This is a genomic window from Nitratireductor sp. OM-1, assembly GCF_003296175.1.
Lineage (GTDB): Bacteria > Pseudomonadota > Alphaproteobacteria > Rhizobiales > Rhizobiaceae > Nitratireductor > Nitratireductor aquimarinus.
In genome coordinates, this window is the sequence record NZ_CP029208.1 from 2646280 (window position 1) to 2702028 (window position 55749).

57 protein-coding genes and 1 tRNA gene (1 of these 58 only partly in view) are annotated in these 55749 nt (G+C 61.3%); 32 read left to right on the forward strand and 26 right to left on the reverse strand.

Annotated features, from left to right (window positions below; translation table 11 throughout):
* Window positions 1–210: 210 nt before the first annotated feature.
* From DEJ54_RS12645 to DEJ54_RS12685, 9 genes are all read left to right on the forward strand, one after another.
* Complete coding sequence (locus DEJ54_RS12645; protein WP_113154887.1) at window positions 211–1464, forward strand: murein L,D-transpeptidase; 1254 nt, start codon at window positions 211–213, stop codon at window positions 1462–1464.
* Between the two features lie 260 nt (window positions 1465–1724).
* Window positions 1725–3041 (forward strand): serine hydroxymethyltransferase, encoded by a 1317-nt coding sequence (gene glyA, locus DEJ54_RS12650; RefSeq protein WP_113154888.1) that lies wholly within the window; start codon window positions 1725–1727, stop codon window positions 3039–3041.
* Window positions 3042–3077: 36 nt separating this feature from the next.
* Window positions 3078–3545: a transcriptional regulator NrdR gene (gene nrdR / locus DEJ54_RS12655; protein WP_113154889.1), complete on the forward strand. Its 468-nt coding sequence runs from the start codon at window positions 3078–3080 to the stop codon at window positions 3543–3545.
* Window position 3546: 1 nt separating this feature from the next.
* On the forward strand, window positions 3547–4668 hold the full coding sequence (gene ribD, locus DEJ54_RS12660; RefSeq protein WP_113154890.1) for a bifunctional diaminohydroxyphosphoribosylaminopyrimidine deaminase/5-amino-6-(5-phosphoribosylamino)uracil reductase RibD: 1122 nt from the start codon (window positions 3547–3549) through the stop codon (window positions 4666–4668).
* Entirely contained in the window at window positions 4668–5282 is a 615-nt protein-coding gene (locus tag DEJ54_RS12665; RefSeq protein WP_113154891.1) for a riboflavin synthase, read from the forward strand. The genes ribD and DEJ54_RS12665 overlap by 1 nt, the downstream gene beginning before the upstream one ends.
* Before the next feature lie 45 nt (window positions 5283–5327).
* Entirely contained in the window at window positions 5328–5795 is a 468-nt protein-coding gene (gene ribH, locus DEJ54_RS12670; RefSeq protein ID WP_113154892.1) for a 6,7-dimethyl-8-ribityllumazine synthase, read from the forward strand.
* Between the two features lies 1 nt (window position 5796).
* Window positions 5797–6288 (forward strand): transcription antitermination factor NusB, encoded by a 492-nt coding sequence (nusB, locus tag DEJ54_RS12675; protein WP_113154893.1) that lies wholly within the window; start codon window positions 5797–5799, stop codon window positions 6286–6288.
* Window positions 6285–7502, forward strand: coding sequence for an MFS transporter (locus DEJ54_RS12680; RefSeq protein WP_113154894.1), 1218 nt, complete (start codon window positions 6285–6287; stop codon window positions 7500–7502). The genes nusB and DEJ54_RS12680 overlap by 4 nt, the downstream gene beginning before the upstream one ends.
* A 210-nt stretch (window positions 7503–7712) precedes the next feature.
* The gene (locus DEJ54_RS12685; protein WP_113154895.1) at window positions 7713–9845 is read left to right on the forward strand and encodes a sodium-translocating pyrophosphatase; all 2133 of its coding nucleotides are present in this window, start codon (window positions 7713–7715) and stop codon (window positions 9843–9845) included.
* A gap of 126 nt (window positions 9846–9971) precedes the next feature.
* On the opposite strand, the gene DEJ54_RS12690 is transcribed toward DEJ54_RS12685, so the two are convergent.
* Window positions 9972–10493 (reverse strand): outer membrane protein assembly factor BamE, encoded by a 522-nt coding sequence (locus DEJ54_RS12690; RefSeq protein WP_113154896.1) that lies wholly within the window; start codon window positions 10491–10493, stop codon window positions 9972–9974.
* Window positions 10494–10618: 125 nt separating this feature from the next.
* Between DEJ54_RS12690 and DEJ54_RS12695 the strand changes: the two genes are divergently transcribed.
* From DEJ54_RS12695 to DEJ54_RS12725, 7 genes are all read left to right on the forward strand, one after another.
* Window positions 10619–11167, forward strand: a complete 549-nt coding sequence (locus DEJ54_RS12695; RefSeq protein ID WP_113154897.1) for a ubiquinol-cytochrome C chaperone family protein — start codon at window positions 10619–10621, stop codon at window positions 11165–11167.
* 3 nt (window positions 11168–11170) lie between these two features.
* Complete coding sequence (locus tag DEJ54_RS12700) at window positions 11171–11722, forward strand: DUF177 domain-containing protein (protein ID WP_113154898.1); 552 nt, start codon at window positions 11171–11173, stop codon at window positions 11720–11722.
* A 110-nt stretch (window positions 11723–11832) separates the two neighbouring features.
* Window positions 11833–12888 carry a phosphate acyltransferase PlsX gene (gene plsX, locus DEJ54_RS12705; protein WP_113154899.1) on the forward strand — a complete coding sequence of 352 codons (1056 nt, stop codon included), beginning with the start codon at window positions 11833–11835 and terminating at the stop codon, window positions 12886–12888.
* A gap of 9 nt (window positions 12889–12897) precedes the next feature.
* Window positions 12898–13869: a beta-ketoacyl-ACP synthase III gene (locus DEJ54_RS12710; protein WP_113154900.1), complete on the forward strand. Its 972-nt coding sequence runs from the start codon at window positions 12898–12900 to the stop codon at window positions 13867–13869.
* Between the two features lie 108 nt (window positions 13870–13977).
* Window positions 13978–14301 carry an integration host factor subunit alpha gene (locus DEJ54_RS12715; RefSeq protein ID WP_113154901.1) on the forward strand — a complete coding sequence of 108 codons (324 nt, stop codon included), beginning with the start codon at window positions 13978–13980 and terminating at the stop codon, window positions 14299–14301.
* A 190-nt stretch (window positions 14302–14491) separates the two neighbouring features.
* A complete protein-coding gene (locus DEJ54_RS12720; RefSeq protein ID WP_113154902.1) occupies window positions 14492–15013 on the forward strand; it encodes a MerR family transcriptional regulator in 522 nt (173 codons plus the stop codon).
* A 123-nt stretch (window positions 15014–15136) separates the two neighbouring features.
* Window positions 15137–15213, forward strand: a tRNA-Pro gene (locus DEJ54_RS12725).
* Between the two features lie 35 nt (window positions 15214–15248).
* Here the strand turns inward: DEJ54_RS12725 and DEJ54_RS12730 are convergent.
* The 9 genes from DEJ54_RS12730 to DEJ54_RS12770 all read right to left on the reverse strand — a co-directional run bounded on the left by DEJ54_RS12730 (window position 15249) and on the right by DEJ54_RS12770 (window position 20977).
* Window positions 15249–16331, reverse strand: coding sequence for a tyrosine-type recombinase/integrase (locus DEJ54_RS12730; RefSeq protein WP_113154903.1), 1083 nt, complete (start codon window positions 16329–16331; stop codon window positions 15249–15251).
* Between the two features lie 419 nt (window positions 16332–16750).
* Window positions 16751–17413 carry a hypothetical protein gene (locus tag DEJ54_RS12740; protein ID WP_113154905.1) on the reverse strand — a complete coding sequence of 221 codons (663 nt, stop codon included), beginning with the start codon at window positions 17411–17413 and terminating at the stop codon, window positions 16751–16753.
* A gap of 1 nt (window position 17414) precedes the next feature.
* Window positions 17415–17834 carry a hypothetical protein gene (locus DEJ54_RS12745; RefSeq protein ID WP_113154906.1) on the reverse strand — a complete coding sequence of 140 codons (420 nt, stop codon included), beginning with the start codon at window positions 17832–17834 and terminating at the stop codon, window positions 17415–17417.
* Entirely contained in the window at window positions 17831–18352 is a 522-nt protein-coding gene (locus tag DEJ54_RS12750) for a hypothetical protein (RefSeq protein WP_113154907.1), read from the reverse strand. Before DEJ54_RS12750 ends, DEJ54_RS12745 begins: the two co-directional genes overlap by 4 nt.
* On the reverse strand, window positions 18352–18507 hold the full coding sequence (locus DEJ54_RS23215; RefSeq protein WP_162742290.1) for a hypothetical protein: 156 nt from the start codon (window positions 18505–18507) through the stop codon (window positions 18352–18354). Before DEJ54_RS23215 ends, DEJ54_RS12750 begins: the two co-directional genes overlap by 1 nt.
* A complete protein-coding gene (locus DEJ54_RS12755) occupies window positions 18507–18695 on the reverse strand; it encodes a hypothetical protein (protein WP_113154908.1) in 189 nt (62 codons plus the stop codon). Before DEJ54_RS12755 ends, DEJ54_RS23215 begins: the two co-directional genes overlap by 1 nt.
* Window positions 18692–19303: a hypothetical protein gene (locus DEJ54_RS12760; RefSeq protein ID WP_113154909.1), complete on the reverse strand. Its 612-nt coding sequence runs from the start codon at window positions 19301–19303 to the stop codon at window positions 18692–18694. The genes DEJ54_RS12755 and DEJ54_RS12760 overlap by 4 nt, the downstream gene beginning before the upstream one ends.
* Window positions 19300–20127 carry a hypothetical protein gene (locus tag DEJ54_RS12765; RefSeq protein WP_113154910.1) on the reverse strand — a complete coding sequence of 276 codons (828 nt, stop codon included), beginning with the start codon at window positions 20125–20127 and terminating at the stop codon, window positions 19300–19302. Before DEJ54_RS12765 ends, DEJ54_RS12760 begins: the two co-directional genes overlap by 4 nt.
* On the reverse strand, window positions 20120–20977 hold the full coding sequence (locus tag DEJ54_RS12770; RefSeq protein ID WP_245447546.1) for a recombinase RecT: 858 nt from the start codon (window positions 20975–20977) through the stop codon (window positions 20120–20122). The genes DEJ54_RS12765 and DEJ54_RS12770 overlap by 8 nt, the downstream gene beginning before the upstream one ends.
* Window positions 20978–21099: 122 nt before the next feature.
* On the opposite strand from DEJ54_RS12770, the gene DEJ54_RS12775 reads away from it, so the two are divergent.
* Window positions 21100–21579 (forward strand): hypothetical protein, encoded by a 480-nt coding sequence (locus tag DEJ54_RS12775; protein WP_162742291.1) that lies wholly within the window; start codon window positions 21100–21102, stop codon window positions 21577–21579.
* 103 nt (window positions 21580–21682) lie between these two features.
* Here the strand turns inward: DEJ54_RS12775 and DEJ54_RS12780 are convergent, their stop codons facing one another.
* Complete coding sequence (locus DEJ54_RS12780; protein ID WP_113154913.1) at window positions 21683–21994, reverse strand: hypothetical protein; 312 nt, start codon at window positions 21992–21994, stop codon at window positions 21683–21685.
* A gap of 137 nt (window positions 21995–22131) precedes the next feature.
* Between DEJ54_RS12780 and DEJ54_RS12785 the strand changes: the two genes are divergently transcribed.
* Window positions 22132–24555, forward strand: coding sequence for a hypothetical protein (locus DEJ54_RS12785; protein WP_113154914.1), 2424 nt, complete (start codon window positions 22132–22134; stop codon window positions 24553–24555).
* Window positions 24556–24571: 16 nt separating this feature from the next.
* Here the strand turns inward: DEJ54_RS12785 and DEJ54_RS12790 are convergent, their stop codons facing one another.
* Window positions 24572–26545: an acyltransferase family protein gene (locus DEJ54_RS12790; protein WP_162742292.1), complete on the reverse strand. Its 1974-nt coding sequence runs from the start codon at window positions 26543–26545 to the stop codon at window positions 24572–24574.
* 394 nt (window positions 26546–26939) lie between these two features.
* Here DEJ54_RS12790 and DEJ54_RS12795 point away from each other — a divergent pair, with 394 nt between their 5' ends.
* From DEJ54_RS12795 to DEJ54_RS12815, 5 genes are all read left to right on the forward strand, one after another.
* Window positions 26940–27671 (forward strand): hypothetical protein, encoded by a 732-nt coding sequence (locus tag DEJ54_RS12795; protein WP_113154916.1) that lies wholly within the window; start codon window positions 26940–26942, stop codon window positions 27669–27671.
* 547 nt (window positions 27672–28218) lie between these two features.
* A complete protein-coding gene (locus DEJ54_RS12800) occupies window positions 28219–28836 on the forward strand; it encodes a L,D-transpeptidase (protein ID WP_113154917.1) in 618 nt (205 codons plus the stop codon).
* A gap of 119 nt (window positions 28837–28955) precedes the next feature.
* On the forward strand, window positions 28956–29681 hold the full coding sequence (locus DEJ54_RS12805; RefSeq protein ID WP_113156254.1) for an ABC transporter ATP-binding protein: 726 nt from the start codon (window positions 28956–28958) through the stop codon (window positions 29679–29681).
* Window positions 29681–32044 carry an ABC transporter permease gene (locus tag DEJ54_RS12810; protein WP_113156255.1) on the forward strand — a complete coding sequence of 788 codons (2364 nt, stop codon included), beginning with the start codon at window positions 29681–29683 and terminating at the stop codon, window positions 32042–32044. The genes DEJ54_RS12805 and DEJ54_RS12810 overlap by 1 nt, the downstream gene beginning before the upstream one ends.
* Window positions 32041–33291: an efflux RND transporter periplasmic adaptor subunit gene (locus DEJ54_RS12815; RefSeq protein ID WP_204360806.1), complete on the forward strand. Its 1251-nt coding sequence runs from the start codon at window positions 32041–32043 to the stop codon at window positions 33289–33291. The genes DEJ54_RS12810 and DEJ54_RS12815 overlap by 4 nt, the downstream gene beginning before the upstream one ends.
* On the opposite strand, the gene DEJ54_RS12820 is transcribed toward DEJ54_RS12815, so the two are convergent.
* The 4 genes from DEJ54_RS12820 to DEJ54_RS12835 form a co-directional block, all read right to left on the reverse strand.
* Window positions 33204–34541, reverse strand: a complete 1338-nt coding sequence (locus DEJ54_RS12820; RefSeq protein ID WP_245447548.1) for an O-antigen ligase — start codon at window positions 34539–34541, stop codon at window positions 33204–33206. The genes DEJ54_RS12815 and DEJ54_RS12820 overlap by 88 nt on opposite strands.
* Window positions 34538–36070: an undecaprenyl-phosphate glucose phosphotransferase gene (locus DEJ54_RS12825; RefSeq protein WP_113154918.1), complete on the reverse strand. Its 1533-nt coding sequence runs from the start codon at window positions 36068–36070 to the stop codon at window positions 34538–34540. The genes DEJ54_RS12820 and DEJ54_RS12825 overlap by 4 nt, the downstream gene beginning before the upstream one ends.
* Window positions 36071–36171: 101 nt before the next feature.
* Window positions 36172–37296 carry a glycosyltransferase family 4 protein gene (locus DEJ54_RS12830; RefSeq protein WP_113154919.1) on the reverse strand — a complete coding sequence of 375 codons (1125 nt, stop codon included), beginning with the start codon at window positions 37294–37296 and terminating at the stop codon, window positions 36172–36174.
* A 48-nt stretch (window positions 37297–37344) separates the two neighbouring features.
* Window positions 37345–37908 (reverse strand): polysaccharide biosynthesis/export family protein, encoded by a 564-nt coding sequence (locus DEJ54_RS12835; protein WP_113154920.1) that lies wholly within the window; start codon window positions 37906–37908, stop codon window positions 37345–37347.
* Between the two features lie 210 nt (window positions 37909–38118).
* Between DEJ54_RS12835 and DEJ54_RS12840 the strand changes: the two genes are divergently transcribed.
* Window positions 38119–40275, forward strand: coding sequence for a GumC family protein (locus tag DEJ54_RS12840; protein ID WP_113154921.1), 2157 nt, complete (start codon window positions 38119–38121; stop codon window positions 40273–40275).
* Between the two features lie 60 nt (window positions 40276–40335).
* Here DEJ54_RS12840 and DEJ54_RS12845 read toward each other — a convergent pair whose 3' ends face one another.
* Window positions 40336–41520 carry a GNAT family N-acetyltransferase gene (locus tag DEJ54_RS12845; RefSeq protein ID WP_113156257.1) on the reverse strand — a complete coding sequence of 395 codons (1185 nt, stop codon included), beginning with the start codon at window positions 41518–41520 and terminating at the stop codon, window positions 40336–40338.
* A gap of 81 nt (window positions 41521–41601) precedes the next feature.
* Entirely contained in the window at window positions 41602–41817 is a 216-nt protein-coding gene (locus DEJ54_RS12850) for a DUF2842 domain-containing protein (RefSeq protein ID WP_113154922.1), read from the reverse strand.
* Between the two features lie 167 nt (window positions 41818–41984).
* On the opposite strand from DEJ54_RS12850, the gene DEJ54_RS12855 reads away from it, so the two are divergent.
* Window positions 41985–43103, forward strand: a complete 1119-nt coding sequence (locus DEJ54_RS12855) for a COX15/CtaA family protein (RefSeq protein ID WP_113156258.1) — start codon at window positions 41985–41987, stop codon at window positions 43101–43103.
* A gap of 106 nt (window positions 43104–43209) precedes the next feature.
* On the opposite strand, the gene argC is transcribed toward DEJ54_RS12855, so the two are convergent.
* The 5 genes from argC to DEJ54_RS12880 all read right to left on the reverse strand — a co-directional run bounded on the left by argC (window position 43210) and on the right by DEJ54_RS12880 (window position 47083).
* Window positions 43210–44139: an N-acetyl-gamma-glutamyl-phosphate reductase gene (gene argC, locus DEJ54_RS12860; protein ID WP_113154923.1), complete on the reverse strand. Its 930-nt coding sequence runs from the start codon at window positions 44137–44139 to the stop codon at window positions 43210–43212.
* A gap of 90 nt (window positions 44140–44229) precedes the next feature.
* The gene (gene speB, locus DEJ54_RS12865; RefSeq protein ID WP_113154924.1) at window positions 44230–45177 is read right to left on the reverse strand and encodes an agmatinase; all 948 of its coding nucleotides are present in this window, start codon (window positions 45175–45177) and stop codon (window positions 44230–44232) included.
* 207 nt (window positions 45178–45384) lie between these two features.
* On the reverse strand, window positions 45385–45870 hold the full coding sequence (gene rpsI, locus DEJ54_RS12870; protein ID WP_113154925.1) for a 30S ribosomal protein S9: 486 nt from the start codon (window positions 45868–45870) through the stop codon (window positions 45385–45387).
* A complete protein-coding gene (gene rplM, locus DEJ54_RS12875) occupies window positions 45870–46334 on the reverse strand; it encodes a 50S ribosomal protein L13 (protein ID WP_113154926.1) in 465 nt (154 codons plus the stop codon). Before rplM ends, rpsI begins: the two co-directional genes overlap by 1 nt.
* Window positions 46335–46612: 278 nt before the next feature.
* On the reverse strand, window positions 46613–47083 hold the full coding sequence (locus DEJ54_RS12880; protein WP_224924947.1) for a PaaI family thioesterase: 471 nt from the start codon (window positions 47081–47083) through the stop codon (window positions 46613–46615).
* A 129-nt stretch (window positions 47084–47212) separates the two neighbouring features.
* On the opposite strand from DEJ54_RS12880, the gene DEJ54_RS12885 reads away from it, so the two are divergent.
* Both DEJ54_RS12885 and DEJ54_RS12890 read left to right on the forward strand, forming a co-directional pair.
* Window positions 47213–48031 carry an enoyl-CoA hydratase gene (locus DEJ54_RS12885; RefSeq protein ID WP_113154927.1) on the forward strand — a complete coding sequence of 273 codons (819 nt, stop codon included), beginning with the start codon at window positions 47213–47215 and terminating at the stop codon, window positions 48029–48031.
* Window positions 48032–48033: 2 nt separating this feature from the next.
* Entirely contained in the window at window positions 48034–48477 is a 444-nt protein-coding gene (locus tag DEJ54_RS12890) for a VOC family protein (protein WP_113154928.1), read from the forward strand.
* A 60-nt stretch (window positions 48478–48537) separates the two neighbouring features.
* On the opposite strand, the gene DEJ54_RS12895 is transcribed toward DEJ54_RS12890, so the two are convergent.
* Window positions 48538–48822 carry a hypothetical protein gene (locus DEJ54_RS12895; RefSeq protein WP_113154929.1) on the reverse strand — a complete coding sequence of 95 codons (285 nt, stop codon included), beginning with the start codon at window positions 48820–48822 and terminating at the stop codon, window positions 48538–48540.
* 227 nt (window positions 48823–49049) lie between these two features.
* Window positions 49050–49382 carry a hypothetical protein gene (locus DEJ54_RS12900; RefSeq protein ID WP_113154930.1) on the reverse strand — a complete coding sequence of 111 codons (333 nt, stop codon included), beginning with the start codon at window positions 49380–49382 and terminating at the stop codon, window positions 49050–49052.
* A 115-nt stretch (window positions 49383–49497) separates the two neighbouring features.
* Between DEJ54_RS12900 and DEJ54_RS12905 the strand changes: the two genes are divergently transcribed.
* Complete coding sequence (locus DEJ54_RS12905; RefSeq protein WP_113154931.1) at window positions 49498–50019, forward strand: CoA-binding protein; 522 nt, start codon at window positions 49498–49500, stop codon at window positions 50017–50019.
* A 122-nt stretch (window positions 50020–50141) separates the two neighbouring features.
* Window positions 50142–51425 (forward strand): O-acetylhomoserine aminocarboxypropyltransferase, encoded by a 1284-nt coding sequence (locus DEJ54_RS12910; RefSeq protein WP_113154932.1) that lies wholly within the window; start codon window positions 50142–50144, stop codon window positions 51423–51425.
* 80 nt (window positions 51426–51505) lie between these two features.
* Here the strand turns inward: DEJ54_RS12910 and DEJ54_RS12915 are convergent, their stop codons facing one another.
* Window positions 51506–52753 (reverse strand): cytochrome P450, encoded by a 1248-nt coding sequence (locus DEJ54_RS12915; RefSeq protein ID WP_245447552.1) that lies wholly within the window; start codon window positions 52751–52753, stop codon window positions 51506–51508.
* Window positions 52754–52995: 242 nt separating this feature from the next.
* Between DEJ54_RS12915 and DEJ54_RS12920 the strand changes: the two genes are divergently transcribed.
* From DEJ54_RS12920 to lon, 3 genes are all read left to right on the forward strand, one after another.
* Window positions 52996–53628 carry an ATP-dependent Clp protease proteolytic subunit gene (locus DEJ54_RS12920; RefSeq protein ID WP_113154934.1) on the forward strand — a complete coding sequence of 211 codons (633 nt, stop codon included), beginning with the start codon at window positions 52996–52998 and terminating at the stop codon, window positions 53626–53628.
* Window positions 53629–53946: 318 nt separating this feature from the next.
* The gene (clpX, locus tag DEJ54_RS12925; protein ID WP_113154935.1) at window positions 53947–55221 is read left to right on the forward strand and encodes an ATP-dependent Clp protease ATP-binding subunit ClpX; all 1275 of its coding nucleotides are present in this window, start codon (window positions 53947–53949) and stop codon (window positions 55219–55221) included.
* Window positions 55222–55547: 326 nt separating this feature from the next.
* Window positions 55548–55749, forward strand: partial view of an endopeptidase La gene (gene lon, locus DEJ54_RS12930; protein WP_113154936.1) — the start only. The gene runs 2222 nt beyond the window's last position; 202 of the gene's 2424 nt are visible here — the first part of the coding sequence; it begins with the start codon at window positions 55548–55550; its stop codon lies off the right edge, out of view.

Consider the following 55749-nt stretch of genomic DNA (forward strand, 5'->3'; position numbering starts at 1 on the left):
TTCACGCATCCGTTATTTTGCGATAGGTGACTACTGGTCACGTTAAGGTCATAATCCGGTGGAACCTAAGGCGCGGGAGCCGCTTGGCGTGCGAGCGCCAATTTTGAATAAGGTTCGCGGATTCTTAACGCAGTCGCGGCATGGTCAGGCCGCAACACTGCCCGCAGCCCTCCCGGAGGGGTGCTAGCCACAGAGAGCTCGGACACGCGTATGAAGACGAACCGCCGTATGTTTTTAACCGGTGCCGGTGCTGCCGCTACGGCAGCGATGACCGGAGCCGCCAACGCTCAGGACTTTCTTGACGCGATCATCCGTTCGCCAAGGCGTGGCGCCTGGAACGATCAGTTTGATGCTCGCGCCAGCGCCGGCGGCAAGGTTGCGACCAATCTTCCCATCTTCAGTCAGGAAACCGTTTCCTACCTTCAGCGCGCGATCATGGAATATTCCAACATCGTGTCACAGGGCGGGTGGCCGCGCGTTCCCGACAACAAAAAGCTTCAGGTCGGTGTGGTCGATCCCAATGTGGAGGTCCTGCGCCGCAGACTGATGGTGTCCGGCGATCTCTCGCCGCGTGCGGGCATGTCGCAGTCGTTCGATTCCTATGTTGAAGCGGCGGTCAAGCGCTTCCAGACCCGCCATGGCCTTCCTGCCGACGGCGTTACCGGACCGCACACCTTTGCGGCGCTCAATGTTCCGGCGGCCATTCGCCTTGGCCAGCTTCAGACCAATCTGGGCCGGCTCACCTCCATGTCGGGCTCCATGGGCAATCGCTATGTGGTGGTGAACATTCCCGCCGCCGAGATCGAGGCCGTGGATACGGGCCGCGTCGTGCTGCGCCACACCGCCATTGTCGGCAAGGTGGACCGCCAGACGCCGATCCTGAATTCCAAGATCAACGAAATCATCATCAATCCCTACTGGAACGCGCCGGTGTCGATTGTCCGCAAGGACATCATTCCGCTGATGCGCAAGAACCCCAGTTACCTGACCGACAACAATATCCGCCTGATCGCGCCCAATGGCAGCGAAGTGGATCCGCTGACGGTCGACTGGTCGACGGATGATGCCGCAAAATACCGCTTCCGGCAGGATCCGGGCCGGATCAACGCCATGGCGTCGATCAAGATCAACTTCCCGAACCCGCATGCGGTCTACATGCATGACACGCCCCAGCAGGGCATGTTCCGCGATCTCGACCGGTTCTATTCGTCGGGCTGTGTTCGCGTGCAGAATGTGCGCGACCTGGTGACCTGGCTCCTGAGCGAGACCGATGGCTGGGGCCGTCGCCGCATCGAGCAGACCATTCAGACCGAAGAGGATGTGCGCGTCGCGCTGTCCAATCCGGTGCCGGTCTATTTCACCTATATCTCCGCCTGGTCGACCGGCGATGGCGCCGTGCATCTGCGCGACGACATCTATGCCCGCGACGGGGCGAGCGAGCTGCAGATCTCGACGGCGCTTTAGCGTGTCGTCGTCGGGCTGCATTGCCTGACGGGCGCATGAGGGTGTCTTCTGAAACGAAGACGGGCCGGTGCGAGTCTGCCGAAAGCGACGGCTCGGCCCGAGCGCAATATCCTACGGTCAATTGCCGCAGCCGCCCGAAACCGGGCGGTTGCTTCGTTTTTGGAGGATAAATTTTCGTCTGCGGGCGTGGTGGCGGCGAGGGAAAAATGCTAGATGCCCGTCTTCCGCATTTGATCCATCATCGAAGGGAATAAACCGCCATGGCACTTGCGACCGCCGCCGCTTCAAGCGAGGCCGATGCCTTCTTCACCCGCCCGCTCGAAGACAGCGACCAGGAAATCTTTGCCGCAATCCGTCAGGAACTGGGCCGTCAGCGTCACGAAATCGAGCTGATCGCCTCGGAAAACATCGTTTCGCGCGCTGTGATGGAAGCGCAGGGTACGGTGCTGACGAACAAATACGCGGAAGGTTATCCGGGCAAGCGGTATTATGGCGGTTGCCAGTATGTCGATATCGTCGAGGAACTGGCGATCGAGCGCGCCAAGAAGCTGTTCGGCTGCGCCTTCGCCAACGTTCAGCCGAATTCCGGTTCGCAGATGAACCAGGCCGTCTTCCTCGCGCTTCTGCAGCCGGGCGACAGCTTCATGGGCCTCGACCTGAATTCCGGCGGACACTTGACGCACGGTTCCCCGGTCAACATGTCCGGCAAGTGGTTCAACCCGATCTCCTACGGCGTTCGCAAGGACGACCACCTGCTCGACATGGACGAGGTGGAACGTCTTGCAAAGGAACACAAGCCGAAGCTGATCCTTGCCGGCGGCACCGCCTATTCGCGCGTGTGGGACTGGAAGCGTTTCCGCGAGATCGCCGACGAGGTTGGCGCATGGCTCATGGTCGACATGGCCCACATTGCAGGTCTTGTGGCCGCTGGCGAGCATCCGTCGCCGCTGCCGCACGCCCATGTGGTCACCACCACCACGCACAAATCGCTGCGCGGCCCGCGTGGCGGCATGATCCTGACCAATGACGAGGCGCTGGCGAAAAAGTTCAACTCCGCCGTCTTCCCTGGTCTTCAGGGCGGCCCCCTGATGCACGTCATCGCAGCCAAGGCAGTTGCTCTGGGCGAGGCGCTTGAACCTGAGTTCAAGACCTATGCGCGCAACGTCGTCACGAACGCCCGTGCGCTGGCCGAGAGCCTGAAGGACACCGGTCTCGACATCGTGTCCGGCGGCACCGACAACCACCTGATGCTGGTCGATCTGCGCCCGAAGAACGCCACGGGCAAGCGCGCCGAGGCAGCTCTTGGTCGCGCCAACATCACCTGTAACAAGAACGGCATTCCGTTCGACCCTGAAAAGCCCTTCGTCACCTCCGGCATCCGTCTTGGCACGCCGGCCGGCACGACGCGCGGTTTCGGCGCTGCCGAGTTCCGCGAGATCGGCCAGCTGATCGCCGAGGTTCTGGACGGCCTCAAGGTCGCCAACTCCGACGAAGGCAATGCTCAGGTCGAGCAGGCTGTGAAGGACAAGGTGATCGCGCTCACCGAGCGCTTCCCGCTCTACCCCTATCTGGGGTAAGCCTGTCACGAATGGATTCGTGAACAAGGGCCCGATATGCGCTGTCCGTACTGTCAGTCGGAAGACACACAGGTAAAGGATTCCCGCCCCGCAGAAGACGGGGCGGCAATCCGCAGACGGCGCGCCTGTCCCGATTGCGGCGGGCGCTTCACCACGTTTGAGCGCATTCAGCTGCGCGATCTGGTGGTGGTCAAGCGGTCGGGCCGCAAGGTGCCGTTTGACCGCGACAAGCTGATGCGTTCCTTCGACATCGCGCTCAGAAAGCGCAATGTCGAGCCGGAGCGCATCGAGCGTGCGGTCACCGGCATCGTGCGCCAGCTGGAAAGCTCCGGCGAGACGGAGATCCCCTCCGACGATATCGGCCTTCTGGTCATCGATGCGCTGAAAGTGCTCGATGACATCGCCTATGTGCGCTTCGCCTCCGTTTATCGCAATTTCCGCGAAGCCAAGGATTTCCAGGACGTTCTTGGCGAGCTGAAAGGCAATGAGGAAAACGAGGGATAGAATGGACACCGGCAGGGCGTCGGCCAGCGATCTCGACCGGCGTTTCATGGCGGCGGCCATCCGGCTTTCACGCCGGCATATGGGCCTTGCCGGAACCAATCCCTCCGTTGGAACACTGATCGTCCGCGATGATGGCGCCGGCCCGCAGATTGTCGGGCGCGGCGTGACGGCCATTGGCGGTCGCCCCCATTCCGAACCGCAGGCGCTGGCGGAGGCGGGCGAGGCTGCACGCGGCGCGACGGCCTATGTTACGCTAGAGCCCTGCGCTCACCATGGCCGCACGCCGCCCTGCGCCAACGCGCTGGTGAATGCCGGCATTGCCCGCGTTGTGGGCGCTGCCGCCGATCCCGACCCCCGCGTCAGCGGCAATGGCTACGCCATTCTGCGCGAGGCGGGCATTGAGGTCGTGGAGGGCGTTCTGGCCGACGAAGCGGCAGACATGCTGCGCGGCTATCTCATGCGCTCCGAGAAAAAACGCCCGGAAGTGACTCTCAAGCTTGCCTTATCGGCTGACGGCATGATTGGCCGCATGGGGGAGGGGCAGATCGCCATCACCGGTCCCGCTTCGCGCCGGCAGGTGCACATGATGCGGGCCGAAAGCGATGCGATCCTTGTCGGCATCGGCACGGCGCTGGCTGACGATCCGTCTCTGACCTGCCGCCTGCCGGGGCTTCAGGCGCGCTCGCCGCTGCGTATCGTTCTTGATCGCGACATGAAGCTGCCGACAAACTCGGCTCTGGCGCGCACGGCCCGCGAGGTGCAGGTTCTTCTGACAGCTGCCAGTGATTGCCCCAGCGACAAACGCAGGGCGCTGGCCGGGGCGGGCGTCGATTTTCTCGGTGTCGAAGTACATGAAGGCCAGATTGCGCTGCCGGAACTTCTTGAAGACCTGGCGGCGCGCGGCATTGCAACGCTCATGGTCGAGGGCGGTGCCTTCACCGCCAGACGGTTCCTTGAAGAAGGGCTGGTCGACCGGCTTGCGCTCTTTTCTGGGCCGTCCGAAATCGGGGCTGGTGGAATTGCCGCGCCGGTTGATTTCGACCATATCCCCGAAGGTTTCGGCCTGCTGCGCGAGGCGCGGTTCGGCGAAGATGTTTACCGCGAATATGTGAAAGGCGGCTGATGTTCACCGGCATTGTCACTGATATCGGCACCGTGCAATCGGTCACCCCGCGTGATGAGGGCGTGCTCCTGCGCATCGACACGAATTACGATCCGGCGACCATCGACATCGGTGCGTCCATCGCCTGTTCTGGTGTCTGCCTCACCGTGGTGAAACTGCCTGAAGAGGGCGCGAACACCCGCTGGTTCGAGGTGGAAGCCTGGGAAGAGGCGCTGCGGCTGACAACGGTTGCCGGCTGGCAGTCCGGCCAGCGCATCAATCTGGAACGTGCGCTCAAGGTGGGCGACGAGCTGGGCGGACATATTGTCTCGGGCCATGTGGACGGCATGGCCGAAATCGTCGAGCGCCGGGATGAGGGCGAAGCGGTCCGTTTTGTGCTGGAAGCGCCGAAGGAGCTCGCCAAATTCATTGCGCCGAAAGGCTCGGTGGCGCTGGACGGCACATCCCTCACGGTCAACCGTGTCGAGGGCGTTCGGTTCGATGTTCTCCTCATTCATCACTCGCTTGCGGTCACCACCTGGGGGCAGCGCGCGGTGGGCGACCGGGTGAATATCGAGGTCGATACGATGGCGCGTTACGCCGCACGTCTTGCGGATGCCGCCAAAGAGGCTTAAGGCAGCGCTTCTCTTTCTGAATTGTTTGCCGTGCGGAGAATGACCATGGCCGATGCGCGCCCCCTGAGGCTGCTGATCGTCGAAGCCCGTTTTTACGACCACCTGGCCGATGGCCTGCTGGAAGGCGCGAAAGCCGCGCTTGATGCAGCCGGTGCCGACTATGATGTGGTGACTGTGCCTGGCGCGCTTGAAGTGCCGGCTGCAATCGCCTTTGCCGCGTCCGGCAATGGTGGCCCTGTCTATCACGGCTATGTGGCGCTTGGCTGCGTCATCCGTGGTGAGACTTATCATTTTGACGTAGTGGCCAACGAGTCGAGCCGTGCGCTGATGGACCTTTCGGTGCAGCAGAACCTTGCCATCGGCAATGGTATCCTGACCGTCGAGAACGAAGCGCAGGCTCTGGCCCGCATCGAACAGAGCGAAGGCACCAGCGGCGAGAGCATGGGCAAGGGACATTTCGCCGCCGAAGCGGCACTGACGATGATTGCGCTCAAACAGCGCTTGGGAGCTTGATGTGACCGTACCGACCGCAGACGGCTTTCGCCCGGCCAACAAACGCGGCGCCGCACGGCTGGCCGCCGTTCAGGCGCTTTACCAGATGGATGTGGCCGGCACCGGCCTTCTGGAAACCACCGCTGAATACGAGCTTTTCCGGCTCGGCAAGGAGATCGACGGCGAGCTTTACCGCGATGCCGATCCGCAGTGGTTCCGCGCCATTCTGGCGGGTGTGGTGGAAGACCAGAAAACCATCGACCCGGTGATCCGCAAATCGCTGACCGAAGACTGGCCGCTGTCACGGCTCGATTCGACCCTGCGCGCCATTCTGCGCGCCGGTGTGTTCGAGCTGACGCGCCGCCGGGATGTGCCGGTCGCGGTGATCGTTTCCGAATATGTGGACATCGCCAAGGCGTTCTACACCGAGGACGAGCCCAAGCTCGTCAATGCCGTGCTCGACCGGGTCGCCCGGCGCAGCCGTGATGAGGGCAGGGGGAAAGACAAGGAATGACTGGAACGCGCGATGACCTGTACCGTGAGGCGAAACGCACTGCATTAATCCTCGCTTCCGCCCAGGCCATCGTCGGCTCCGCTGCCCCGATCGCCATTTCCATGGGCGGTCTCGCGGGCTTCTATCTCCTTGGCAGCGACAAGTCGCTCGCAACCGCGCCCGTCACCGGCTTCAATGTCGGCATCGCGCTTGGCGCGCTTCCCGCTGCAGCGCTGATGCGCGCCGTTGGTCGCCGCAATGGCTTCATGGCCGGCGGTCTTGTCACCGCCTGTGGCGGTTTCGTCGCGGCGAGCGCGCTCTTCCAGAGCAGTTTCTGGCTCTTTGCCCTCGGCTTGATGCTTGTCGGCGTCGGCAACGCCTTCCTGCAGCAATACCGCTTTGCAGCCGCAGACAATGCGCCGGCCGATTTCAAGCCGCGCGCCATTTCCTGGGTGCTGGGCGGCGGTGTGTTTGCCGCGATCATCGGACCGCAGACCGTCATCTACACGCGCGACCTGTTCGCGCCGATCATGTTCGCGGGCGCGTTTGCCGCGCTGATCGGTCTTGGTCTTTTAGGCACGGTCATTCTGTCTTTCCTGCGTCTCCCCAAGGAAGCGCCCTCGGCAACGCTCGACGATCATGAGCCGGCAAGGCCGCTGGCGCAGATCCTGTTGCAGCCGCGCTTCCTGGTCTCGCTGTTCTGCGGCGTGGCTTCCTACGCGCTGATGAGCTTCGTCATGACCGGCGCGCCGCTGGCCATGGTTGGCTGCGGCTTTACGCCGGACGAGGCAACGCTGGGCATTTCCTGGCACGTCATGGCGATGTTCGCGCCGAGCTTCATCACCGGCCGGCTGATCGCCCGCTTCGGCAAGGAAACCATTGTCGCGACGGGCCTCGTCACGCTTATCGGCTGCGCCATCGTTGCGCTTTCGGGCATTGAGCTGTGGCAGTTCTGGACGGCCTTGATCCTGCTGGGCATCGGCTGGAACTTCGGTTTCATCGGCGCGACCGCCATGGTTGCCGAGTGCTACCGCTCGTCGGAGAAGAGCAGCGTGCAGGGTGTGCACGACTTCATCCTGTTCTCCACCACTGCTTTCGCCTCCCTGATGTCGGGCCAGATCTACAACGCCTTCGGCTGGAACATGCTTGCCTGGATCGTTATCCCGGTTGCGGCCACATGCCTTGTGGCTCTTGGCATTCTGGCTATGAGCAAGCGCACGAAGCAGGCCGCCTGAGGCCGCTTCACCCGGCGCTGACATCTCCTGGAAAGCATCTGGTATTTCCGGGAGGTGTGACAATTTATCCCAGCACAACCTTGACGGTGCGTCACGGCTTCGACCAAGCTGCGCGGATTGGGCCGGAGAGGGCGCAAATGCCGCCGGCCTTTCCAGCATGACCCGGGAGGGGGTTCCAACTGCGGGTCGAAATCAAGGGATAGATTGGCAATGAACATGCTTTTCGTGGTCATCGCCTGCGGCGTGCTTTCCGTACTCTATGCCATTTGGGCAACCCGGTCGGTGCTGGCCGCCGACCAGGGCAATGCACGCATGCAGGAAATCGCCGGCGCCATCCGTGAGGGTGCGCAGGCTTATTTGACAAGGCAGTACACCACCGTCGCCATTGTTGGCGTCGTGGTCTTCATTCTCGCATGGTGGCTGCTCACCGGCGTGGCGGCCATCGGCTTCCTCATCGGTGCGGTTCTTTCCGCCGCCGCAGGCTTCATCGGCATGCATGTTTCGGTGCGCGCCAATGTGCGCACGGCGCAGGCCGCATCCAACAGCCTCGCAGCCGGCCTCGACATCGCCTTCAAGTCGGGCGCGATCACCGGCCTTCTGGTCGCGGGTCTCGCACTGCTCGGCGTGTCAGTCTATTTCTGGATACTCACCGGCCCGCTCGGTCACGCACCGACGGACCGCATCGTCATCGACGCGATGGTCGCGCTCGGTTTCGGCGCATCGCTGATCTCCATCTTCGCGCGTCTCGGCGGCGGCATCTTCACCAAGGGGGCGGATGTCGGCGGCGATCTCGTGGGCAAGGTGGAGGCGGGCATTCCCGAAGATGACCCGCGCAACCCGGCCACCATCGCCGACAATGTGGGCGACAATGTCGGTGACTGCGCCGGCATGGCCGCCGATCTGTTCGAAACCTATGTGGTCACGGTCGTGGCCACCATGGTGCTTGCCTCGATCTTCTTTACGGGCGAGACGGCGCTGACGCTGATGCTCTTCCCGCTGGTGATTGGCGCTGCCTGTGTCGTTACCTCGATCATCGGCACCTTCTTCGTGAAGCTTGGTTCCAACAATTCCATCATGGGCGCGCTTTACAAGGGCTTCTGGGCCACTGCCGGTCTGTCGGTCGTGGCGCTTGCGATCATCATCTGGGGCTGGCTTGGCGGCTCGACCGCGTTCTCGGCCAGCAATGGATCGGAGTTCACCGGCGCATCGCTCTTCTGGTGCGGCGTGGTGGGGCTCGGTGTGACCGGCCTCATCATCTGGATCACCGAATATTATACGGGCGTCGGCTATCGGCCGGTCCGCTCCATCAGCCAGGCGTCGGTGACCGGGCACGGCACCAATGTCATTCAGGGCCTCGCCGTCTCGCTTGAGGCGACGGCGCTGCCGGCCATCGTCATCATTGCCGGCATCATCCTGTCGTTCAATCTGGCGGGCCTGTTCGGCATCGCCATCGCGGTGACGACGATGCTGGCGCTGGCCGGCATGGTGGTGGCGCTCGACGCGTTCGGCCCGGTGACGGACAATGCCGGCGGCATTGCCGAAATGGCGGATCTGCCAAGCGAAGTGCGTCAGACGACCGATGCGCTCGACGCGGTGGGCAACACGACCAAGGCGGTGACCAAGGGCTATGCCATCGGTTCGGCGGGTCTCGGCGCACTGGTTCTGTTCGCGGCCTATACGGAGGATCTCAAATTCTTCGCGGCCAATGCGGAGCCGGGCACCTTCTTTGAAGGCGTTACCGTCGATTTCTCGCTCTCCAATCCATATGTGGTGGTCGGCCTTCTGTTTGGCGGTCTGCTGCCATTCCTGTTCGGTGGCCTCTCCATGACGGCCGTTGGCCGGGCAGGGGGCGCGATCGTACAGGAGGTGCGCCGGCAGTTCCGCGAGAAGCCGGGCATCATGGAAGGCAGGGAGAAGCCCGATTATGGACGGGCGGTTGACCTTCTGACCAGGGCGGCGATCAAGGAAATGATCATTCCTTCGCTCCTGCCGGTGCTTTCGCCGCTTGTCGCATTCGCCGTGGTCTATGCGATTGCCGGCAAGAACGAGGCCTTCTCGGCGTTGGGCGCAATGCTTCTGGGCGTGATTGTGACCGGTCTCTTCGTGGCGATTTCCATGACCGCCGGCGGCGGTGCCTGGGACAATGCCAAGAAATCCTTCGAGGACGGTTTCGTGGACGCCGATGGCGTGAAGCATGAAAAGGGCTCGGAGGCGCACAAGGCGTCGGTTACCGGCGATACGGTGGGTGATCCCTACAAGGACACCGCAGGCCCGGCCGTGAACCCGATGATCAAGATCACCAACATCATCGCGCTTCTTCTGCTGGCCGTTCTGGCGCACTGACAGGGCGCGCTCCGTCCTCGCCGCCTCTCAAAGGGCGGCGAGGCGAGGTCTTTGAATGTGAGATCCCGGCAAAGAAAAAGCCCGCAGGCAACGCCTGCGGGCTTTTCGTTTGAAACCGGGTTCGGATCAGCCGCCGCCGCCGAACATGCCTGCAGGTGGCCCGCCCTTCGATGCGCCGGCGAGAATCTGGCCGATGAAGGTCTGTTCCTTGCCGCCGGTCGGCGTGGTGCGCGAAATGAAGTCGAAGACCCTGCCGTCTTCCATTCCGTAATGGGCGATCTTCGAGACGCGCTCATCATCGCCGAAATAGACGGCGAGAACCTGCTGCTCCACAAGGCGTGCGCGCATGAAGGCTGCGCCGCGAACGCGCTTCTGGGAAATATAGTAGAAGGCCTCGTTGTCGAAGGTCGCCGTGGTGGAGGGCGAACCAAGCGCCAGCAGAACCTGCTCGCGGCTGGAACCCACCGGCACGAGTTCGAGTGCCTGCTGGTCGATCACATAGCCCTGCGTCAACGTTTCGCGCGCATCGAGCGTGTTGGCGACATTACAGCCGGACAGCACAGCCGCCGAACCCACGATCCCGGCCGCCAAAATTGTGCGTCCGACAGGATAGCTGTTGATTTTTTTCACCTGCAACGACATCTCCATAGCGTCCCCGGCGCCAAGGCTTTCAATCGAAAGCCCTTGTTCCCGCCGGCAAAACGGGTAAACCAGCTTAAGCGCCGATGCAACCTGATCCTGTCCCAAACCAGCCCCGAGGGAGGGCAATTCCCATGTTCAAGAAGCTGTTTGGCTTTGGGCAGCGTTCGCGCCTCACCGTCATTGACGGCTTGTATGAACGAATCGTGGCGGCCTCGCGGCAGCCCGTCTTTTACGCAAAGTGGGAAGCGGCGGATACGCCACTTGGCCGTTTCGAGATGATTGCGCTGCACATGATCCTCGTTTTGCGCCGCGTTCGCAACGAAGAGGACCCCAAGGTCCGCGAGACGGCCCAGGAGCTGACCGATCTCTTTTTCAGCGATGTCGAATATGCGATTCGCGAACTGGGAATCGGTGATCTGGGCGTACCCAAGCGCATCAAGAAGCTGGCGCGCATGTTCTATGGCCGCGCTGCTGCCTATGGCGACGCGCTCGATGCAGGCGATGTCGAGGCGCTGGCAGCCGCCATGCAGCGCAACATCCGCCCGGATGTCGAAAACTGGCAGGGCGCGCGCCCGCTTGCCGATTATGCGGTGGAAGCCGCCGGTGCGCTCGATGCGCAGCCGGTGGAAAAGCTGATCGCCGCCGAAATTTCATTCCCTGACGCACAAAGGGAGATCTGAACCATGTCCGCCACCAGGAAATCCCCGGTTTCATTCGAGGTGAATGTCCACCGTCTGCCGCGCAAGGGCATGCCGGTTGAGATCAACGCCGATGAGAACCAGCGCCGCGCGCTGGCTGCCGAACACGACCTTGTCTCCGTTGAGCGTTATGTCGCCGCAATGACCGTTCGCCCCTGGAAGGCCGATGGCGTGCGGATTATCGGAAAGGTGGAAGCTGATATCACGCAGTCCTGCGTGGTCACGCTGGAGCCGGTGACGACTCACATCGAGGAAGAAGTCTCGGCCACGCTGGTGCCCGAGGGCTCCCGGCTCGCCCGCAACGACATTGATGGCGGCGAGTTCGTGCTCGATGCGGAGGGGCCGGACATGCCCGAACCCTTCCAGGGCAGCATCATTGATGTGGGCGCGCTGGCCGAGGAATTCTTCGCGCTTGGCATTGACCCCTATCCGCGCAAGCCCGGGGCTGTTATTGACGCTCCCGATGCAGGCGATGATGCACCGAAAGAGGCCGGGCCACTCTATGAAGGCCTGCGCAAGCTCGGGCAAAAAAGCTGAATTGCGTGACCGATGGGCGAAACAAGGTTGTGCCACCGGTCAAAAGCGCTATTTTCGCCGCACATTTGAGCCGATGCCGGCGACCGATCAACGTTTGAGGCAAATCACGCGTGGTACGCATTTCGATTGACGCGATGGGTGGGGATCATGGTCCCGAGGTCACGCTGCGTGGCCTGACCAAGGTCATCGAGCGGCGTCCCGACGCCCGCTTTCTTGTATACGGTCGTGAAGACGCCGTTGTTCCGGTGCTTGATGCGCTGCCGGGCCTTCGCGATGTGAGCGAGTTCACCCATTGCGAAGTCGCGGTGCGGATGGACGACAAGCCCAGCCAGGCGCTGCGCCAGGGCCGCTGGAAGTCTTCCATGTGGAAGGCCATCGAAGCGGTGAAAAATGGCGATGCGGATGCCTGCGTTTCCGCCGGCAATACCGGCGCGCTGATGGCCATGTCGAAATTCTGCCTGCGCACCATGGCCGATATCGAACGCCCCGCCATTGCGGCCATCTGGCCGACCATGCGCAGCGAGAGCATCGTGCTGGATGTGGGCGCGACCATTGGCGCAGACGCCCAGCAGCTCGTCGATTTCGCGATTCTGGGCGCTGCCATGGCCAATGCCCTGTTCGACGTGGAGCGTCCGACCGTGGGCCTGCTCAATGTCGGCGTTGAAGAGATCAAGGGCCAGGAAGAAGTGCGCGAAGCCGGTCGCATGCTGCGCGAGGCCGCACTCAAATCCATGCGCTATGAAGGTTTCGTCGAAGGCGACGATATCGGCAAGGGCACGGTCGATGTGGTCGTTTCGGAAGGTTTCGCCGGCAATATCGCGCTGAAGACCGCCGAAGGCACGGCGCGTCAGATTGCCGGTTATCTTCGCGAGGCGATGGGACGCACCATGATGGCGCGCATCGGTTATCTGTTTGCACGCGGCGCTTTCCAGCGCCTCGGCGAAAAGATGGATGTGCGCAAGATCAATGGCGGCGTCTTCCTCGGGCTCAACGGCATCGTGGTGAAAAGCCATGGTGGCGCCGACGCTGAAGGCTTCTCCGCCGCCGTGGAACTTGGATATGAAATGGCGCGCAGTCATCTGCTCGACAAGACGCGCGCCACTCTTGACCTTTATCACGCCCGCCAGCCGCTTCCGGCCGCCGGCGCTGCAGCCGTGAATGAATAGGACGCTGTGATGATTAGATCCGTCGTGCGTGGCATTGGCTCCGCTTTGCCCCGCCGCATAATGAAGAATGCGGAATTCGAGAAGCTCGTCGACACGACTGACGAGTGGATCGTGCAGCGCACGGGTATCCGCCAGCGCCATATCGCTTCGGAAGACGAGACCACGGCGTCGCTGGGCGAGGCGGCTGCGCGTGCAGCGCTCGACAGCGCCGGGCTGACCGCCGACGACATCGACATGATCATTCTGGCCACGTCGACCCCCAACAACACGTTTCCCGCCACGGCCGTCGAGATTCAGGAACGTCTCGGCATGCGCGGCGGTTTCGCGTTCGACATGCAGGCCGTGTGCAGCGGCTTCGTCTATGCCATCACCACCGCCGATCTCTACATTCGCGGTGGTCAGGCAAAGCGGATGCTGGTGATTGGCGCGGAGACCTTCTCGCGCATTCTCGACTGGAACGACCGCACCACCTGCGTGCTCTTCGGCGATGGCGCCGGCGCTGTCGTTCTGGAAGCACAGGAAGGCGAGGGCTCTCTGGATGATCGCGGCATTCTCGCCGCATCCTTACGCTCCGATGGCAGCCAGCGCGACAAGCTCTATGTGGATGGCGGGCCCTCGACCACCTGCACGGTGGGGCATCTGCGCATGCAGGGCCGCGAAGTGTTCAAACATGCCGTTGGCATGATCACCGACGTCATCGAAGATGTGTTTGCCAAAACGGGCATCACTGCCGACGATATCGACTGGTTCGTGCCGCACCAGGCCAACCGCCGCATCATCGACGCCTCCGCCAAGAAGCTCGGCATTGCCGAGGAGAAGGTTGTGATCACCGTTGACAGGCACGGAAACACCTCGGCGGCGTCCGTGCCGCTGGCGCTTTCCGTTGCGGTGGAGAACGGCCAGATCAAGAAGGGCGATCTGGTTCTTCTTGAGGCGATGGGCGGCGGATTCACCTGGGGCGCCGTGCTGGTGCGCTGGTAGCGACAGCAAATCACATGCATCGTCCTTGACCGTTACGAAGCAATTTTTGTAACGTCAGCGCCGCGTATTGAAATCATAAGCATTTTCAAGATTTGGATGGGTAGCCCTATGGGGGGAAAGACACTGACGCGTGCCGAGCTGGCTGAGGCCGTCTATCGGAAAGTCGGACTGTCACGCACCGAGTCCGCCCAGCTTGTCGAAATGGTTCTGCAGGAAGTCTGCGACGCGGTTGTTCGCGGCGAGACCGTTAAGCTCTCTTCCTTCGCCACCTTCCAGGTGCGCGACAAGAACGAGCGCATCGGTCGCAACCCGAAGACCGGCGAGGAAGTACCGATCTCGCCACGTCGCGTCATGACGTTCAAGGCTTCCAACGTCCTCAAGGATCGTATCCTCAAGGCGCACCAGGACAGGCAGCCGCGCGAAAGCGCCTGACCTTTTCCGGCCCCGCAGGGCCACCACGGTGCACAATTGCGCGTGGTGCTTTCGACAGGCTCACGAACTGGTTAAACTCCCGAATCGTCGGGCGTTGGCTGGGAGCTGTTGCGTTTCCCTCCGGGGCCCGCATCGTTTGGCAGGGCTTCGCACGCAGGTCGGAGCCACAGCCCGCAGGAGACGCGTGACCATGGAAAAGAGCCCCGACGCCTTCCGTACCATCAGCGAAGCCGCCGAAGAACTCGATCTGCCGCAGCACGTGCTGCGTTTCTGGGAAACGCGGTTCTCGCAGATCAAGCCTTTGAAGCGGGGCGGTGGACGCCGCTATTACCGGCCGCAGGATATCGACCTGATCAAGGGCATTCGTCACATGCTCTACGATCAGGGTTACACCATCAAGGGCGTACAGAAGCTTCTGCGCGAGAACGGCAACCCGTTCGTCGTGGCCATTGGTCGTGGCGATGTGGCGGCGGTCGAGGCCATCGCCCAGAGCCAGCAGGCGGACGTGGAAAAGACGGTTTCCGAGGAGGAAGTGCTGGTTGGCGCTCCGAAAGCGAAGCCGAGCAAGCGCTTTTTCGGCCTTGGGCGCGGCGAGCAGGAGGGGCCTGTCCCGGCGGATGCGGAGAGCCTCTCGCGTGACAACAGGGCGCTTTTGCAGGAGGCGCTGTTCGATCTCCTGGAGTGCAAGCGCCTTCTCGACCAGGTGCGCTGATCGTTTCGGATCGCCACCGCGCATCCTTGTTGTTGAAAGCCGGCCCCGTTGCCGGCTTTTTGCTGCGGAATGATTTTTAGGCCTTGCGCGCCCCCCTCGGAAACTATATCCCTTGCGCCGGTTCGGAGCGTAGCGCAGCCCGGTAGCGCACTTGACTGGGGGTCAAGGGGTCGTGGGTTCGAATCCCGCCGCTCCGACCATTTTTCTTCTATATTTCAGCATGTTGCAGCGTCGTTCATTTGACGCCGCGACCTGCTGGTTTACAATTTTCTGGCTGGTTTACAGAACGCGTTCCTGTTTCGATCTTTTCCACAGCCGCGCTCGACACCAGATAGTGCTTGCGAATGATGCCTTCGGCGTCCTTTTCAGCGTGCCCGGTGATCTCCGCAATCTCACGAATCGATGCGCCGTTTCTGTAGGCGAGGGTTACGAACGTCCCCCGCAGGTCGTGGAATGTCTTGCCCTCGATCCCAGCTGCGGCGACCGCTTTCCTCCACGAAGACTTGAAACCGGAGGTCCATGGCTTGCCGCTGCGATTCGTCAGGATCGTTGCTGCCGGCGTGTCTCGTTTGGCATTCTCGGCCTTCGCCGCGTCCAGAACTGTGCGAAGTTCTCTAGAAACCTTCACAGCGACATGGGCGCCGGTTTTGGACTGCCGAAGCCTGATGGCGTTCCCGTCGTAGGCTGACCAGGTGAGGGCGAGCAGATCCCCCTGCCTCTGCCCTGTCCAAGCGGCAAGCATCATCGCGCGCACCAGTGGCTCGCGTGCCTTCTCCCGGAATGCCTTTATGTCCGTGTCGGTCCAGATGATGTCTCGTCTGGTGCCATCGCTTACCTTGGTGATCCGCTCCAACGGGTGGCGTTCGATCATCTCACGGTCGAGGGCGAACCAGAACAGACGCTGAAGAACGCTCATGTAGAGGTCGGCCTTGCGGGGATGCGTCTCTGCCATCTCGTCGCGCCACTCGAGAAAAAGTGTGCGGCTGCCGGCTGCAGATATCCGCTCGGCCGTCATGTCGTAGAACTCGCCCTCAATGGCCCGGATCGCTAGATCATAGCCCTCACGAGTGCTGGGCTTCAGGTCTTTGTAGTGCGGGGATTTGAGGTAGCCGCGAATGATCTCGGCCATGCAGCCCTGATAGGGCGCGTCTTCTCGGTCGCGCGTCAGTCGCAGGTATTCCTCAGTGAATTTTCGGTGCTCGGTTTCTGGGTCGGCCTTGATGGCCGGGCCCCCTCGCCACGCATAGTGGTAGGTTTTGACCGATCCGTCGGCCAGTCTCTTCTTGACGCTATGAACGCCCACGAGATTTACCCGCACTGTGTCTGTCCCTCCATGCGCGGAGGGAATTGCCGCCATTCAGAGGCGCGCTGTCAAATCGGTCATTGTGAGTATCGGGGATAAGCGTGATCGCTCCATCCACCTCAAGGCGCACGGTCAGGCCCATGTCGCGGGCTACGCGACCGGCGTTCTCGATCTCGCATCGGCGGTGACGGAGGGGCTTTGTCATCCTTCCCCGCCCCCTAATGCTCGGATAGTGGCGGCGTCCAGATAGCGGAGCTCCCATGTCGGATGAAATGGGAGCGGGTGCGTGTGGGCGGAACCATCGAAACGTATTCGGAGGCTCCCGTTGCGGGCACTCATGATCGTTGCGCGCTCATCGGTCTTCCCGCCAGTGTAGATCACGCGTCCGCCTCGTTTGGCCGGGACGTCGTAGTTTTCTCTGATCCACTTCATGCTCATGGCTGTCCCTCTCCCTTGCTGGGGAAGGCGGCGAGAGCTTCAAGCGCAATTTCGGCAAATCGACCGGGAGAGTTATGGCTTGCGTAATACATGCCATCAGACGCTTCCGCGTACACTATTGGGCCTGTTTTGTCGGTTTCAGCGATTTTTCTCAACGCTTGTACCGCCCGCTCCACCGCCTCGTCGGTGAGGGCGGGGACGGGGGATGCAGGGAGGAATTCTTTCATCGCTCGGAAGTTCGAAACGACTTCACCAAACGCACCAGCATGGGCAAGAACCCACTCGTAAAGCTCGTCGGCTTCGTCCTTGTCACCGAGTTCGTAAGCGACCTTCATGGTCATGAACTCGCGGTAGCGGATGAGCAGCCACTGTTCGAACGTGTCCAAATCGCAAACTCCGGTATGCGCCATCCACTTTTCGAGGGGAGTGTTCCCGGAGAGCAAATCGGACAGAGGTATCATGCCGGCTGCCTTCATGCGCTGATCCAAAGATGCATCAACCTCCATCACCTCTGCCTTGGGGGCAGAGAGGGCGGCGAGTGCCATGTCCAGCGCCTCGCGTGAAACCCCGACCATGATGCCGTCAGCATCAAGCTGCGTCTGGTGATTGCGCAGTTGCTCGATAGCGCCTTCGAGCCGGCTTTGGTTCTCTTCGCTCATCTCATCCTCGCGATGTGTAGAGTTGTGTCTTCGGGAGCGGAGGAAGCGCGTCCTTGGCAGTGCGCTTCGGCTTCTCGGTCTTTGGGAAGTCCCGGCCCGGCATCGGCTTCTTCGGGCGCTCAAAGCCCATATGCTTGGCAGCCGAGCGTTTGGCCTTGGCGATGCGCTTCACGTCCTGCCTGGTTTTCCCTTCGGCGCCCCGGTGGCAGCACTCCTTGCCGAGAAGCTGGCCGTCAGCGATCGTCAGAGGGCGCTTCCTGTCCTCGTCGGGCCGCAATGCCTCCGGAATGATGTGGTCGATCTCATAGGGCTTCCTTCCCAGAACAAGGCCGCATCCCTCGCAGGTGACGTATCCCGCTGCGTTCGTGGCGCGCTTGACGATCTGCTCTCGATGGGAGCGGGTGAACTCACGGCGCTTCATGCCCAGCCCCCAAAGTCCACCGGGTAACAGGTACTGCAGTTTCCCCGATCGCACTTGCCATCGCCGCCGGCAACGTTTCCGCCGCCGCACAGGGCGCGATCTGGCTCATCCAGAAACTGGACGATGCGACCGGCCAGCATCGGCTTTCGGTAAATGTAGTCCCTGGCTTCCTTGACGCCCTCGCCCTGATCCCCTGATTGCGCGCGTTCCATATCCTCCAGATCAACGACGCATTGGAACCTGCGGCCATCAAAGGTGAGGACCGTTGCCCGAACCTCAACGTGGGACACGCGGTAATCGTACTCGTGATACCCCGCATATTTCAGAACCGGCGTGTTGATGGAGATGCGCCGACCGACACGGAAATGCTCAGCCAAGACCGGGCACTTGAACGTGGCGCTGGACAGACCGAGGCCGCGCACTTTGGCTCGCATCTCATCACGCTTGGACGTGCAGTCCTGATCCGTTGTCAGGCGCGGTACGGGGCAGCCGTGGCATGGTTTCAGGTGAACAGCCATCAGTTGCCCTCCGATTTCAGAGCGATCTCGATCAAGCGACGGATGGCTTCGGAGCGGGTAGGAACCCGGTTCTCAAAGCGCCAATCGTCAATGGCTTGCAGTTCGTCGTCGGTGAGCATGATCGGGACGCGGTGTTCGCGTAAAACCTTGGCCATCACCGCGCCCTCCGTTGATGCTCCGCGATCTCCGCTTCAACCAGACGCGCCAGTTCGAGGCACATCACGTCGATGCGAATCTCATCGGTGCGCAAGTCGAGCGTCTTTCTTGCAATTGCTCGAGCGCCACGGCTGCCCTTCGGAAATGAGCGCGCAACCTCGGCAAGGGTGTCGGCTGAGATGGTCATGCCGCTTCTCCCATTGCATCAATGTTCTGACGGATGACGTTGAAGGTGAGGGCAACGACCCAAGGGTTCGCGTCCCATCCGAAGCCGCGTGAGGCGTTGAGGCTGTCCCAGAGTGAAGCGAACTCGCTCTGATGGTAGCCGCCAGAGATGCCCTCGGCCTTGGCGTCCTGCCATGTGATCTCCTGCAGCCGCTCCACCCGCACTTCTGTGACGATAAGGGTGAGGCGAGACGCCCAGCGGGGCATGTGGATTGAAGGCTTCCAAGGGCCGTTCGCCCACAGCGGGCAGTTACCGTCTGCTTGATAGAAAGTGTCCAGACCGTAGAAGGGGGAGCCGGGAACAAAGTAGCTGCCCGGGCGAGACTTCGGGATCGGCTTCCACGCCTCACGCACCCAAAGGCGGTCTCCCGGCATATACCGAAGCGGTACTTTGAAATCGGCATCCGGGGTCACGTATCCAAAGACCGCAGTCAACGCCGGCGCATAGACCCCGACAAGGCCCATGTCTGCCGGAGGCTGTGGCTTCAAGATCCGCCGCGTCTGCGTCTTTCTGCCCTCAAGCAAGGCGCGGATCATTGGGCCGCTGAAAAGGATGGGGCGATCAGTCATGCTGCCAGATCCTTCTCCTCGCACCCGACGACGCCGGCAATCGTCGCCCGGCAGTCATCAAGTTCGATTTCATTCCGGCAGCAGGCGCGGGCGTAATTGGTGATCGACTTCGCCTTGGCACGAACCTCGTCGCTTAGGCCTTCGACAAAGAGCCCCTTGGACTGATTGACGACGACAACCTCATCCTCCCCGATGGCGCCGATGATCGCCTTGGCGAACGTCTTGAGCCAATCCGGATCGACGGAAGCCGGCTCGCTTTCGCTCTCTCCCATGTCTTGCGAGCCGGCCTCGTCCGCCGTGGCAGGTGAGTTCTCGGCAGCGGAGCGATCTGAATTTGTGGCGACGAGCGCCCCGCTGCCGTCACCGGTGGGGCTTTCTGCCGGTGAACTGTGTTCTGGAATGTGGTCGTAGCGCTTTCGCAGCGCGTCAGGGTCAATGCCCGTCACCTCGGACAAGGCTGCCATGGCCTTCTCGAAGAATGGGCGAAATTCGCCTTCATCCATCGATGCGAACGAGATCGAGCCGGGACGTATGAACCATTGCCCTTTGATGGTCTTGGAAATGTCCGTCACGCCGAGCGCCAGTTTGAGCGCGTCTGACGCTTCGTTGGCGCTTTCCCAAGGCGTTTTGGCGTTCTCCACCACGTCGCGCAGCACCACCCAGTATTTCTTCAGAAGGGGCAGGCTCCGTTTTTGGTTGAGCGTCACAGTGAGCTTGTCGCCGTTGCGATAGGTGTCCAGCACCTCGGCAACATACGGATCGGCTGGCGAAAGCCTTCCGCGCTCAACCACGAATTCAAGGGTGGGGTGGTCCTGCTTAGCCATTGTTGCCCCCGATCTGGGAGAGGCGGCGTTCCTTGATCTTCACTGCGATCTGCAGATTGATGTCGTCGCCGTCGAATTGCGCTTCGGCGTCCATCTCGGACCAGACTTCTTCGACGGTCGCCTCATCCATCGCGCCGGCCAGGTTGGTCTCGAGCTCATCGAAGAAGGCGGCAGCGTCGAATTCACCGTCGGCCATCACCGCACCGATATCCTCGCCGGTTTCGCGTACGATCTGGCGGTCATCAACGACTTCGCCGGTCTCGGCGTCGATGGCTTCCTGACGCTCGATCTTCTGCGTCGGCGGGGCCGGAGGCGCGGGAGGCTTCGGAGCCTGCGGACGCTCCTGTGGCGTGTCCTGCACTTCCTCGGCAATGCCAAGGCCGCGCAGCACGTCAGCAAAGGCGTCGCGCAGCGCAAAGGCACGGGCGCGCATTGCGAGCATCCGCTTCGGGTATTGCTGCCACGGGCCTTGCTTGCCCCACAGGTTGGCCTTCTTGGCATCGGCGACCGAGAATGTGGCCTTGGTCGGATCGGCCTCGCCCTTTCGTTTGACTTCGCAGGACGCGACCATGTTTTCGCCGTCACCGGTTAGCTTCTCTTTGATCCATTCGAGTTTGCCAGAACCGCGAACGAGACCGATTGCGCCGTCACCCCAGATCGTCGGCCGGCCGTTCACGACTGCGATGGACTGCAGTGCAGCCATAGGCGTCATGCCGACTTCCATGCCGTGCATGATTGCGACCATGGCCTTCTCGGGAGTATCGAGCCCCTTCGGAGCCATGCCGGCCTTGCAGACAGCGGTGGCGATACGCCATGCGCCGTCGAAATCCTGCGGAACGATTGCCTTCACAGCGCCGCCAGATTGAAGGGAGGGGAGGCGCGGGGCCTCAGTTTGCACGATCGCGTTCACTGTCTTCTCCGTCCGTTTTCATTGCTTCGAAAATGCGGCCGGCTTGGGCGTTGGCGATCAACATGTTGACCTGCCACGAGCGCGCCCAAGCGTTGTGGGTCCATTTGTGGTTGAGGTATGTGCCTGAAAACAGCGTCGGCAAGGAAGCTGACTTCCGTGTCCGATGGTTCAATGGCGACGGCGAGGCGTCCTACTTCTCGGATGTCGTGAACGTGCCGGACATGCAGATCGATAACTCCGCGCCGGCCGAGCCCTATCTTGATGTCCAGGTCACGGACAACGGTGTGGGTGATTACACCTTCGACGCGGTGGCCCATTCGACCGCGATGAACATGGTTCGTTTCGTTTTTACGGGGCTAGCGTCGAATTATGATGGCGATGCGCGCCCGGGCCAGACATTCACTGCGAATGAGACAATCTCGAACGGCCCTGTCGAGCAAACGGTAACAATAACGGCCACGGCCTACTCATCGAACGGCACCCCGAGCCCGGTTGCGACCTTCACCTATGTGATCCCGCAGGATCCGAACGTACCGGACTAACCCTTCCAGCCGCCGCGGGCCGCACGCCTCGGCCGGCGAAGCATGCGAGGAACCCCGATGCAGACCAAAACACAACGCAATGCGATGATCGCCAATATGTCGCTCAGAGATTTGGCTGGTCTGTGGGGTCGCGAGGTAGAAGAGCTTCTTCAATCATCTCGCGAAGGTCTGACCGATCAACAGCGCATGTCGCTTCTAGAAGCCGAAGTGCTTCATCTAAGGCGGCGTCTATCAAGGCTGGAACAGTTCGATCTGCGGCGTATTCGACCGCAACAGCCATTTGGATGCTCGGCCCGATCCTGTCGCCAGGTCCGTTGAACTCGAACCCCAGCTGAACGATGGCTTCAGGCTTTGAATCGCCCTCCTGTGGAGGAGCGATCCTGATGTCGTGCAACTGTACCGAACTCGGCTTCATGTCTTCCCTCCCTGTCTAGCGCCTCCAAGTGAAGCAGAGGCTCTACCGGGAGTCGAGACAACACCCACTGTGAACTGATCCGCCCCGCGCAGTGCATCTGCCCGGCCGGAGAAGCCTATCCAAAATCGGAGATAATCATGTCCGTCTTTACCAACCGGGGCGTTGATATTTTTGCGCCCACTGATGCCGCCGGTAGCCTGCGCAAGGTGATCAATGGCGAGGTGCAGGTTTGGTCAACTGAGGTCGAACGCGCCGTCTACTACGCCATGGTCTCGGGCAATCTGGCCTATGCCACCAAGGCTGATCTGGATGCTGACCTCGATCATGAAGGCGGCACTGTTGCGTGGGTGGTCGCAGACACAGAGGCGCTGAACGGCATCTATGTGAAGTCGGGTGCTTCCGGTTCCGGATCGTGGACGAAGGAACGCAACCTGCCGACCGGCCCGCAGGGCGATGTTGGCGGTGTGGCGTATCGGTTTGACGCTGGCACGGCAGATGCTGACCCCGGCGCCGGCCTTATCCGTGCGAACAATGCCGATCTTTCCGCTGCGACCGAACTGTATGTCTCGAAGTCGAACCGGTACGGCGATGATCTCTCCGGGTTCCTCGCCACGCTCGCGGGCTCCACCAGCACCCACAAGGGCTATCTGGTGCTCACCGCACCGGACAGCGAGACGCAGGCCGCGTTCAATGTCACAGGCGTTGCCGATGCTGCTGGCTATGTGAAACTCGCTGTCACTGGTCCGGGCGGCGTGACCGGATTTGAAGATGCTGAGCGGCTGATCTTCCTGTTTTTACGCACCGGAAATGCTGGCGACTTGAATGGGGTCAACCCAGGCGTCGCCGGCCTTACTGTCCTTGAGGCGGAGACCAGAGAAGATGCGCGCTTGGTTCTTGGTGTTTCTGACTTCCCGACCAAGGCGGCGGCAGAAGCGTCAGTATTCGATATTGGCCCTCAATATATCATGATCGCTGGCTATGCGTCAGCAGGCGATGGGGGCGGTGCGCTCTACAAGAAGGTTGCTTCCGAACCGACCCATGCTGGCAAGTTATCCATTACGCTTGCTGATGGTTTGACGGTGAATTGGTATGAAATGATTGGAGAAGTCGCGGTAGAGGCGTTTGGAGCGTTCACAACGAGCGCGGCATCCGCAAACAAGTTGGCGCTTGAAGCTGCGTCCAACTACTCTGCTAGCACCGGTTGGCCAGTGACGATGCGACAGGGGCAGGTTTTTAATCACGACCCAATTCAGATCGCGGACGGTTCTCATTTTAAGACGCGTGGCGCGGTTTTTGCTGGCTCATCTGTAAACGAAGTAGGAGGCAGTTTTGCTACTACGCCGACAGTTCTCGTAGGAGATCGGGTTACGGCAGATATGATTGTGGTCAAGTGGAGTGGTTACTCCGTCAATCGTCTGGTTAGTATCGGCGAGAAGCCAGATATTGGTTTCATCCACATCGAGCGCACTGATGCTCAAAACGAACAAGACCTGACGAATAACTATAACGTCGCTTTGAATTGGGATGGGGGTGGAAAAACTGGACGTTTAGGCGGGTATTCCATCAAGAACTGTGATCTCTCAATGAGGGTTACGAATGTGTTCGGTCAATACGAACGCGCTGTGATCGGCAAAGGCTCCATCTGCAACTACATTCGCGGAATCTGGTTCAAGACATGCTTTCGACTTGTCTTCGATGCGCCACATATTGAAGGGGTTTCGCCGACCATCTCAGGGTGGAGGGGCGGGACTGGTTCGTACATCCCGGGAACTGGTCCGGGCGAAAACGGGGTTCTGTATGAAGACTGTTCAGAGATAACAAGAAACGGCACTCTGACTGGTGGTGATAGTTGGTCACACTTTGAGCGCGTCGGCGGTCACAATAGCGTAGGCGTAGATGGAAAACTCACTTTACCAGATGGGTCAAAACGAAACCCCGGCGCCTACATATTGGGCGATATTCAGGCGAAGTCGCACGGTGGGTCCGCTTTCAAGTGCAACACTTCAGTCGCAACGAATTACATCCGAGGCTTGAAAGTCGGAGATGTCATCTCGATAGATGGTGGGATAGACCGGGCACCGGGCAACTCGGATACAGTACGTCTGCAGCATATCGATGGATTTCAGATAGGCAAGATTTCTAGCTCGCCTTCAAATATCTCTTCTGGCAGCGCTGCAGATTGGACGTTTCTCTTTTCCAATTGTAAGCGAGGGACGGTGGGGGGCGCGCAAGGCGCCCGCACAAAGCTTGGCTTAATCTACGGTCACAGTGGCGACGGGCCGATCGAGGACGTTACAATCCAGACCCATTCATCTAATTACTCGCTTGGGGATGGGGTGAAGGTTGCCATGGCTACAGGCAATACAAGTGGATTGATGATTCTCGGGGGACAGGTGCGCAATTCGGTAGGAACCGGATACGACATTGAGATAACGAGTGTCCGAGAAGGATGCCGAGTTGAAGGTGTATCTGGGTCTAATGGTGCGGACAAAAGTATCACAGTTGGGTCGACCTACGGCGCTGCCAACTTCATCGATGACATCGTGACTGTCCCAGGATGATTTTCGAGACATCAAGTCACCCATCATAGCGCGATTCATTCTTGACAGATGTGTCGCCACGCAGCTCGTGCAGTAGTTCAACTATTGGGGTCGCCGCAGGGGTCGAGATCAAACGCCTTCCAATGCGCCAGCTTCCTTCTGCGCTAAAATGTAGGCGGTCAAAATACAGTGCAGTTCCGTCTACGTCGAATGCTGGACATCTGCCGAATTGGCAAACTTGCTCTCTCACGCTTAAAACGTACACATCGTGGTTGTTCTCGGCAATCTTATGCAGTTCACTCGAGAATTTCGGCTGGTAATCTGCAGCTCCAATGGTCGCGCAGTCTACCACCTCAATCTTTTGTGATTTCCTTCCGCATTGTGCGTCAAACTTCGGCTGTCGTGGGGCGGTGTCGAGCAAGATGATCTTTTTGCCGTCGCTTGTTAGTCTCTCTACAAGCGACTGAAGGTGCACGGCGAGATCGGCGCCAGATTTGTTTCCTGAGGCGCTGTAGATGTCCCAAGCTGCCCCGATGAAGATGACGTCATAATTCTCCAGGTCATTGATCGTTAGCCTATGTGAGTCAGAGCATGCTTTTAGGCGCTTGTTCGGCACAAAGGGCGACGGATCTCCATCTATTGGGACGCATGAAGAGTGGGCGTAGTTTCTAAAAGAGACGCCGGCTTGTTTTGCTAGTTCGCCAACCACGCCAATGTAGTGAGCCGCATTTGAATCTCCATAGAGCAATACGCGGGGACGACCATCCCCGATTACACACCTGTCAGCGTTTATAATGGATCGCGTTATCAGGTATTCTTGGCATAAATAGTCAAAAGTGTAGGGGGCGGAGGCGGTCTGAGTCTTTTCTAGCCTCAGACGGTAGTCAGTGTATCGGTAGGGACCGTAACCGTCGGTGACTACGAGGCCAGCGGCGAGAACAGCAAGGGCAATGCTCGGTGCGATGACGAACCGAGACAGCATTTGCCGAAATGACAGGTTAGAGTGTCTGAACGGTAGCTCGATGAAGAGGTAGCTGATAGTTGCCAAACCCATCATTGCGATGAATGACAGTACCTGTTGGATAGGATCGAGGTCGCCGTAATAGTATCTCTGGAAGGCTAGTACTGGCCAATGCCACAGGTAAAGAGAATAGGATATAAGTCCTATTGCGCGTAGCGGCGGCAGGGAAAAAGCTCTGGTGAGCGGTGTATTATGAACACCAGAAGCTAGAAGTGCAGCTGTGCCAATTGTAACAGGTATAGCGTTTAGTCCAGGGAACGGCGATGTTCCGGACAGAATGAAAGAACTCGTCAGTATCAAAAATAGGCCTGCGGGTGCCAGCAACCAAGCTCTTCCCCTGCTTATGGGGGGGAGAAATGCAAGCGCTCCACCAATGGCAAGTTGGAACGCGCGGCTCGGAAGCATGTAGTAGGCCCACTCGAGTTGCCCTGAGCGAATTTGCCATTCCCCAATAGCGATGCTCACAATGATTAGAGCCAGCAAAGCCCAAATCAACCAGTTACGCAAACGAATGAAGAAGATCAGAAAAATCGGCCAGATTAAGTAAAACTGCTCCTCAACTCCCAGAGACCACATATGCAGAAGTGGCACTGTGTTGCTGTCAGTTGCGAAATAACTTGTATCAAGGAAATACGTGAAGAAGATATTTGCGCCGGATAGGGCCGTAGCAAGCGAAGACAAGGCCAGTTGGTTCACATCTTCCGGCAACAACAATAGCGTGCCGGCAATGAGCGTCACAAAAGTGACGGTGAACATGGCAGGGAGTATGCGCCGAATTCTCCGTCGGTAGAATTCCGAGAAAGTGAATGTGCCTCGTTGATAGTCCCTCAGGATATTTCCGGTAATAAGATAGCCCGAAATAACGAAGAACACGTCCACGCCGACGAAGCCGCCAGGGATAAGGTTTTCGTTGATATGAAAGATCGCCACGAGAAGGACGGCCAACGCACGAATGCCGTCGATGTCGGTCCGATAACCTGACTTCTGCAATTGGTTTCCCCCGAGCAGGCTTGTTCTGCCGATCTGATTGCAGAATTTCCATGAGTACGCAACCAACTCGCGCGCTTGCAGCCGACTGAATATTCAGTGTCCGATATAATGCTTCCTTGCGGCTACACGCATCTTTGCGAATGACGTAGAGGGCGCTAGGTGGAGCCGACGAGCGAGGGCGTTCTAATTCACGTCCTAAGCTAGGGGGCCAAGGCGAAGTGAAAACCTCGCCCGTCGACGGCGGCAACATAGATGCGCGGCATCATCGCACCACTGGCGTGATCGCGTAATCTGCCCGCAGTCTCGCGCCTGAATCTACCGACAATCTGAAAGCTTCTGCCGTGCCCGCAGGCGCGGCGCTTTCGCATGGGCTCATCACCAGAAAGGAAACGACATGGACCGCACCGTGCCTGCTGGCGCGGCGAAGCTGCTTGCGTTCGTCTACGAGACGGAAACCAGCCGCACGCCGCCCGAAAGCTATGAAGTGATCTATGCGCACCGACAGGATCGCTTGCCGAAGCCGCTCACGCGCATGACCGTTGACGAGGTGATTGCTGCGCAGCGCACCTGGTCGCGTCATCACGGTTCTTCGGCGGCCGGCGCGCCGCAGTTCATCCGCAAGACGTTGATGGGGCTCAAAGAGGAGCTTGGGCTGCGCGGCACCCAGGTGTTTGACGGCGACCTTCAGGACCGGCTTGCCTATCATCTGCTGATCCGCCGCGGTTATCATCAGTTCATCAATGGTGAGATCAGCCGCACCGAGTTCGGTCGCCGGCTTTCGGGTGAGTGGGCATCATTCCCTGTTCTGGCGGACACGCGCGGCGCGCACCGGCATATCCGGCGCGGGCAGAGCTATTTCGCTGGCGACAGTCTGAACAAGGCGCTGGTCTTGCCTGAGAAGGTCGAGGCGGTGCTGGATCAGGTTCTCGCCGCCGCCCGGAACGAATTGCCTGTGGTCGAAAAGCCGGTGCTGGAGGACCCGGAACACCTCGACAAGCCGCTGACCAAATCCAAGACGGTTTGGCAGTGGGTCGTCACCTCGACCATTGTTCCGGTGCTGGCCGTTTTTGATGACTGGCGGGTTCAGCTTGCCATCGTTCTGATCGTGGCCGGGTTCGCGGTCTAAAGCAATCATTCAGGGCTCCAAATCAAGAGCGCATGTGAGCAAGTTGGTGCGCTTAGATCAATGGGGCGAGAGCGTAATTTGGCTCAACCCTCAACGTCCCCTGTATGCCTGCAAAGCACTTCTGGATGGCGCGTTTCAGTTTACACTTGACGGCGGAACCCCTTGGTTTCGACGGGGGTCAGGTGGTCGCTGATGTAAACTGCTCCCCAGCAAGGCATTGAAGTGACGATGAAAATCGTTTCGCCGCCAAGTCTGGGGGTCAAGGGGTCGTGGGCTCGAATCCCGCCGCTCCGACCATTTTTCCTTCGCATTTTTGGCTTCGCTACCAGCCACTCTGCCAGGACGCATCGCGCGTTTCTTCTCTTTCCAAAAAAATGACCAGAGCCATTCCTGAGGCGAATCCCCCATGGGGCTCACGCGTAGACGCTTTCGCGGCCAATTCCGCATGCAAGGCGTTTCTCACAAGGGCCGAATGACCTTGGCAGTAATTCATTAACCATAACTGTTTACTAGTTGCTCGTTGCCGTCATTCAGTTTCGAGGTGTCGATGTCGATCTCCCGCCGCAGTTTTCTTATGGGGCTTCCGCTTTTTGTTGCGGGCTGCTCCACCACAACGATCCGATCCGACGCCTTGAACTACGCGTCCATTCGCGATGAGCAGTTTCCCGTTGCTGCACTTCCCTTGTCCAAATTCGATCCCGAGCTGCGCCGCAGGGAAGTGGCTTTCGATGGTGATTACCCGGCTGGCACAATCGTTGTGAACACACCGGAGCGCCGCCTCTATTACGTCCTCGGCAATGGCCGCGCGATGCGCTACGGCGTTGGCGTGGGCAAGCAGGGGCTTGCCCTTCGTGGCAACGCCACCGTTGGCCGCAAGGCGGAGTGGCCGAGCTGGACGCCGACCGCCAACATGATGCGCAACACGCCGCGCTACCGGAAATATGCCGGCGGCGTGCCAGGCGGACCGAACAATCCCCTGGGCGCGCGCGCGATCTATCTCTATCGTGGCGGCCGCGACACGATGTTCCGCATCCATGGCACCAACCAGCCGTCCACCATTGGCGGCGCGGTCTCCAGCGGCTGCATCCGCATGACCAATCATGACGTGATCGATCTTTACGAGCGCGTGACGCCCGGCGCAAAAGTCGTGGTCATTCAGGCCTAGAGGATTTTTGGGCGCGTTCGCTTTAGCGCGCCCGTCCTGCCTCAACTCGGGCACCCCAACTCAGGCAGTTGACGATCGGTCCCAACCGACGCACCCTCCCGTAAGGTCGGGTGGGCATGATGAGCGAAACGCAGTCATCTCGGGTGGAAGTACTCAAAGCCGTCGGTATCACCAAGGTGTATCGCAGCGGCACGGTGGCTGTTGACGCGCTCAAGGGCGTTGATCTTGCTCTTTACGAGCGGGAAATCGTCGCTCTTCTGGGCGCTTCGGGATCCGGCAAGTCGACCCTTCTCAATATTCTTGGCGGTCTGGACCTGCCCACTGACGGGCGGCTGTTCTATCGCGGCCGCGAACTGTCGGCCCTGTCCGATGCCGGGCTGACGGAATTTCGCCGCCGGCATGTCGGTTTCGTCTTCCAGTTCTACAATCTGGTGCCAAGCCTCACGGCCCGCGAGAATGTCGCGCTCGTCACCGAGATTGCGGAAGACGCGATGACGCCCGAGGAAGCGCTCGACCGGGTGGGGCTTGCCTCGCGGATGGATCATTTTCCAGCCGAGCTTTCCGGTGGCGAGCAGCAGCGCGTTGCAATCGCCAGGGCCATCGCCAAGCGTCCGGACATTCTTCTGTGTGACGAACCGACCGGTGCGCTCGACAGCAAAACCGGCGTCACCGTTCTCGAGGCGATTGTCGAGGTCAACCGCACGCTCGGCACGACAACGGCCCTGATCACCCACAATGTCGCCATTCGCCGGATCGCCGACCGCGTGATCTACATGGCGGATGGAGAGATCGCCCGGGCGGAGGAAAACGCCGACCGCCTCGCGCCGGCCGAGGTGAGCTGGTGATGCGCGCGCTCGACCTGAAACTCGTTCGCGACCTGCGGCACATCTGGATCCAGTCGCTCGCCATCGCGCTCGTGCTTGCCTGCGGCGTCATGGTGCTGATCCTGTCGAGCGGAACGCAGCGTTCGCTGTCGGAAACGCGCGAAGCCTACTACGAACGCAACCGCTTCGCCGATGTGTTTGCCAGCCTTACCCGCGCCCCGCGCAGCCTGCTTGACGATATTGCCCGGATCGATGGCGTGGCCCGCGTGGAGGGGCGCGTGGTGTTTACCGCCATGGTCAATCTGGAGGGCATGACGGAGCCGGCCTCCGCGCGTGTCATTTCCCTGCCACAGACGGGCCGCGCCATCCTCAATGTTCCCGAAGTGCGGCAGGGCCGGTTGCCCGAACCGGGACACGCCAGCGAAGTGGCTATTTCCGAGCCTTTCGCACAGGCCAACGGGCTGGAGCCGGGTGATCGCTTTCGCGCCGTGCTCAACGGGCGTCTCAAGGAGCTTGTGGTAACCGGCCTCGTCCTGTCACCGGAATATATCTACACGATCGGGGCAGGGGCGATGATGCCCGACGACCGGCACTTTGGTCTGATCTGGATGGGGGAAAGCGCGGCTGCCGCCGCCACCGATCTGGAAGGCGCATTCAACGATCTGTCGCTCACCCTGTCGCGCGGGGCCGATGAAAGACCGGTCATCGCCGCCATTGACCGCATTCTCGCTCCCTATGGCGGCACCGGCGCGTTCGGGCGCGACCGACAGGCGTCCAATGTCTTCATCGACGGAGAACTGAAACAGCTCGGGGCCATGGCCACGGTGCTGCCGCCGATCTTCCTGATTGTCTCGGCCTTTCTGGTCAACATGGTGCTTGGCCGCCTTGTCGCGCTCGACCGGGCTCAGATTGGCCTCTTCAAGGCGGTCGGATACTCGACCCGCGCCATCGCGGTGCATTATCTGAAAATGACCATCGGCATCGGCATTGCCGGCGTCGCCATCGGCTGGCTGTCCGGCTGGTGGCTGGGTAATGAGCTGACGAAGATCTATGCCGACTTCTTCCGGTTTCCCTGGCTCATCTATCGGCCCGGTGCAGGCTCGCTCGTGATCTCCGGCGTTCTGGGCATTGGCTGTGTCGTTCTGGGCGCGCTCAGGGCGGTCCTGTCCACCGTGCGGCTTGCGCCCACCGTGGCGATGCAGCCGCCCGCGCCACCGGTGTTCCAGCGCGGCTGGCTCGATGGCGTCAGCCTCGCGCTTCGGCTTCGCCAGACCACGATGATGATCCTGCGCTCCATCGTGCGCTGGCCGGGCAGGGCAGCGGTCACGCTGTTCGGCGTCAGTGGTTCCGTTGCCGTTCTGGTCGCCTCCTTTTTCACCTTCGACGCCATCGACATCATCATGTTGGAGATCTTCGAACATGCGAACCGGCAGGACGCCACGCTGACCCTGACAAGCGCGGTGAACGCCCGCGCCGAGCAGGATGCGCTGGCGCTGCCGGGCGTGCTCTCCGCCGAAGGCATTTTCGCCGTGCCTGTCCGTCTCATCAACGGAACCCGCTCCCGGCTGGTCAGTCTTCAGGGGCGGCCGCCTGAGGCGCGGCTGGCCGTGCTTCTGGACGAAAAAGGCGAAACTGTCGCCATGCCGAGCTCCGGCATCGTGCTGGCGGAGGGACTGGCCGACTGGCTCGATGTGGGCGCGGGCGATCCGCTCAGGGTCGAAGTGCTGAGCCCGCCGCGCGAGACGTGGGACATTCCGGTGTCGGCGGTGATCCGCCAAAGCCTCGGGCAGGACGCCTTTATCGACCGCGACGCCTTCTTCCGGCTCGCCAGACAGGCCCCGCAGGTCAATATGATCCATCTGGCCATCGACCGGAATGCCCTGACCGAGCTGGAGGCCAGGGTGCAGGAAACGCCGGCCATTGCCGGGTTCACCCTGTGGACGAATGTGCAGAAGGAATTCGAGACCACGCTCAATGAGAGCCTCGTCACGATGACGATCATCTTCGCTGCTCTCGGCATGCTGATCACTATCGGCGTCGTCTATAATGCGGCGCGCATCCAGCTTGCCGAAAGGGCGCATGAGCTTGCCTCGCTCAGGGTTCTGGGTTTCAGGCGCGGCGAGGTCGGCTATGTTCTGGTGGCAGAACAGATGCTCCTGACGCTCATCGCCATCCCCGCCGGCTGGCTGGGTGGCTACGCATTGTGCGCCCTGATGGCGCAAGGCTTCTCGACCGAGGTGGTGAGCATCCCGCTTGTCGTCACGCAGCGCACTTATGCGGCTGCCGCCCTGATCGTCATTTTCACGGCCCTGACCTCCGCGCTTCTGGTGCGGCGGCGGCTTGATCGAATCGATATCGTTAGCGCGTTGAAGCAGAAAGAATGACCCACACAAGGCATCTCCGCATGGCGACCGCCGCCCTTGTCGGCATCGCCCTCATCGCCGCCCTGGTCTGGGCGCTCCTGCCGGCGCCCGTGCTGGTGGACCTCGTCGCCGCCCGTCGCGCGCCGATGCAGGTCATCGTTTCGGCCGAGGGCATCGCCCGAATACGCGAAACATGGACGGTGACAGCGCCGGTGACGGGCAATGTCATGCGCTCACCGGTTCAGGTCGGTGACGAGGTTGTCGCCCGTGAGACCGTCGTCGCGCTGATCGAGCCCGCCGAACCGGCGTTTCTCGATGCGCGTGCGCGCCGCCTGGCGGAGGCCGCCGTCGCCGAGGCGCAGGCGGCCATCCATGTGGCCGAGGCCAATCTCGTGCGTGCGGAAACCGAACTGTCCCATCTGGAGGCAGAGGTGGAGCGTTACAGGAAGCTCTCCGAGCGTGGAACGCTGCCCGCAACCACGCTTCTGGACGCGCAGCAGGCCGTGGCCTCTGCAAAGGCACTTCGGGATGCGGCGCAGGCCGATCTGGAACTGAAGCGCGCGACGCAGCAGCGCATGGAGGCGCAGCTCTCAGGGCCGGAGGTTCCGATTGTCGATGCGCCGCCAGCCCAGTGCTGCACCGAGCTCAAAGCGCCGCGCTCGGGCGTCGTGCTCAATGTGACGGATCTGAACGCGCGGCTGGTGCAGGCGGGCAGCCCCCTGGTGACGGTGGGAGATCCGGCAGATCTGGAAATCAGGGTCGACCTCCTCTCCAGCGATGCCGTTGGCGTGGTGCGCGGCACAGGCGCCTTCATCGACCGCTGGGGTGGCGAGGGCGTTCTTGAAGCGGAAGTGCGGCAGGTAGAGCCCTCCGCCTTCACCCGTGTTTCCGCGCTCGGCATCGAGGAGCAGCGTGTGCCGCTGGTGCTTGATGTGCTGACGCCGCTTGAGCAGCGCAAAGGGCTGGGCGACCAGTATCGCGTCTTCGTCAACCTCGTCACATGGGAGGAAGAGGACGTGCTGCAGGTGCCGCAGAGCGCACTCTTCCGCAGTGCCGGCGAATGGGCGCTGTTCGTCGAAGAGGAGGGCTGTGCGGCGCTCCGGCAGGTGGATGTGGGCAGAATGACCGGCGACTGGGCGCAGATCCTTTCAGGCCTCAGCGCCGGCGAGCGCGTTGTCGCCTATCCCGGATCGGCCATCGAGACCGGAACGCGCCTTGAGCCGCGCAATCTGGATGAGGGGCAGGGGCAGGACATGGAAGGGGCGTAGCGGGCAAAGCCGAAGCGCTGCGCCATGTGCCGCTGCTCCAGCGCGATCATGCCCCACAGGAGCCCGAGAAGCAGATAGAAGTGCCGCCAGTGATCCGTGTCGATCACCGTGCCGAGCGCCACATGGCCGACGAACACGATGTAGACGCAGATCAGGTAGGGCTGCCATGGGCGGCGGCGGAAGAGAATGCGAAAGCCCGCCGCCAGCGTCCACAGGATGAGCGTCAGATAGGCCGCAAAGCCGAGCCACGAATAATCGAGCAGCGCTTTCAGCCAGATATTGTGCGTGTCTTCGCCGAGAATCTGCCCGAACTGCAACGGCCCGATGCCGAGCGGGTGCTCGGTCGCCCAGCCAAAGCCGATGCCGAAACGCGCAAACCGGCCAAGACGCGCGCCGTCATAATCCTGCACAAGCTGCGCGCGCTGGAAGAAAAGCTCCGAAACCGCCGGTATCTGGAGTGCGAGCAACAGCACCAGCGCGATGCCCACAAGCGCCAGAAACGCGGTGACCGCGATGCGCAGCCGCGCGGCGGCCGTGTCGGCATTCAAGAACACCGTCAGCACCAGAAGCCCGCACGTCATGATGAGCAGGCCCCACGCGCCGCGCGAGAAGGAGAAGAAGATACCGCCGGCGACGATCAGAAACAGCGGAACGCACAGAAGCGCCGTAACCGGGCGTGCGGTAAGCACCAGATAGAGCAGATAGACCGCTGGCAGGGTCAGAAACGGGCCAAACACGTTCGGGTCTTCGAAGACACCGGCAGCGCGTTCGAACTTGGTGAACATCTCCGCGCCCGGAAAGGCGTGGAAATAGCCCAGAATGCCGAACAGGGCCGTGGCGGAGGCCGCCGCCACCCAGGCGCGGAACACGATAATGAGCAGGTCCGGATCGTCCTCCACGATGGCTGCGAAGAACACCGATGTCAGCGCGAGGAAGAGCGAGACCGCGATGTAGAGCGGGATCGTTCCAAGGCTCGCCAGCTGCGACATGGAGATGAGCCCGCCAATGTTGAAGGCGATCAGAAGCGCCAGAAGCGGTGCGATGCGCCGAGAAATCTTCAGCCCCGCCAGCGCCCAGATGGCGATGAGCCCCACCATGTAGAGCTCATAGGGCGCAGGCTCGCGGATGACGAAGCCGGACAGAAAAACGCCAAAGCCGATGGCCGCCAGTTTCAGAAGCGAAACCAGTTTTGCGTCGACCGCCGCACGGGGCAGAACCGGCGGCGCGCTATCATAGGCGAGCAGGCTCAATATGCATTTTCCGTGTCGAGAAGCCGGATCGGCGTCAAAAGCAGGATCTTCAGGTCGAACCAGAGAGACCAGTTTTCGATGTAATAGAGATCGTATTCGGTGCGCTTGCGGATCTTTTCATCCGTGTCGATCTCGCCGCGCCAGCCATTGATCTGCGCCCAGCCGGTCACGCCCGGTTTCACCTTGTGACGGGCAAAGTAGCCGTCCACCACCTCTTCATAGAGGCGGTTGTGGGCCTGTGCAGCCACGGCATGCGGGCGCGGTCCGACCAGCGAAAGCGAACCAAAAAGCGCGTTGAAGAACTGCGGCAACTCGTCGATGGAGGCCTTGCGGATGAAGCGACCGACGCGCGTGACGCGCGGGTCGTTTTTCGTCACGGCGGCCTTCGCCGTCGGGTCGCACTGCTCCACATACATCGAGCGGAATTTCAGAACCTCGATGGCCTCATTGTTGAAGCCGTGCCGTTTCTGTCTGAACAGAACCGGGCCCTTGCTGTCGAGCTTGATGGCGATGGCGGTGGCCAGCATGATCGGCGAGAAAAGCACGATGCCGATCAGGCTGAAGACGATATCAAAACCGCGTTTGGCGACCGAATCCCAGTCATTGATGGGACGGTCGAAGATGTCGAGCATCGGCACCGAGCCGATATAGGAATAGGCGCGCGGACGAAACCGCAAATGGTTGGCATGGGCCGAGAGGCGAATGTCGACCGGCAGGACCCAGAGCTTCGACAGAAGCGACAGAACGCGCTTCTCCGCCGAGATCGGCAGGGCGACGATCAGCATGTCGATGCGCGCGATGCGGGTGAACTCCACCAGTTCCGTGATGGTGCCGAGTTTTGGATAACCGGCGACCACGGGCGGCGAGCGCAGGTCGTCGCGGTCGTCGAACAGGCCACAGATGCGGATGTCGTTATAGGGCTGCTGCTCGATGGAGCGGATCAGGTCTTCGGCATTGGCGCCGCCGCCGACGATCACGGCGCGGCGCTCGATGGTGCCGTTGCGCGCCCAGCGGCGCAGGAGCTGCGAGGCGGTGATGCGCAGCATGAGCAGCGCACCGAAGCCGCACACGAACCATGCGCCGAGCCAGAAGCGCGAGAAACTGTCCGAGATTTTCAGGAAGAAGCCGGTCAGCGCCAGTGCGGCGAATGTGGCCATCCAGGCAACGAAGATGCGCCCCATGGAGCCCGACGGATTGCGCAGCGCGCGCATGTCGTAGCAGCCGGTGAACTGGTAGATGACGATGGCCAGAACCGAACCGCCGCCGATAACGGTCATGTAGTGCCAGAAAAGCGGCGCTGAAAAACCGACATAGGCGAAGTAGAGCGCGATGCCGGTGAGGAGGAGCATGGACAGCTCAACCAGCCGCATGACACCGAGCACCATGACAGGAGACATGGTTTCGCGCTTGTATTGCTGCGCGACCTGCCAGGCGATCGGATTGAGCTTGGTCTGCTCGCTACCGGCCTTCAGGATTCCCGTCTGTCTCGCCTTCGATGCATAGATCCGCTTCGGGTCTACCTGGTTCATGAACGGAATACGCCCCCTGCTTTTTATGCGCGCAGCATATTTTGCGGGGCGTAAGATTCCCTTTCATGAAAGTACTGGCTGGGAATATTTTCCGGTTGTGCTTAACGAGTTATTGGCAGGCTCGTCCGGTAGACCGTTTCAATGGCCTTCGCCATCACATCCGCGCCGAAACGGGCGCGCAGTTCTTCAGGCGGCGGCATGATGGCGTGAAAGGCGCGCTCGTCATCAAGGGCGCGCTGCATGGTCCCGGCAATGGCGCCTGCGTCGGGCTCGGTGAGGGCAGGGGACGCCTCTCCGAAGACCTCCGGAATGCCGCCCACGGCGGTGGCGATGAGCGTGCGCCCGGCGGCCAGCGCTTCCAGAACGATATAGGGCATGGCTTCGGCGCGTGATGGCACCACCATGATCCGCGCCAGCCCGAAGGCCTCGCGCGCGGGCATGGCCGGGAGAAAGCGAATGCGCTCCCCGAAGCCGAGCTCGTCTGCCTGACGCCTGTACCCTTCAAGACCGGCCCCGTCTCCGACCATGACGGCCGTAAGGTCGCGTCCGAGCAGGTCGCGGGTAAGCGCCAGTGCGTCGATGAAGAGATCCGGTCCCTTCAGGTCGCGCATCATGCCGATATAGAGAAAGTCCGCCGCATTCCCGACTGTCCGGACAGGCTCAAACTCGGCCGGCGTCAGTCCGTTATAAACAAGCGAGAACGGTGCGCGGGGCTTCCCCACCTTCTGCTCGAAGGTGCGTTTCTCGTAGTCCGAAACGAACAGGATGTGATCGGTGAAGCGGTCCATCAGGCGCTCGATGGCGAAGAACACGCGCCCCGTCGCCGTCTCCGCCGCATAGTGCAGGCTACCGCCATGGGGCGAGTAGATGCGCGCGGGCCGCTGTCCCGCCATGCGCATCATCGTGCCGAACACACGCGCATAGACGCCGCCTTTTGCGCCATGGCCGTGAAGAACATCGGGCCGCATTTCGCGCACCACGTGATAGGCGCGGCGCGCAGCCGTCAGGTCGCCAATCCCGATATGGCGCTGCATGGGCGTGCGGCGCACACCGAGAGAGAGGCTGGGCTCCAGCGCGGCGATCAGGCTCGCCTCATAGTCGCCGCCAGTGGTGGAATCGCAGATGATGCCGACATCATGCCCCGCCGCGCGCTGCGCGTCGCACAGATCGCGCACATGGCGGAAAATGCCGCCGACCGGCGAACGAAAACAATGAACAATGCGCAGCTTCCCACTACCAGCCTGAGCCGGCAGGGGGGGTGCGGGGGAGATGCCTCAGAACAGGCGTTCACGGACATAGACGGTGTCACCGGGAAGCAGCGGGTCCGTGGTGACCACGCGACCGGTCAGAACCTTGCCATTGATGTCGCGGGTGATGTCCACATTGCCCTGATTGGCGCGCGGGCTGAAACCGCCAGCCGCCGCAACGGCCTTCTGTACGGTCATGCCCGGCACATAGGAATACTGACCCGGTGCGCCCACTTCGCCCATGATGAAGACCGGGCGGTAGCGGTCGACCTCGACGGTCACGTCGGGATCGCGCAGATATCCCTGGCGGAGCATGCTGGCGATGGACTGCTCGACCTGTTTGGAGGTCTTGCCGCGCGCCGGCACCGATCCCACCAGCGGAAACGCGATGTAACCGGACTGGTCGACATTATAGGTGTTGCTGAGGTTGTCCTGGTCGAAGACGGTGATGCGCAGCGTGTCGCCTGCATCCAGCACATAGGGCTGATAGAGCGCTTCGTGAAAGGCCGCCGGCGCCGGGCGATAGCCCGAACAGCCTGAAGCGGCAACGAGCGCTGCCAGCACTGGCAAGAATTTGGCTTTAATCTTCATGACGGACTGCAAACCTCTGGCGTCATCCTGACCCGCAAACACAGGTCCCATGGCCGTTTTATCCATCCATTAGGGTTAATGTCGGGTAAAGCGCGCTCTTATACCCTCATAGCGCGCATACCGTAACCGTCTAGCGGTGTGCGTGAAGCTTTAACCCGCTGGTTACTATGCGCGTTTACCTTGGCGCGGACCAATTTGGGAGCAGACCGCATGAACAGCGATCAGATCGCGCATGGTGACGTGGATGTCGACCTGGGCCGGCTTTTTGCCGCTGTCCGGCGCAAATGGCCGCGCATTCTGTTTGCTTCTCTCATTATTACGGGACTGGTGTTCGCGCTTGCCTATATGGCCACCCCGCAATACCGCGCGCAGACAAGGCTTCTGATCGAGACGCGCGAATCAATCTACACCCGTCCGCAGGGCGTGGGCGATGGCGACCGTCCGATTCTTGACGGGGAAGGGGTCACCAGCCAGGTCGAGCTGATCACCTCGACTGAAATCCTCGACACGGTGGCGCGTGATCTCAATCTTGCAAACCGCAAGGAGTTCTCCGGCAGCGGGGGCTCGCTTGTCTCGCGCATCCTCGTGATGGTCGGTCTCAAGAACGCGCCGGTCGAGGGCACCGACGAAGAAAAGGTGCTGCGGGCTTTTCGTGAACGGCTGACGGTCTATCGCGTCGAGAATTCGCGCGTCATCGTGATCGAGTTCTCCTCGGAAGACCCGCAGCTTGCCGCAGAGGTGCCCAATGCGGTGGCCAACGCCTATGTCGCCATGCAGAGCGACGCCAAACTTCAGTCCAACACCAGTGCAACCCAGTGGCTTGAGCCGGAAATCGAGGATCTGCGCGAGCGCGTGAAACAGGCCGAGGCGCGTGTCGCGGAATACCGCGCCCAGTCGGATCTCCTGCTTGGGCAGAACAACACCGTTCTGGCCACCCAGCAGCTTTCGGAACTCTCCAGCGAGCTTTCGCGCACCCGCGCCAACCGTTCGGCCGCAGCCGCGCAGGCGGCATCCGTGCGCAGCGCCCTTGAAAGCGGCGTGGCCATCGAGAGCATGCCGGAGGTTCTGGCGTCACCACTCATCCAGCGGCTGCGGGAGCGGCAGGTGGAGTTGAACGCACAGATCGCCGATCTGTCGACCACGCTTCTTGGAAACCATCCGCGCATCCGCGCCCTGCGCTCGCAGTTAAGCGATCTCGATGTCCAGATCCGCAATGAGGCCACCAAGGTGCTCGCGGGGCTCGAAGCCGAGGCCACCCGCGCGGAGCGCCGCGAGGAGGAGCTGCAGGCCGAACTCAACCGCCTCAAGGTCACCTCGGCGCGCGCCGAAGAAGAGCAGGTGGAACTGCGCGCCCTGGAGCGCGAAGCCGCCGCACAGCGCGAATTGCTGGAATCCTATCTGACCCGCTACCGCGAGGCTGCCTCGCGCAGCGACCGCAATTATCTCCCCGCCGATGTGCGCATCTTCTCGCGCGCCATCACGCCGAGCGAGCCCTATTTCCCAAAAATCGTGCCGATCACGGCGGCGGCCTTTGTCGCTTCTCTGCTGATCATGGCCGTGATCACGCTTCTGCAGGAACTGTTCTCCGGCCGCGCCATGCGCCCGTCGGCTGTGGCGCCCGCGCCGCTTCCAGCGGCCGTTCCCATGCGGCGGGCCGAGCCTGCGCTTGATGCGGTTTCGGCCCCGGAGCGGCCTTCGGAGCCGGTCCTGCCGACGCCCGAGGTCGCAGACCTTCCTTTTCCGAAGCCCGTATCGCGGACGGCCCGCTATGGCGGCATCGATGTGGAGCAGGCCTCCGAGCGGCTCGTCACCGGGGGCGTTACCCGGGCGCTGTTCATCTCGCCGGAAGGCGATGAGGCGGCTGCCGCTTCGGTTCTGGTTGCGCGGGATGTGGCTGATTCCGGCATGCGGGTCCTGCTGCTCGACCTCACTTCATCGGGTGCCGCATCGCTTCCCATGCTGGAAAGCGTTGCCTATGCCGGCATCACCAATCTTCTGGCATCCGAGGCAAACTTTGCCGATGTGATCCACACGGACCTGTTCTCCGAGTGCCACATCATCCCCGTTGGCACGGCGGACCCGCAGCGCGCCATGCGCGCCGCCGACCGGCTGCCCATCATCATCGAATCGCTGTCGGCGGCCTATGATGTGGTCATCATCGAGTGCGGTCCCGTCGATGCGCAGGGGATTGAACGTCTCATGTCGTCCGATACGCAGGTTCTTGTCAGCATGATTGATCCGGAAGCCGGTGAGCTGGCCGCAGAAACGGCCGAGGAACTGCGCGAGAGCGGCATCGCAACGCCCATCCTCGTTTCGCCGACTGGCGGTTCCAAACCGCCCGCACCGCCCGGACGCGACGCCGCCTGATCCTGTTCTTCCGCATTTGTGTGGCCGTCGGGAGGCTCCACCTGACGGTAAGAAATTGCTCTAGCGTCTCAGCGCCGAAAGCCGTTTGCGAACGCCTTTGGCCATGGCCCAGAGGCGCGGGTCGTTGATGACGATGCGTTTTCCGCCCGCAATGGCGCTACGTGTCAGGGCCATTGCCCGCCCTTTGACCGTCAGCGGAACAAAGCTGTCGAACTGTACGGTCTCCAGATCACACCACAGGCGCTTGTAATATTCGTCGCCGACGCTGAAGTCATACACCTTCAGACCCTGTTCGCAGGCTTCCTGAATGTTCTCGAAAAACAGGAAACGCCCGGGGCTGATCTCCGTCAGCTCGTCGTCCGAGATTGAGCTGAACTCGCAGATGATGCGATCATCTGTCAGGCTGGAGCCGGTCACGGCGCGAAGCCTGCCGGCAACCTCCAGCCCGTGAAGCACGAATTTCGGATGTTCGCTTGCCGTTGCTTCGCCAAACAGCGTGTGAAACGCAGCCTGGACCGGCGCTGGCGCAAACACGTTCTGGATGCCCATCTGCGCAAAGCGCTCCGCCTTCATGGCGAAGAAGGCCTCCAGCATCGCATCCGCCTCATCCGGCGTTTTCGCCATGCGCCGTTCAAAGCCGCCGGCGGCTTCAAGCTTGCGCCCCTGCGAGCGGTGCTGCTTGCGCTTTCGCTTGCCGCTGGCGCGCAAAAGCGCCGCGTCGAATCCACCCTCCAGATCGACCGCAAGCGACAGATTGGGGCTTTCGCTGTGCGGCCAGAAAAGAAGTGGATTGGCCACGCCATCGCAGGCATGGAGCTGACGCTCCAGGCTCAGAAGATCGATGTCCGGCCTCTGGTCATGGATGTGGTCGAGGAGGTCCCGCAGCTGGACAGAGCCGATGCGGTCGTCCGCCCGCCGGTCGGTCAGCGGAAAATTGCCATTGGCATGCCGGTCGCCGATGAAGCGCGCCACGCGAAAGCGCCCCTGCGCAGCCAGCTCCAGCGGAAGGCTCAGAAGATGGCCTTCACTGTCTGAAAGCCGAACGATCAGCGTCTCGTGAACACTGTGCCTCGCCCAGGCGGAAACCCATTCAGGGCTCTGCGCCGGCATGAAGCAGGAGGCCGCGCTGTCCTCGCGATAGAGAGCCAGCGCCGCTTTATCGGCCGGGCGCAATTCGACTGTCAGCCCCGCAGCGGGGCTTGCCGTGGCGCTCGGTGTCCGTTCAGGCTGGTTGGAAACCGTCATCATCCATCGCGATCAACAGGACCGCCGCACGGGCGGCTTTGATCCTGTGTAACCGCAAAAGGTGAAAGAAAGATCGACGGATCAGGCGTCGTTCTGCGGTCGCCCGATCATCCAGCGGATGATGAACATGGCGGGAATGATCCACAGAAGGCCGGTCAGGAAATAATAGGCAAGGTGCATCAGCGGACCGGCATCGGCCAGCTGCGCCACGGCGATTGCCGTCGACAGGATGGCGTAAACCACGACCAGCGCCACGAGGGCGACCATACCGATGAATTTTCGCAGGCGTACGGGCATTGGGAAGACCTTTCCGCCGCTTCATAGAGTGAGCCGCTCCGCGATGCAATCGCAGGCATTCACCTGCGCGACGGCTTGTCGCGTAATTGGCGCTGCGGCTTGCAACTTGCCGGGCTTTGGTTCACCTACAGACTTCTTCCGAAACGATGATGGCTGACGCTGTGGATATGACTGCTACCAGTGCTGCAACCGCGCAAGTTCCGCAGGAGACCCTGCTGCGCAACCGAAAATTCGTGCGCCTCTGGCTCTACTTTGTGCTGTTTACGCTGTTTGCCCTTGTGATCGTCGGCGGCGCGACGCGGCTGACCGAATCCGGCCTCTCCATCACCGAATGGAAACCGATCCACGGCGTGATCCCGCCGCTCAGCGAAGCCGAATGGCAGGAAGAGCTGGAGAAGTACCGCCAGATCCCCGAATACCAGCAGATCAACAAGGGCATGAGCCTTGGCGAGTTCAAGACCATCTTCTGGTGGGAGTGGGCGCACCGGCTTCTGGCGCGTGGCGTCGGCTTCGTTTTTGCGCTGCCGCTGGCGTTCTTCTGGATGACCGGGCGGCTTGAAAGCGATTTGAAGCCCAAGCTTCTGGGCATTCTGGTGCTTGGCGGGCTTCAGGGCGCAGTCGGCTGGTGGATGGTCGCCTCCGGTCTTGTCGACCGTGTGGATGTGAGCCAGTACCGGCTCGCCACGCACCTCACCATCGCCTGCTTCATCTTCGCCGCCACCGCACTGGTCGCGCGCGGGCTTGCGCCCCACTCGACGGGGCGGGCCGAGGAGGGCATTCGCCGCTTCGCCGGCTGGATGGTGGTCGCCGTCCTCTTCCAGATCTATCTGGGTGGCCTCGTGGCCGGTCTTCGCGCAGGCATGAGCTACAACACCTGGCCGCTGATGGATGGCGCGCTGGTGCCGGGCGGCCTGTTCGCGCAGACGCCCGCCTGGCTCAACTTCTTCGAGAACCCGAAGATGGTGCAGTTCATTCACCGTCTCGGCGCTTATGCGCTTCTGGCGCTGGCGCTCTGGCAGATGGTGTTCGTGATCCGCCGTGCGCCCTCCACACCGCATGCGCGCCGGGCGGTCCTGTTTGCCGCTCTCGTTCTGGTGCAGGCGGCCATCGGCATCGTCACGCTGCTCATGGTCGTGCCCATCGACATGGCGCTCACCCATCAGGGCGTGGCGCTGGTGGTTCTGTTCTTCGCCTGCGCTCACTGGCGCGCGACGAAAGGGCCTTATCCGCTGCCCGGCTCTCGACGTCTCAAGCGTGACGAAGACGAGGTCTACGCGGCGATCTAGAGCAATTCCAGGAAAAGCGGAAATGTTTTAGCCGCGCAAAAAGCTGCAAATAAAAAAGGCGCGTCCACGGGGACGCGCCTTTTTTGTCTGGGCGATGTCTGAAGGCTCAGAGCCCCTGAAGCATCAGATCCATGTTCTGCACGGCAGCGCCGGAAGCGCCCTTGCCGAGATTGTCATAGACGGCGACCAGCAGGGCCTGCGCGCGCGCATCGTTGACGAAGACATGCAGCGTCATGTCGTTGGTGTTGTTGTGGGTTTCCGGGTTCAGCTCTTCCGTGCGCTCGATCACGCCGTAAGGAGCGACCTTCACCACACCATCCTTGATGGCGCTGTAATGGTCGGCGAGCGCGGCATGCATCCGGGCGCCCGTCGGCACGCTGTCGAGGTGACCAAGCTGCAGGGGCAGGGCGGTCAGCATGCCTTGCGCGAAATCGCCCACAGCCGGCTGCATGAGCGGCGCGCCGGCAAGGCCTGCATAGGCCTGAAGCTCCGGCAGATGCTTGTGGTTGAGTGACAGACCATAAGGCATGAACTCCGGCGCAGCGTCACCCTTCGCTTCGTAATCCTCGATCATGGTGCGGCCGCCGCCGGAATAGCCGGAAATGCCGTTCACCGTGATCGGCAGATTGGCCGGCAGCAGGCCGGCGCGGATCAGCGGGCGCAGGAAGGCGATGGGTCCCTGCGGCCAGCAACCGGGATTGGCGACACGCTTTGCCGTGCGGATCGCGTCGCCCTGCGCCTTGTCCATTTCGGCGAAGCCATAGGTCCAGCCTTCGGTCACGCGATGCGCGGTCGAGGCGTCGATCACGCGGGTGTTATCGTTCTCGATCAGCGAGACGCTTTCGCGCGCGGCATCGTCGGGAAGGCACAGAATGGCGATGTCGGCAGCGTTGAGGAATTCTGCGCGGGCAGCCGGGTCCTTGCGCTTTTCTGGCGGAATGGAGATCACTTCGATGTCGCGGCGCTCGGCCAGCCGCGTCCTGATCTGCAGGCCGGTGGTGCCGTGTTCGCCATCGATGAAGATTTTCGCCGTCATGGTGTCAGTCCTGGAAAAGAGTCGGATTTCAACTGGTTATGCGCGCCGGCGGAATCAATCCGCAAAGCGCTTGAATCGCTGCTTCAGCTCTTATCGTCGCTTTCGCGCCGCGAGAAGGCCGAGATAGTGCATGGCGATGGTCGCGCCCGCGATGGCCGTTATGTCGGCATGGTCATAGGCTGGAGCGACCTCCACCACATCCGCGCCGACGATGTCGAGCGCGCCGAGCTGGCGCAGAACGGAAAGCATCCGGGCGCTGGATGGGCCGCCGGCCACCGGTGTTCCGGTGCCGGGCGCATAAGCGGGGTCGAGGCAGTCGATATCGAAAGTGACATAGGCAGGCCGGTCGCCGACGCGGGCCAGGATGGCCTCGGCGATCTCGCCGGCCTTCATCTCTTCCACGTCATGGCCGTGGAGAATGGCGATGCCGCAATCCTCGGGCGCGTGGGTGCGAATGCCGACCTGAATGGACGCCGCCGGATCGATGACGCCGTCGCGCACCGCGCGGCCGACAAAGGAGCCGTGGTCGATGCGCTTGCCGTCATCATACCAGGTGTCCTGATGCGCATCGAACTGCACGAGGGCGAGGGGCCCGTGCTTTGCTGCATGCGCTTTCAAAAGCGGCCAGGTGACGAAGTGGTCGCCGCCAAGCGAAAGCAGAAACGCATCGGATTTGAGGATCTTTGCCGCTTCGCGCTCGATGGTCGCCGGCGTCTTCTGGTGATTGCCGTAATCCAGAAGGCAGTCACCATAGTCGATGACGGCCAGCGCCTCGAACAGATCGGCGTCGAACGGATATTGCGGATCATTGTCGAAGATCGCCGAGGCGCGGCGGATCGCCTGCGGGCCGAAGCGCGCGCCCGGCCGGTTGGAAACGGCGGCGTCGAAGGGGATGCCCCACACGACGGCGTCGGCGCCCTTCAGCGATTTGGTGAATTTGCGGCGCATGAAGGAGAGCGCTCCCGCATAGGTCGGGTCGCTGGTCGCGCCCGTCAGACCGCGGGCGGTGAAGGCATTGTCGATGGAATTCGACGGCATGGCGCTCCTCCTTCAGAGCATTTCGCAGTCAGGCCCACCCGCCTGACATCCGCACGAATGCGGTGAAACAATAAAGACAGAGCCCGGCTGCGACGCCATGAGGCGGTGAACCGCTCCATCGGCCCAATGGGTAGGGGGAAGGCAAAATCTGCGCAAGAAAAAAGCGGACCCGAAGGCCCGCTTTTCGTTCTTGGAAGTTCGTGAAGCTTAGCGCTTGGAGAACTGGAACGAACGACGAGCCTTTGCCCGGCCGTACTTCTTACGCTCAACCACGCGGCTGTCGCGGGTCAGGAAGCCACCCTTCTTGAGGACGCCACGCAGCTCCGGCTCGTAATGGGTCAGAGCCTTGGAGATGCCGTGACGAACTGCACCGGCCTGGCCGGACAGGCCGCCGCCAACGACAGTGGCGACGACGTCGTACTGGCCGTTGCGGTCGGCAGCAACGATCGGCTGCTGCAGGATCATCTGCAGAACCGGACGTGCGAAGTAAGCCGCGAACTCTTTGCCGTTGACGGTGATCTTGCCGGAGCCCGGCTTGACCCACACGCGGGCAATTGCGTTCTTGCGCTTGCCGGTGGCGTAAGCGCGGCCATGTGCGTCCAGCTTCTGCACATGCACCGGAGCAGCTTCCTGTTCGGCGTTCTGCGCAGCGGTTGCCGCACCCAGCTCTTCGAGGGAGTTGATTTCGGCCATTACTGGGCCCTCACATTCTTCTTGCTCATGGCGGCGACGTCGAGCGTCTCCGGGTTCTGGGCGACATGCGGGTGCTCGGCGCCTGCATAGATGCGCAGGTTCTTCATCTGGCGACGGCCAAGCGGGCCACGCGGAACCATGCGCTCAACGGCCTTCTCAACCACGCGCTCGGGGAACCGGCCCTCGAGCAGCTGGCGCGCAGTGCGCTCCTTGATGCCGCCGGGGTGACCCGTGTGCCAGTAGTATTTCTTGTCGGTGTATTTCTTGCCGGTGAAGACCACCTTGTCGGCATTGATGACGATGACGTTGTCGCCGTCGTCCACATGCGGGGTGAAGGTGGGCTTGTGCTTGCCGCGGAGACGGTTTGCGACGATGGTGGCCAGACGACCGACGACGAGACCTTCGGCGTCGATCAGGATCCACTTCTTCGTCACTTCCGCAGGCTTCTGCGAAAAGGTTTTCATGGGTCTTTTCCGTTTTATTGGACCCGGCCCGAAGGCAGGGCGTTTCTTGTTGCTTGTGTTCGCGGCGGTCTTGTCCGGTGCGAATTCGGCCAGCGCAAACCAATGCAGCACCACATTTAAGGTGCAGCGATGGTTACCTATAGACGGACCGGGGGATCGTCAAGCGCAATGTTTCGAGCATTGCGCTGAAAAAATCAATAAAAACAATTGTTTAAAAATATGGTATTATAATACCGCATGAATTGACGCCCTTTGGCGCGCTTCAGCCGTGCAGAAGCCTATTTTGAGGGTGGAATGGAGTAGGTTCCGGTCGCGTGGGCAACGGTTTCGCCCGTGTCGCCAGCCACCAGCTCGGCCTCGAATACCATCAGCCGCCGGCCCAGTTTCAGGATGCGGCAATGGCCGTCCACGACGCCTGCCTCGGCCTTGCGCATGAAGTTGATGTTCAGGTTGGTGGTGACGGCCAGCGCCTTGCGCCCGACATGGGAGAGCGCGCAGACATAGCCGCCGATATCGGCGAGGGCGAAGAGCGAGGGGCCGGCCACCGTGTCGCCCGGGCGCAGATGCTGAAAGCCTGCTTCCAGACGCACCGTACAGCCCCCCGGCCAGACTTCCAGCGCGCGATAATCAGGCGTCTCCCCGCTGCAGGCCTGGGGAAAGACATCGCGCAGATAGAGATTGACCTCTTCAGCGTCCATCACCGGCTGGAGCGCGCTGTCCGGCCTTGTGCCTGCCCGCTTCATATCCATGATCCTGACCTCCCGTTCGACGCCGGCTGGATCTGTCGCAAAAGGCCGGCTGCGAAGAGAATTGCCGGATTGCCGTTGCAACACAAGCGGCACTATGGTGACGGCGGTTCATGAACACGGAGGAAGACCATGGCCAATGCGGCGGCAGTTCAGGAGAGCGTCCAGGCGCCGGTTTCAGTCAGTGAGGCGGACGGCATTGTGCAGATCACGCTCGCGAGCCCGCCGGCCAATGCCCTCTCGATCGCCATGATGGAGGCGCTGAAGGGAGCGCTCGACCGCGCCCGCGACGATGATGCGGTCCGGGTCATCGTGCTGCGTTCCGAGGGCAAGGTGTTCTGCGCCGGTCATGATCTGAAGGAACTAACGGCCCACCGCGCCGATGCGGACCGGGGCAGGGCGTTCTTCGAAAAGACCATGCTCCTCTGCTCGGGCCTCATGCAGACCATCGTGCGTCATCCCAAGCCGGTGATCGCCGAGGTGAGCGGCATCGCCACCGCTGCCGGTTGCCAGCTTGTCGCCTCCTGCGATCTGGCTGTTGCGAGCGAGACGGCGCGCTTTGCCACGCCGGGCGTGAATATCGGCCTGTTCTGTTCCACGCCCATGGTTGCCCTGTCGCGCAATGTCTCGCGCAAGCATGCGATGGAGATGCTGTTGACGGGCGAGATGGTCGATGCCGGGCGCGCGCATGCCTTCGGTCTCGTCAACCGTGTCGTGCCGCAGGATGCGTTGAATCAAACCGTGATGAATTTCGCGCAAACCATTGCTTCCAAATCGCCTTTGACGCTGAAGATCGGCAAGGAGGCGTTCTATGCACAGGCCGAGATGGAGCTGTCACAGGCCTATGATTACACGGTGCGGGTCATGGTCGAGAACATGCTCGCCCGTGATGCCGAAGAGGGCATCGGCGCGTTCATCGAAAAACGCGCTCCCGAGTGGAAAGGGAAGTAGGCATGGAACCGCGCATCTCGCTGATCACGCTTGGCGTAGACGATCTTGAGCGCGCGGTGGCGTTTTACGAGGCCATGGGGCTTGAGCGTAATCGCAAGATGGCGGGTGGTGTCGCCTTCTTCCAGATGGGCGGGATGATCCTGGCGCTCTGGCCGCGCGAGGAGCTTGTGGCCGATGTCGGCGAAGAGAATTATCGCGCAGCCCATGAGGCGGCGGCCGGGCATTCAGGTGTGGCGCTCGCCTACAACACGCGCAGCGAGGACGATGTGATCGTCGTGCTCAACCGTGCCGCCAAAGCGGGTGGCCGGATCGTGAAACCTGCCGCTCATGCCTCATGGGGCGGGTTTCAGGGGTATTTTGCCGACACAGAGGGGAACCTCTGGGAGGTCGCGTTCAATCCGGATTTTCCGATCAGCGACGACGGCGCGATCTCGCTGCCGGATTGAGCGATCTACGGGGGCGACAAACGCGCCGCCTCCGCAAATGCCTGGCGTGAAGCAGGCGATCTAGTCGTCGCTCCAGCACACATGGGCAGGGCACGCATCGGTATCGAGCGCCGGTAAAAGCCGCACTTTGAGTGTTTCATAATGCGCAGGGCATTCGCTCTGATCCGCGACAAACCGGTCGTAGCGCCGGGGAGCCTGTGCGGTGCTCGACGGATAGCGCAGGATGACCGCCCCGTTTTCGCTGATGGAATCCTGAAGCTCCCTGCAGGTCTGACCACCTGCCTGAGCGCTGCTGTTGGGGTAAAGGAGGACGCAGGCAACGGCTAACATCAATGACTTACGCATAGCTTCCCTTTCTGAAATTTTTGACTTTCAAACACGCGTTTCGCCGGCCAGAAATGCTGGTGGCTTCAGGGGCGCGCCGGGACGTTATGCAGCAGGAAAATTGCCGGTAAAAGCGGCTATAAAGTTAAATAAATCAATGATTTTTGAGATGTTCTTTTATAGCAATATAACGCCGGACGGTTCTCATGGAGACCGCATCCGGAGCACCTTTCTGTGGGCCGTTCCCGTCAGTTCCGGAATATCCACCGGCGGTCGAAAAGCCGCTCCCGCATCTCCGCCTTGCAGCGCAGAACCGGGCAGGATTCGCGGTCTGCGGTGGGGATGTAATCGCGCACGGCGATGTGCGCCACCGGGCAGAAATTCTCATTCGCCACATAGCGGTCATAGCGGGGCAGGCTCGGATTGTTGCGCGACTGGTAGCGCATGATCGCCGCACCCTCCGCATTGATCCTGGCTTGCGCCTCGGCACAGCTCATGGCAGTTGACGTGTAGCGGGATATGGCTCCGGCAGGGCTGGCCAGAACGACCATTCCAAGGGTCAGGGCGATGTATCTCAACATGATCGGTCACTTTGCTTTGAGCAGGCTGCAACGGGTGCAGCGAATAACGATTATCATATCATAGCCTGCGGCTTTGCCGAGATTGAGGCGGCATTCGCAGGGTTCGGGAGCGACGATGAACCACGACCGTTACGACGACGCCTATATTTCCGGCATTCTGAACACGGTGAAGAGCGTCGCCATTGTGGGCGCTTCGGCCAATGAGGTCAGGCCCAGCTTCTTTGTCACGAAATATCTGATCGACAAGGGATACACGGTGTTTCCCGTCAATCCCGGTCAGGCCGGCAAGGAGATCGCCGGTCGTCCCGTCGTTGCAACGCTTGCCGATCTCGCCGAGCCCGTCGACATGGTCGATGTCTTCCGCCCATCCTCGGCCATTCCGGGCCTGACGGACGAGATCCTCGCCATGGAGACGCTCCCCAAAGTGGTCTGGATGCAGCTAACTGTGCGTGACGATGCGTCTGCAAAACGGCTTGAAGAGAAGGGCATTCAGGTGGTGATGGATCGTTGCCCGAAGATCGAATATGCGCGGCTTTCACGCGAAATTGGCTGGAACGGCGTCAACAGCCGCGTGATTTCGTCGAAAAAGCCGATCATGCGCAAAGGTTTCCAGAGCTTCGGCATTCGCCAGCGCTGATTTTTCAGCGCAGCCGGTCGGCGGGGCATAAATCTCCTTTGCCTGCGACCAAGGGCTCTGTATTGATGCCCGCAACCTTTGTTTTTGACATGGAGGGATTTTTGACATGGAGGGATTGTCATATGAGTGAGCGTACTCCCGGTTTCGACACGCTGGCGGTGCATGCAGGGGCCCAGCCCGATCCGGCGACAGGCGCACGCGCCACGCCGATCTACCAGACCACCTCCTATGTCTTCGACGATGCGGACCATGCCGCTTCGCTGTTCGGCCTCAAGGCCTTCGGCAACATTTACACCCGCATCATGAATCCCACCCAGGCCGTGCTCGAAGAGCGCGTTGCAGCCCTTGAGGGCGGCACGGCGGCGCTGGCCACGGCTTCCGGCCATGCGGCTCAGTTACTCACCTTCCACAATCTCATGCGGCCGGGCGCGAATTTCATCGCTGCCAAAAGGCTTTACGGCGGTTCCATCAATCAGTTCGGCCACGCCTTCAAGAATTTCGACTGGCATGTCCGCTGGGCCGATCCGGAGAATTTCGACAGTTTCGAAAGCCAGATCGATGACGACACGCAGGCGATCTTCGTCGAGAGCCTGGCCAATCCGGGCGGCACTTTCGTGGACCTGGAAAAGATTGGCGACATTGCGCGCCGTCACGGCCTGCCGCTGATCGTCGACAACACGATGGCGTCGCCCTACCTGCTGCGTCCCATCGAGCATGGCGCGGATATCGTCCTGCACTCGCTCACCAAGTTCATGGGCGGCCACGGCAATTCCGTAGGCGGCGCACTGGTCGATGGCGGCACGTTCGACTGGTCGAAGTCCGGCAAGTATCCGATGCTCTCCGAGCCGCGTCCCGAATATGGCGGCATGGTTCTGCACGAGACCTTCGGCAATTTCGCCTTCGCAATCGCAGCCCGCGTTCTGGGCCTGCGCGATTTCGGTCCGGCGATCTCGCCCTTCAACGCCTTCCAGATCCTCACCGGCATCGAGACGCTGGCGCTTCGCATGCAGCGCCACAGCGACAATGCGCTGAAGGTGGCCGAATGGCTCAAGGGGCACGACAAGGTGTCGTGGGTTTCCTATCCTGGCCTGCCGGAAGATCCCAACCACGCACTCATGAAGAAGTACTCGCCCAAGGGTGCTGGCGCTGTCTTCACCTTCGGCCTGAAAGACGGGTTCGATGCGGGCGTGAAGGTGGTGGAGAGCGTCGAACTCTTCTCGCATCTGGCCAATATCGGCGACACCAAGTCGCTGATCATCCATCCCGCTTCCACCACCCACCGCCAGCTCTCCGACGAGCAGAAGGCGGCGGCTGGCGCCGGCGTTGATGTGATCCGCCTGTCCATCGGCATTGAGGACGTGGCAGACATCATCGCCGATCTGGAGCAGGCGCTCGCCAAAATCTGATCGAAGCGACTGATCGCGAATGCAATAACGGCGCGGGCTGACAGGCCCGCGCCGTTTCTTATTGCAGGGAGGTGGGGGCGCTAGGATGCGTGCCAGACGCAGTCCAGCCGCTCCAGCCCGTGAAAATGGTAGGTGTCGCCATAGACCGGCGGCGTCTTCAGGGCGAGCGAGGGCAGGCGCTCGAACAGAACCTTTAGCCCCACCTGCATTTCCAGCCGCGCCAATGGCGCGCCGATGCAGAAATGAATGCCCGCGCCGAACGACACATTCTTCTGGTCGGGGCGTCCGGGGCGGAAACTGCGCGGTTCATCGAAGGCCGTCAGGTCGTTGTTGGCTGCGCCCAGAAGCAGGCCGACCGTCTCGCCGGGCTTCAGGGTCAGGCCCGGCGCGACCTCCACCGTCTCATAGGCATAGCGGGTGAACATGTGCAGCGGCGGATCGTAGCGCAGGCATTCCTCCACCGTTGCCGCCGCTTCCGCGTCGGAGCCGAAGAAGCGCCGCGGATCGCCGCCCTGCGCCAGCAGGGTCGATACGGCGTTGCCCAGCTGGTGCACGGTTGCCTCATGCCCTGCGTTCAAAAGAAGAATGGCCGAAGAGACAAGCTCATCCTCGCTCAGCCGTTCGCCATCTTCCTGCGCGGCGATGAGCAGGCTCAGCAGATCATCGCCCGGTGTGGCGCTGCGCTTTCTGGCGTAGTCGCGAATGAAGGCGGCGAAGTCGCGCGCGGCCTCATCGGCGCGGCGCTGCGTCTCTTCGTCAGAGCCGTGCATATACATGGCGACCATGCGATGCGACCATTCCACGAGCTGCGGCCCCATATCCGTGGGCACGCCCAGCATCTCCGTGATGATCACCAGCGGAATGGGCGTTGCATAGGCTCCAAGCAGCTCCGCTTCACCGGTCTGCTCAAAACCGTCGATCAGCGTGTGGCAGAGCGTCTCTACGCGGGGGCGCAGCCGCTCGACCTGGCGTGAGACGAAGGCGCGGTTGACGAGCTTTCTGAGCCGCGTGTGCACGGGCGGCTCGATCTCCAGCATCGAGTTGGCCTCGATGGCGTCGAAATGCTTCAGATGCGTGCGCGTGGCCGGATCGGGCTTCTGGTCGGCGGGTTGCTCGCGTCCAAGGCGCCGGTCGCGCAGGGCGCGGTTTACGCTTTCATAGTCGGTCAGGCACCAGAAGCCGAAGTCGTCCCAGAAGAACGCGGGCGCATGGGCATGCAGATAGGCATAGGCCGGGTAGGGATCCTGAACGAAGTCCGGATCGTGCGGATCGAGCCGAACGGCTTTGCGGTCATGATCGTAGAGGAGGTGGGCTGGTCTTTGGGGCATGATGGTGCGGTCCGGCTTGATGGGCGCCTCAAGGGGCCCCGATGGGTACATTGCGTCGCGCGCAGGGCGCGGTATGGGCCTGTCAGAACCGGCGAATCGAACGCCGGCGATCATCAAGATAAAGGCTTGCTCTTGCGTCGGGGGAATGGGGCATCATATCTATCCCGTTGAACCAAACGATTCTGCCGCTTTTGCGTGCGCCAGCCAATCGGGCGTGCGACCTCAAACCGAAAGGTGTTTTCATGCCGAATCCCGTCGATACCGCCATGAATCTGGTGCCCATGGTCGTCGAGCAGACGAACCGGGGTGAACGGGCTTACGACATCTTCTCGCGCCTCCTCAAGGAGCGCATTATCTTCATCACCGGCCCGATCGAGGATAGCATGGCCTCGCTGGTCTGTGCGCAGCTCCTCTTCCTCGAGGCAGAGAACCCGAAGAAAGAGATCGCGCTCTACATCAACTCGCCGGGTGGCGTGGTGACGTCGGGCATGGCCATCTACGACACGATGCAGTTCATCCAGCCGCCGGTCTCCACGCTGTGCATCGGCCAGGCTGCGTCGATGGGCTCGCTGCTTCTGTGCGCCGGCCACAAGGACATGCGCTTTGCGACGCCGAACGCGCGCATCATGGTGCATCAGCCTTCGGGCGGCTTCCAGGGCCAGGCGTCCGATATCGAGCGCCACGCGCAGGACATCATCAAGCTCAAGCGTCGTCTGAACGAGGTCTATGTCCAGCACACCGGGCAGGATTACGACACGATCGAGCGCACGCTTGACCGCGATCATTTCATGACCTCGGACGAGGCGCAGGAGTTTGGCCTGATCGACAAGGTCGTCAGCTCCCGCGACACGCCCGAGAAAGCAGCCGAATCCTGATTCGGAACGCGGCTTTTGCAATCGGTCTGCCCGGCCTTGTGCCGGGCATGGCGCGGTTTGGCCGGCATTTGCCGCCGATTGCGTCATTTCCGTCACATTTTTGTGTTTGCAGCCGGTGTGTGAACGCCTACGTTAAGTCTATATTGAGTTTCCAGATCCAAGGTCTGGACAGGGACTCGGTATGGTTGCCGCGTTTTCGGATTTGTGTTTCGTTTCGAGGACAGAGCGTGGACCGCCCGGGGCTATCGTGCTCCCAGGCACCATGACCGCCCGGCAAGTGCGGGTCGACCTGCCGGTGGTAGTGAAAGGACGTAAGACATGAGCAAGGCCAGCAACGGCAGCGGAGACTCCAAGAACACGCTGTACTGCTCCTTCTGCGGCAAAAGCCAGCACGAAGTCCGCAAGCTTATTGCGGGACCCACTGTCTTCATTTGTGACGAGTGCGTCGAACTGTGCATGGACATCATCCGCGAGGAAAACAAATCCTCGATGGTGAAGTCGCGCGAGGGCGTGCCCACACCGCAGGAAATTATCGAGGTGCTGGACGATTATGTGATCGGTCAGGCGCATGCCAAGCGCGTGCTGTCTGTGGCCGTCCACAATCACTACAAGCGCCTGGCCCACGCATCCAAGAATGCCGAGGTCGAACTCGCCAAGTCCAACATTCTGCTGATCGGCCCGACCGGTTGCGGCAAGACGCTTCTGGCCCAGACGCTGGCGCGCATCATCGATGTGCCCTTCACCATGGCCGATGCGACGACGCTGACCGAGGCCGGTTATGTGGGCGAGGACGTCGAGAACATCATTCTCAAGCTGCTTCAGTCGGCCGACTACAATGTCGAGCGGGCGCAGCGCGGCATCGTCTATATCGACGAGATCGACAAGATTTCGCGCAAGTCCGACAATCCTTCGATCACGCGGGATGTTTCGGGCGAGGGCGTGCAGCAGGCGCTGCTGAAGATCATGGAAGGCACGGTCGCTTCCGTGCCGCCGCAGGGCGGTCGCAAGCATCCCCAGCAGGAGTTCCTGCAGGTGGACACGGCCAATATCCTGTTCATCTGCGGCGGCGCTTTTGCCGGCCTCGACAGGATCATTTCCGACCGTGGCCGCAAGACCTCCATCGGCTTCGGCGCGACGGTGGCCTCTCCGGAAGATCGCCCGACGGGCGAGCTGTTCCGCCAGGTCGAGCCGGAAGATCTGCTGAAATTCGGTCTCATCCCCGAATTCGTTGGCCGTCTGCCGGTTCTGGCGACGCTTGAGGACCTCGATGAGCCTGCATTGGTGCAGATCCTCAGCGAGCCCAAGAACGCGCTGGTGAAGCAGTATCAGCGTCTGTTCGACATGGAGAATGTCGAGCTGACCTTCCACGAGAACGCGCTCGCCGCGATTGCCCGCAAGGCAATCGAGCGCAAGACCGGCGCGCGTGGCCTGCGGTCGATCATGGAAGCGATCCTGCTCGACACGATGTTCGAACTGCCGGCGCTGGAAGGCGTCCAGGAAGTGGTGATCTCCGATGAGGTGGTCGCCGGCAATGCTCGCCCGCTCTACATCTATGCGGAGCGCGAGCAGGAAAAAGGCAATGCGAGCGCCTGACGGTTGTTCGGCGTTTCGATGTGCAAAGCGTTTCAGCGTCACCGGGGCTCCGCTTCGGTGACGTTGTGTTGTCTGCACTGTTCTTGTCCACCGTTTGCCCAGATCGAGAAGCCTGAAGGGCGCTTGCTGTGTGTCCGGCCCATGCATCATGCGTAAGCCCTTGATCTTCTCGGTCCATGTCTCCAACTAAGGGGGGAGCAAAGGTGGGGTGGTTTCCATTCACGCATCGCGCGACAATGCGGGTGCTTCTGGTGGATAACGCTCTGGCCGGATAGACTGAAGTCCGCGGCTGGCTCTTGAGCGGCTGCGGTTTGAAAGGCTGAAACATGACTGATACCCCCAAGACCGCTGGTGGTGCTCTGTATCCCGTGTTGCCCCTGCGCGACATTGTGGTGTTCCCGCATATGATTGTTCCGCTCTTCGTCGGCCGCGACAAGTCGATCAAGGCGCTGGAAGAGGTGATGGGCGCCGAGCGTCAGATCCTGCTGGCGACGCAGATGAACGCGGCGGACGACGATCCGGAGCCGA

Coding starts and splice junctions, on each gene's coding strand:
- DEJ54_RS12645 (WP_113154887.1), top strand. CDS start 211: ATGAAGACGAACCGCCGTATGTTTTTAACCGGTGCCGGTGCTGCCGCT.
- glyA (WP_113154888.1), top strand. CDS start 1,725: ATGGCACTTGCGACCGCCGCCGCTTCAAGCGAGGCCGATGCCTTCTTC.
- nrdR (WP_113154889.1), top strand. CDS start 3,078: ATGCGCTGTCCGTACTGTCAGTCGGAAGACACACAGGTAAAGGATTCC.
- ribD (WP_113154890.1), top strand. CDS start 3,547: ATGGACACCGGCAGGGCGTCGGCCAGCGATCTCGACCGGCGTTTCATG.
- DEJ54_RS12665 (WP_113154891.1), top strand. CDS start 4,668: ATGTTCACCGGCATTGTCACTGATATCGGCACCGTGCAATCGGTCACC.
- ribH (WP_113154892.1), top strand. CDS start 5,328: ATGGCCGATGCGCGCCCCCTGAGGCTGCTGATCGTCGAAGCCCGTTTT.
- DEJ54_RS12680 (WP_113154894.1), top strand. CDS start 6,285: ATGACTGGAACGCGCGATGACCTGTACCGTGAGGCGAAACGCACTGCA.
- DEJ54_RS12685 (WP_113154895.1), top strand. CDS start 7,713: ATGAACATGCTTTTCGTGGTCATCGCCTGCGGCGTGCTTTCCGTACTC.
- DEJ54_RS12690 (WP_113154896.1), bottom strand. CDS start 10,493: ATGGAGATGTCGTTGCAGGTGAAAAAAATCAACAGCTATCCTGTCGGA.
- DEJ54_RS12695 (WP_113154897.1), top strand. CDS start 10,619: ATGTTCAAGAAGCTGTTTGGCTTTGGGCAGCGTTCGCGCCTCACCGTC.
- DEJ54_RS12700 (WP_113154898.1), top strand. CDS start 11,171: ATGTCCGCCACCAGGAAATCCCCGGTTTCATTCGAGGTGAATGTCCAC.
- DEJ54_RS12710 (WP_113154900.1), top strand. CDS start 12,898: ATGATTAGATCCGTCGTGCGTGGCATTGGCTCCGCTTTGCCCCGCCGC.
- DEJ54_RS12715 (WP_113154901.1), top strand. CDS start 13,978: ATGGGGGGAAAGACACTGACGCGTGCCGAGCTGGCTGAGGCCGTCTAT.
- DEJ54_RS12720 (WP_113154902.1), top strand. CDS start 14,492: ATGGAAAAGAGCCCCGACGCCTTCCGTACCATCAGCGAAGCCGCCGAA.
- DEJ54_RS12740 (WP_113154905.1), bottom strand. CDS start 17,413: ATGAGCGAAGAGAACCAAAGCCGGCTCGAAGGCGCTATCGAGCAACTG.
- DEJ54_RS12745 (WP_113154906.1), bottom strand. CDS start 17,834: ATGAAGCGCCGTGAGTTCACCCGCTCCCATCGAGAGCAGATCGTCAAG.
- DEJ54_RS12750 (WP_113154907.1), bottom strand. CDS start 18,352: ATGGCTGTTCACCTGAAACCATGCCACGGCTGCCCCGTACCGCGCCTG.
- DEJ54_RS23215 (WP_162742290.1), bottom strand. CDS start 18,507: ATGGCCAAGGTTTTACGCGAACACCGCGTCCCGATCATGCTCACCGAC.
- DEJ54_RS12755 (WP_113154908.1), bottom strand. CDS start 18,695: ATGACCATCTCAGCCGACACCCTTGCCGAGGTTGCGCGCTCATTTCCG.
- DEJ54_RS12760 (WP_113154909.1), bottom strand. CDS start 19,303: ATGACTGATCGCCCCATCCTTTTCAGCGGCCCAATGATCCGCGCCTTG.
- DEJ54_RS12765 (WP_113154910.1), bottom strand. CDS start 20,127: ATGGCTAAGCAGGACCACCCCACCCTTGAATTCGTGGTTGAGCGCGGA.
- DEJ54_RS12775 (WP_162742291.1), top strand. CDS start 21,100: ATGTTGACCTGCCACGAGCGCGCCCAAGCGTTGTGGGTCCATTTGTGG.
- DEJ54_RS12780 (WP_113154913.1), bottom strand. CDS start 21,994: ATGAAGCCGAGTTCGGTACAGTTGCACGACATCAGGATCGCTCCTCCA.
- DEJ54_RS12785 (WP_113154914.1), top strand. CDS start 22,132: ATGTCCGTCTTTACCAACCGGGGCGTTGATATTTTTGCGCCCACTGAT.
- DEJ54_RS12795 (WP_113154916.1), top strand. CDS start 26,940: ATGGACCGCACCGTGCCTGCTGGCGCGGCGAAGCTGCTTGCGTTCGTC.
- DEJ54_RS12800 (WP_113154917.1), top strand. CDS start 28,219: ATGTCGATCTCCCGCCGCAGTTTTCTTATGGGGCTTCCGCTTTTTGTT.
- DEJ54_RS12805 (WP_113156254.1), top strand. CDS start 28,956: ATGAGCGAAACGCAGTCATCTCGGGTGGAAGTACTCAAAGCCGTCGGT.
- DEJ54_RS12810 (WP_113156255.1), top strand. CDS start 29,681: ATGCGCGCGCTCGACCTGAAACTCGTTCGCGACCTGCGGCACATCTGG.
- DEJ54_RS12815 (WP_204360806.1), top strand. CDS start 32,041: ATGACCCACACAAGGCATCTCCGCATGGCGACCGCCGCCCTTGTCGGC.
- DEJ54_RS12825 (WP_113154918.1), bottom strand. CDS start 36,070: ATGAACCAGGTAGACCCGAAGCGGATCTATGCATCGAAGGCGAGACAG.
- DEJ54_RS12835 (WP_113154920.1), bottom strand. CDS start 37,908: ATGAAGATTAAAGCCAAATTCTTGCCAGTGCTGGCAGCGCTCGTTGCC.
- DEJ54_RS12840 (WP_113154921.1), top strand. CDS start 38,119: ATGAACAGCGATCAGATCGCGCATGGTGACGTGGATGTCGACCTGGGC.
- DEJ54_RS12845 (WP_113156257.1), bottom strand. CDS start 41,520: ATGACGGTTTCCAACCAGCCTGAACGGACACCGAGCGCCACGGCAAGC.
- DEJ54_RS12850 (WP_113154922.1), bottom strand. CDS start 41,817: ATGCCCGTACGCCTGCGAAAATTCATCGGTATGGTCGCCCTCGTGGCG.
- DEJ54_RS12855 (WP_113156258.1), top strand. CDS start 41,985: ATGACTGCTACCAGTGCTGCAACCGCGCAAGTTCCGCAGGAGACCCTG.
- argC (WP_113154923.1), bottom strand. CDS start 44,139: ATGACGGCGAAAATCTTCATCGATGGCGAACACGGCACCACCGGCCTG.
- speB (WP_113154924.1), bottom strand. CDS start 45,177: ATGCCGTCGAATTCCATCGACAATGCCTTCACCGCCCGCGGTCTGACG.
- rpsI (WP_113154925.1), bottom strand. CDS start 45,870: ATGGCCGAAATCAACTCCCTCGAAGAGCTGGGTGCGGCAACCGCTGCG.
- rplM (WP_113154926.1), bottom strand. CDS start 46,334: ATGAAAACCTTTTCGCAGAAGCCTGCGGAAGTGACGAAGAAGTGGATC.
- DEJ54_RS12880 (WP_224924947.1), bottom strand. CDS start 47,083: ATGGATATGAAGCGGGCAGGCACAAGGCCGGACAGCGCGCTCCAGCCG.
- DEJ54_RS12885 (WP_113154927.1), top strand. CDS start 47,213: ATGGCCAATGCGGCGGCAGTTCAGGAGAGCGTCCAGGCGCCGGTTTCA.
- DEJ54_RS12890 (WP_113154928.1), top strand. CDS start 48,034: ATGGAACCGCGCATCTCGCTGATCACGCTTGGCGTAGACGATCTTGAG.
- DEJ54_RS12895 (WP_113154929.1), bottom strand. CDS start 48,822: ATGCGTAAGTCATTGATGTTAGCCGTTGCCTGCGTCCTCCTTTACCCC.
- DEJ54_RS12900 (WP_113154930.1), bottom strand. CDS start 49,382: ATGTTGAGATACATCGCCCTGACCCTTGGAATGGTCGTTCTGGCCAGC.
- DEJ54_RS12905 (WP_113154931.1), top strand. CDS start 49,498: ATGAACCACGACCGTTACGACGACGCCTATATTTCCGGCATTCTGAAC.
- DEJ54_RS12910 (WP_113154932.1), top strand. CDS start 50,142: ATGAGTGAGCGTACTCCCGGTTTCGACACGCTGGCGGTGCATGCAGGG.
- DEJ54_RS12915 (WP_245447552.1), bottom strand. CDS start 52,753: ATGCCCCAAAGACCAGCCCACCTCCTCTACGATCATGACCGCAAAGCC.
- DEJ54_RS12920 (WP_113154934.1), top strand. CDS start 52,996: ATGCCGAATCCCGTCGATACCGCCATGAATCTGGTGCCCATGGTCGTC.
- clpX (WP_113154935.1), top strand. CDS start 53,947: ATGAGCAAGGCCAGCAACGGCAGCGGAGACTCCAAGAACACGCTGTAC.